The sequence below is a fragment of the Caulobacter sp. GW821-FHT12F03 genome (genome assembly GCF_058806855.1).
Map to the genome: position 1 here is coordinate 1 of NZ_JBXAQC010000007.1, position 55,533 is coordinate 55,533.

Genomic DNA, 55,533 nt, shown 5'->3' on the forward strand with positions numbered 1-55,533 from the left:
CCGCCGGCCCGGGTCACCCCGCCGAAGCCGCCGGCCGCGCCGCCCCCGCCGCGCGCCTCGCTGTTCCAGGTGTTCGCCGACCTCGGCTGACCCCCGACCGGGCGTCTAGCCCTTGATCGGCGGGGCCAGACGAATGTGCAGTTCTTTCAACTGCTTGTCGCTGACTTCCGACGGCGCGCTCATCAGCAGATCCTGCCCCTGCTGGTTCAGCGGGAAGGCGATGACCTCGCGGATGGCCGTCTGGCCGGCCAGCAGCATGACGATGCGGTCGATGCCGGGGGCCAGACCGCCGTGCGGCGGCGCGCCATAGCGGAACGCGTTCAGCATGCCGCCGAACTGCTCCTCGACGACGTCCTGGCCGTAGCCGGCGATCTCGAACGCCTTGAGCATGATCTCCGGCTTGTGGTTCCGGATCGCGCCCGAGCACAGCTCGTAGCCGTTGCAGACGATGTCGTACTGGTAGGCGAGGATCGACAGCGGATCCTGGGTCTCCAGCGCCTCCATCCCGCCCTGCGGCATCGAGAAGGGGTTGTGGCTGAAGTCGACCTTCTTTTCCTCGTCGCTCCACTCGAACATCGGGAAGTCGACGATCCAGCAGAACTCGAAGCGGCCCTCGTCAATCAGCTTCAGCTCCGTGCCCAGGCGGGTGCGGGCCGAGCCGGCGAACTTGTAGAACACCTTCGGATCGCCGGCGACGAAGAAGGCCGCGTCGCCCTGGCCGAGGCCGAGGCTCTCCATCAGGGCCTGGGTCTGGTCAGCGCCGAGGTTCTTGGCGATCGGGCCGCCCCAGCCGCCCTGGTCCTCGCTCCAGAACACATAGCCGAGGCCCGGCTGGCCTTCGCCCTGGGCCCAGCTGTTCATGCGGTCGCAGAAGGCGCGCGAGCCGCCGCCCGGCGCGGGCACGGCCCAGACGGCGTTCCTGGCGTCGGCGCCCAGGATCTTCGCGAACAGACCAAAGCCGCCGTCGCGGAAGCTTTCGGAGACGTCGCGCATCTTGATCGGGTTGCGCGTGTCGGGCTTGTCCGAGCCGTACCAGGCGATGGCGTCGGCGTAGGCGATGCGCGGGAACGGATACGGCGTCACCGGCTTGCCGTCGGCGAACTCCTCGAACACCCCGTGCATCACCGGCTCGATGGCCGCGAACACGTCTTCCTGCGTGACGAAGCTCATTTCGACGTCGAGCTGGTAGAATTCCAGGCTGCGGTCGGCGCGCAGGTCCTCGTCGCGGAAGCAGGGCGCGATCTGGAAGTAGCGGTCGAAGCCCGAGACCATCAGCAGCTGCTTGAACTGCTGAGGGGCCTGCGGCAGCGCGTAGAACTTCGACGGATGCAGGCGCGAGGGCACGAGGAAGTCGCGCGCGCCTTCCGGTGAGGAGGCCGTCAGGATCGGCGTCTGGTACTCGAGGAAGCCCTGGCCGACCATGCGATGGCGGATCGAGTGGATCACCTTCGAGCGCAGGACGATGTTCCTGTGCAGCGTCTCGCGGCGCAGGTCGAGGTAGCGGTGCTTGAGGCGCAGCTCCTCGGGATAGTCGGGCTCGCCGAACACCGGCAGCGGCAGCTCGGCCGCTTCGGACAGGATCTCGATCCCGGTCACCCGCAACTCGACCTCGCCGGTCGGCAGGTTGGCGTTGATGGTCTCGGCCGAGCGGGCCACGACCTCGCCGTCGACGCGGATCACGCTCTCGGTGCGGATGCGTTCGATCAGGTCGAAGCCGGGCGTTTCCGGGCTGATCACCAGCTGGGTCAGGCCGTAGTGGTCGCGCAGATCGACGAACACCAGCCCGCCGTGGTCGCGCTTGCGGTGGATCCAGCCGGACAGGCGCACCGCGGCGCCGGTGTCGGAAGCGCGGAGCTGGCCGCAGGTGTGGGTGCGATAAGCGTGCATTTTTCGGTCGTTTTCAGGCGCGCGAGCGCGAATTTCGGAGGCGCGGAAGGGCGCATGCGTCCCTCTGATTGTCAAGGTTCGGGGGCGGGAGTCTTCCCTTCTGTTTCCTTCTCCCGTTGCGGGAGAAGGTGGCCCGCGAAGCGGGTCGGATGAGGGGTTTCGCGACCGCATCAGCGGCAGACCCTCGACCCCGGCGGACCAACCTGCTCGCCCCCTCTTCCGTCAGGCTCCGCCTGACACCTTCTCCGGCAAGGGGAGAAGGGGCGACGCGGCGGTCTTGAAGGCTCTTCCATCACCCATTCTAGCCCGGTCTCGAACAGCGAAGCGCCACTGGAGAACGATTTGGGGCGAGTGTCTCGCCAATGTCCCGCCTTGTCCCGAGACTATCCGTCCCGCCAGTCTCGCATTCCGCCCATTCCGTCCACAGTCCGGCCGCGGCTATCCCCGCCCTCGCCTCCGCCACGCCTCGCCCCACCGGCTGCACGTGGTAAACCGCCCCCGTGACCGTCCGCGCCAAACAGCTCAGCCTGCGCCTCGCCAGTCCGCCCGTGTTCACCCGGGCGGCCTTCGCGACCTCGGCGGCCAATGAGCGGGCGGTGGCGCTGGTCGAGGCCTGGCCGCGCTGGCCGGGCGGCGCCCTGGCGCTGGTCGGGCCGGAAGGCTCGGGCAAGAGCCACCTGGCGACCATCTGGGCCGAGCGGGCCGGCGCCGTGCGCTATGCGGGCGGTCCCCTGGCCGACGGCGCGCCGGTGCTGGTCGAGGACGCCGACACGATCGGCGACGAGGCGCTGTTCCACCTGATCAACCGCGCGAACTCCGACGGCGGGCTGCTGCTGACGGCGCGAAGCCGGCCGACGGGCTGGGCCGCCGCCCTGCCCGACCTGCGCTCGCGCCTGAACGCCCTTACCGTGGCCGAGATCGGCGAACCCGACGACGCCCTGCTGATCGCGGTGCTGGAGGCCCTGTTCCGCGAGAAGCACATCCGCGCCGCGCCCGACCTCTACGAGTTCCTGCTACGCCGCATGGAGCGGTCGGTGACGGCCGCCCGCGCCGTGGTCGCCCGCCTCGACGAGGCCGCCGCCGAACAGGGCCGCGCCGTCAACCGCGCCCTCGCCCGCGAGGTGCTCGAAGACACGGCGGACCTGTTCGAGGGGTAGGCGCTGGCGCACTACTCCGCTTCGTCGGGCGTGAGCCCAGCAGATCCTCCCCCTCTTGGGGGAGGTGTCCCGGTACAGCCGGGACGGAGGGGGTCCCGCCCGCGCCGGGCCGCCCCCTCAGTCAGCCCTGCGGGCTGACAGCTCCCCCAGGGGGGAGCATCCCGTCCGACGCACGGCTATGTCCCGCCAGCGCCGCGAACGCCGCGCGGAACACGTCGTCGGGCACGAGCTCCGGCGTCAGGAAGCGCTGGAACAGCAGCCCCTCGGTCATGGCGTGGATCACCACCACCAGCTGTTCGGGCGGCATCGGCAGGTCGACGCCCTGCGCCGCCTCGCGCAGCCAGGCCGCGCCGGCGCCGAAACTGGCCGTGGTCACCGCCAGCACCCGCCGGCGCAGCTCTTCATCGGTCAGGGCGTGGGCCATGCCGGTCAGCCGCCCGACGACCGCCTCCTGGCGCTCGGGAATCGCGGCGATGGTCGCCTCGGCCAGCGCCTGCATCTTTTCGGCGAAAGGCATGTCCGGGGTGAACACCGGCCGCACCGGCGCCCAGTAGGTCTCGCCGAGGGTCACGAACAGGTCGGCGCGGTTGCGGAAGTTGCCGTAGATCGCCCCGCTGGTCATGCCGGCCCGCCGCGCCACCTCCTGCAGGGTGACCTGCTCGTAGCCCCTCTCGCGCACCAGGTCCCGCGCCGCCGCGAGCAGCCTGGCGCGGGTGCGCTCCCGCTTGTCGCCCTTGGGTTTGCGGCGGGCGTTGTCGGGCGACGGCTCGGGCGGTTCGGCGACGGACATCGGGGCCATTGCGCATCATAACGAGTGTATTTTATAATTTGTCTATATTTTTGCGCCGCAACCCGGCGAGGAGGCGGCGATGACCACCCAGAACGCGATCACCCCGGCCCTTCAGGCCTATGTCGACAAGGGCCAGCTGGCCGGCGCGGCGGCGCTGGTCTGGCGGGACGGCCAGGTGGCCGAGACCGCCTGTGTCGGCTGGCGGGATCTGGACGCGCAGGCGCCGCTGACGCGCGACACCATCTTCCGCATCGCCTCGATGTCCAAGCCGGTGACCTCGGTCGCCGCCCTGATGCTGGTCGATGAAGGCCGCATCGCGCTGGACGAGCCGATCGCGCACCATGCTCCCGAGTTCGCCGACATGCGCGTGCTGCGATCGGCCGACGGCCCGCTCGATGAGACCGACCCGGCGGCCCGGCCGATCACCTTCGAGGACCTGCTGACCCATCGCTCGGGCCTGACCTACGGCGGCGTCCACGCCGGGCCGATCACCCCGGCCTATGCGGCGGCGCTAGGCGGCGACATCGACAGTCACGTCACCCCGGACGCCTGGATCGCCGGCCTCGCCGCCCTGCCCCTGATCGACCAGCCGGGCGCCTCGTTCCACTACAGCTGCTCGACCGACCTGCTCGGCCTGCTCGTCGCCCGCATCGACGGCGCGCCGCTGGGCGAGGTGCTGCGCCGGCGAATCTTCGCGCCGCTGGGCATGAAGGACACCGGCTTCATTGTGCCCCAGGGCCAGCGCCATCGCCGCTCGGCCATGTATGGCTTCGACGAGGCCGGCGGGCTGGAACAGCGCCTGACCGCCGCCGGCCAGCCCTTCCTGCCTGAGCGGCCGGACGACATGACCTTTGAATCCGGCGGCCAGGGCCTGTGGTCGACGCTCGACGACTACCTGGCCTTCGCCCGGCTGTTCGTCGGCGGCGGCGCGGTCGACGGCGTGCGGCTGCTGCGGGCCGAGACCATGGCGGCGATGATGACCAACCGCCTGACCGACGACCAGCGCGCGCGCGGGCAGATGCTCGGCATGCCGGTCTTCACCCACCACGGCTTCGGCCTCGGGGTGGCGGTGGTGCTCGACCCGGACAACGCCGCCGCCATCCGCTGCAAGGGCGGCGTCGGCACGGTCGGCTGGCCGGGCGCCTACGGCGGCTGGTGGCAGGCCGATCCGACGAACGGCTCGGTGATGGTCTTCCTGGCCCACAACCTGCTGGAGCTGGAGCGGCTGGCCATGGGCATTGGCCTGGACGTCTACAGCGCCATCACCGAGGTCCATGCGCTGGGGGCGGCGGTTTAGAAGCCGGACCCGTTCCCGGTGAAACAGGGTGCGTCCTTCGAGACGCTCGGCTGAGGCCTCGCTCCTCAGGATGACGTAGAGGGGGCGAGCTTCTACTCTGTTCGTCATGGTGAGGAGCGGACCCTCGGGTCCGCGTCTCGAACCACGCAACTTGCGGCCCCGCCAGCCCGCCTGCGATGATGGGCAAAACAGGAAACGCTCCATGCCCAACGCCATCGGCTACGCCGCCACCGCCCCCGACAGCGGCATGGCGCCGTTCCATTTCGACCGCCGCGCCCTGCGGCCGGACGATGTGAAGCTCTCCATCCTCTACTGCGGCGTCTGCCACTCGGACCTGCACCAGGCGCGCAACGACTGGGGCGGCACGATCTACCCCTGCTGCCCGGGTCACGAGATCGTCGGCCGGGTCACCGCCGTCGGGCCGCAGGTGCGCAAGTTCAGGGAGGGCGACCTCGCCGCCGTCGGCTGCCTCGTCGACAGCTGCATGGACTGCGACCAGTGCCGCAAGGGTGAGGAGCAGCTGTGCCGCAACCGCTCGACCGGCACCTACAACGGCAAGGACCGCATCACCGGCGAGACCACCTACGGCGGCTACAGCGACCACATCGTGGTGCGCGAGGCCTTCGTGCTGAAGGTTCCGGAGAGCCTGGACGTCACCCGCGTGGCGCCCCTGCTCTGCGCCGGCATCACCACCTATTCCCCGCTGAAGACCTGGAAGGCCGGGCCGGGCACGCGGCTGGGCGTGGCGGGCCTCGGCGGTCTCGGCCACATGGCGGTGAAGTTCGGCGTGGCCCTGGGCTGCGAGGTGACGGTGATCACGGGCTCGGAGTCCAAGCGGGCCGACGCCCATGCCCTGGGCGCGCACCAGGTGCTGCTGTCGGGCGACAGGGACGCCATGCGCGCGGCGCGCAACGGCTTCGACCTGATCATCGACACCATCCCGGTGGCCCACAAGCTGCAGCCCTACCTGCCGCTGCTCGACATCGACGGCTCGCTGGTCATCGTCGGGGCCATCGACGAGCTGCCGCCGTTCCACTCCGGCCTGCTGCTCGGCGGCCGTCGCCGGGTCAGCGGCTCGCCGATCGGCGGCATCGCCGAGACCCAGGAGATGCTCGACTTCTGCGCCGAGAAGGGCGTCCTGCCCGAGTGCGAGATGATCGCCATGCAGGACATCAACCACGCCTACGAACGCATGGAGCGGTCCGACGTGAAATACCGCTTCGTGATCGACATGGCGTCGCTGGCGAAGGAACGGGCGGCTGCCTGACCATTATGCCGTCATCGTCGGACTTGTTCCGACGATCCATGAACGCGATCGAAGACAAGAGCGCGCGGGCCGTTCTGCGCATTTGCTGCCTGGGCCCGCGTGCATGGGTCCTCGGGACAAGCCCGAGGATGACGGAGCATTTGGCGCCCTGGTCCGCGACCCGGCGACAAAACCGTAACACCCTCCGTGTAACACCCCTGTCATGCCCCCTTGCGACACGCCCCGCGCCAAGCGACAACCCGCTCGACGCAGAGGCCCCATGACCGACGCCGCCATCACCGACCCTTCGGCCGTTCCGGACGCGCCCCGCAGGCCGCGCATCGACGAGGCCCTGCTGGCCTCGCCCGATCGCTTCTTCAACCGCGAGATCAGCTGGCTGGCGTTCAATCGCCGGGTGCTGGAAGAGGCCGAGAACCCGCGCCATCCGCTGCTCGAACGGCTGCGCTTCCTGTCGATCAGCGCCAACAACCTCGACGAATTCTACATGGTCCGCGTGGCCGGCCTGAAGGGCCAGGTGCGCGAGGGCGTGCGGGTGGTCAGCCAGGACGGGCTCACGCCGTCCGAACAGCTGGTCAAGGTCAACGCCTCGGCCGCCGAGCTGATGACCGACCAGCAGCGCATCTGGCGCGAGCTGCGCACGGCCATGCAGGGCGAAGGCATCCGGCTGCTCGAGGCGCGCGATGTCAGCGCGGCCGACCGCGAGCGGGCCGAGCACATCTTCCTCAACCACATCTTCCCGGTGCTGACGCCGCTGGCGATCGACCCGGCCCACCCCTTCCCCTTCCTGCCCAACCTCGGCTTCGCCCTGGCGCTGAAGCTGAAGCGGCCGGACGGCAAGGAGCTCTACGCCCTGGTGCCCGTGCCCTCCTCGGTGCGCCGGTTCTGGTCGCTGCCGCCGGAGTCGGGGCGCGCGCGCAAGGGCGAGCAGCGGTTCATCGCGCTGGAAAGCCTGCTGATCCTGTTCATCGGCCACCTGTTCCCCGGCTGCGAGGTCGAGGGCCGCGGCCTGTTCCGCCTGATCCGCGACAGCGACGTGGAAATCGAGGAAGAGGCCGAAGACCTGGTCCGCGAGTTCGAGGCGCAGCTGAAGCGCCGGCGCATGGGCTCGGTGGTGCGGGTCAAGGTGCAGACGGCCATGCCGCCGGAGCTGCGCGCCTTCATCCTCGACAGCCTGCACTGCGATCCCGAGGACGTGGTGCTGATCGACGGCAAGCTGGGCCTGGCCCAGATGAACCAGCTGATCCCCGACGGCCGGCCCGAGCTGAAGTTCAAGCCGTTCGTGCCGCGCTTCCCCGAACGGATCCGCGACCATGACGGCGACTGTTTCGCCGCCATCCGCGAGAAGGACATCCTCGTCCACCATCCGTTCGAGAGCTTCGACGTGGTGGTCCAGTTCCTCCGCCAGGCGGCGCGCGACCCGCATGTGCTGGCGATCAAGCAGACGCTCTACCGCACCAGCCAGGACAGCCCGATCGTCGCGGCCCTGATCGAGGCGGCCGAGAACGGCAAGAACGTCACCGCCCTGGTCGAGATCAAGGCGCGCTTCGACGAGGAGAACAACCTGCGCTGGGCCAAGGACCTGGAGCGGGCGGGCGTCCACGTCGTGTTCGGCTTCGTCGAGTACAAGACCCACGCCAAGCTGAGCCTGGTGGTCCGCCGCGAGGGCGAGACCCTGCGCACCTACTGCCACTTCGGCACGGGCAACTATCACCCGGTCACGGCCAAGGTTTACACCGACCTCTCGCTGTTCACGACGGACCCGGCGCTCGGTCGCGACTCGGCGCGGCTGTTCAACTTCATCACCGGCTACGCCCCGCCGCAGCGGCTGGAGAAGCTGAGCTACAGCCCCGAGACGCTCAAGACCGACCTGATGACCATGATCGCCACGGAGGCGGAGAACGCCCTCGCCGGCAAGCCCTCGGGCATCTGGGTCAAGCTCAACGCCCTGGTCGATCCGGAGATCATCGACGCCCTCTACCGCGCCAGCCAGGCCGGCGTGCGCATCGAGCTGGTGGTGCGCGGCATCTGCTGCCTGCGGCCCGGCGTGCCGGGGCTCAGCGACAACATCCGGGTCAAGAGCATCGTCGGCCGCTACCTTGAGCACAGCCGCATCATGGCCTTCGCCAACGGCAAGGCGATCCCCGGCAAGCAGACCCGGGTGTTCATCAGCTCGGCCGACTGGATGCCGCGCAACCTCGACCGCCGCGTCGAGGCCCTGACGCCGATCGACAATCCCACGGTGCACCAGCAGGTGCTGCAGCAGATCATGGTCGCCAACCTCAATGACGAGGCGCAGAGCTGGACGCTGGACAGTCTGGGCGGCTATCACCGCGACCCCGCGTGGGACCGTCCGGGAGCCTTCTCGGCCCACGAGTACTTCATGACCAACCCCAGCCTGTCCGGCCGGGGCCACAAGGTGCGCGACCTGCCCCAAGCCTTCGACCATGTCGGCCCACGCCGCTAGCACCCCCGCGCTGGAGAGCCGCGCGCGCGCCGTGCGCGACGCCGCCGTCATCGACGTCGGCTCCAACTCCGTGCGCCTGGTGCTCTACCGCCTGGAAGGCCGGGCCATCTGGACGGTCTACAACGAAAAGGTGCTGGCCGGCCTCGGCCGCGACCTCGGCTCGACCGGCAAGCTCGCCCCGGGCGGGGTCGACACGGCCCTGGCGGCGCTGCGCCGTTTCCGGGCGGTGCTCGACGCGGCGCGGCCGGACGACATCTTCACCGCGGCCACCGCCGCCGTGCGCGAGGCGCAGGACGGCGAGGCCTTCGTCGGCCGGGTCCAGGCGGAGACCGGCCTCACCCTCCGTGTGCTGAGCGGTCAGGAAGAGGCCCGCTACGCGGCGCTGGGCGTGCTGGCCGGCGCGCCGGAAGGCGACGGCGTGGTCGGCGACCTCGGCGGCGCGAGCCTGGAGCTGGTGCGGCTGACGGCCGACGGCCCGGTCGAGGGCGCGACCCTGGCCCTGGGGCCGTTCGCCCTGGCCGGCCTCCGCGGCGACAAGGCCCGCGACGAGATCGGCAGGCGGCTCTCACCCCACGCGGGCCGGTTCCGCACAAGAACCTTCCAGGCCGTCGGCGGCGCCTGGCGCAACCTCGCCCTGCTGCACATGCGCATGAGCGGCTATCCGCTGCAGATCGTCCACCAGTACGAGATGAGCCGGTCCGACGCGCTGGACGCCGCGCGCTTCATCAGCCGCCAGTCGCGCGCCTCGCTGGAAGCCATCGAGGGCGTGTCGAAGAAGCGCCTGGAGACCCTGCCCCACGCCGCCATGGTGCTCGAGGCCTTGATCGAGCAGCTGGGCATCGAGCGCATCGCCATCTCGGCCTATGGCCTGCGCGAGGGCCTGCTGCTGGAGGCCATGCCGCCGGAGACCCAGCGCCTCGACCCGCTGATCGAGGGCTGCGCCGCCCTGACCGGCCGCCAGGGTGTCGACGAGACGCTCGGCCCGACGCTGGAGGCCTGGCTCGCGCCGGTGTTCAAGACCCTGCCGCCGGCCTTCGGCGCGCGCGACGACGTGCTGCGCGCCGCGGCCTGCCGCCTGGCCGACCTCGGCGCCCGGCTGCATCCCGACCACCGCGCCGACCTCGTGTTCGAACAGGTGCTGCGCGCGCCGGTCGCCGGCCAGAGCCACGCCGAGCGCGCCTTCCTCGCGGTGGCGGCGTTCGCCCGGCACACCTCGGCCTCGTCCGTGCCCGAGGGCGCGACCATCTCGCGCCTGCTCAGCGAAGCCCAGCGCCGCCGCGCCCGGGCGCTCGGGTCGGCGATCCGTCTCGGCTGCGACCTGTCGGGCCGCAGCTCGGTGCTGCTGGCCCAGTCCCGCCTCGGCCTGAAGGGCGAGCGCCTGATCCTGTCAGCCGCCGACGGCTGGTCCGACATGCTGCTCGGCGAACAGACGGCCAGGCGCGCGACCCATCTGGCGGGCCTGCTGGGGGTGAAGCTGGAGATCCGGCGCTAGGGGACATGTACCGAAGGTCCGTGTCCCCCAAACCCGCCGCTCGATTGGGGGACACGTACCTTCGGTACGTGTCCCCGCCCCCTACTCCGTCGGCATGGTCCGCTCACGCACCGCGATGCGGCCCAGAATGCCCTTGACGATCAGGTCCATCGCCGTGCCCTCGCGATAGTCGGCGGCGGCGACGAAGTTGACGCGGTCGTCGGCGATCAGCCGGTGCAGCTTGTCCTGGTCGCGCGGCTCGGTGCGGGGGTCGTAGGCGGCGATCGAGTGGCCGCCCTTGGTGTGCATCATCTTCATCGTCGGCACGTCGGTGTCGCCGTCGCCGATGAAGATCATCCGCTCGAACGGCACGGGCCGGTCCTCGTCGGGCATGTAGCGGTTGATCCGCTCGTGCTCCCAGTTGTTGTGCACGCCCTTGTTGATGCGGAACAGGTACTGGGTCTTGGTGGTGTAGTTGATGCCCACCGCCGGCCAGATGGCCACCTCGTCCGCGTCGAACACATAGTGCGAGGCGAACACATGCTCGAACCGGTCATGGATCGGGCAGCCCTCGATCATCTCCTGCAGGCCGCTGGACAGGATGTAGTGCTGCACGGTCAGGCCGTAATGGGCCCCGAAGGCGTTGATCCGGTCGAACCAGCTGCCGTCGCGGATGCCCTCGAACAGCGGCACGTCCTTGCCGTGGTCGCGCAGCATCTGGCGGGTCACGGTCGTGCCCTGGTCGCGCGCCGTCTGCAGCATCAGCTGCATGTACATCAGGATGTCGTCGCCATCGGCGGCGATCGTCCGGGGGCGGACGGTGTCGTACCAGAACTGCCTGGGCGTCATCCCCAGCGAGGGGATGAAGCTGGTCTCCTGCATGTTGCCCCGGGCCAGGGTGCCGTCGAAGTCATAGATCAGGGCGGTGGTGCGAACGGGCTGGGACATCGGGCTTCCTGTCACTTGCGGCCGAACACATAACGCCAGCCGCGCCGGTTGGGAAACGCCCCTTCACGACCGCCGATCGGCGTGCCAGCCTGACCGTTCGCGCCCGGGGGAACAGCGCATGACGATCTTCGACTACGTGATGATCCTGCTGTCGGTGGTGATCTCGCTGGGCCTTGCGCGTCTTCTGGAGACCCACGCCCAGCTGATGAAACACGGCAGGCGGGTCCGCTGGTCGCCGACCTATCTCCTGTGGCTCGTGGTGCTGCTGTTCGCCCACATCGACATCTGGGCCAGCCTCTGGCAGGTCCACGACCACGCCCGCTGGAGCGCGGCCGACATCGGCGCGACCCTGCTGGCCTGCGCCCTGCTGTTCTACGGCGCCATCTTCGCCACGCCGGATATGGACGGGGACGGCGACATCGACCTGTGGGCGTTCCACATCGACAACCGCCGGCGCTATCTCGGCGCGCTGTTCGGCTACATGGCCGTCGGAGCCTGGCTGAACGTCACGCTGATGCGCGAGGCCTTTTCGACCACCAACATGACGGCCGCCCTGCCGACGTTCGCCATCCTCACCGTCGCGATCGTCTTCGGCAACCGCTGGGTCCAGCGCCTGATGCCGATCCTGACGCTGGCGCTGATGGCGGCCTACTTCGCCCGCTACCTGCCGGCCATCGGCGGCTGACGGCCGTCAGGGAGCGACGCCCGCGAGGGAAACACGTCCCCGATCGATCGCACTTCCGGCAGGATATAGACGACGCCGTCCCCGGTCCCGAACAGGGGGCCCACGACGCCGGAATAGAACCCGGGAGCGACATTGACGCAGCCGTAGGAAATGCGGTTATCGCCCGGCGTAGCCGACGCCAGCCGCTCGCGTCGGCGATCCGACGGAGCGCCCGTGACCACCGGATGAAGCGACAGGGCCCCGTCATAGTCGATCCAAAGCACGGTCTTGCCCTGCAGATTGACGCCCTGCGACGCCACGAAGCGGCCCGCCGGTGTGATGCGGTCCGAGGGACCGATCCGCGACAGGGGGCGGGAGCCGATGTCGGCCGGGGCGACATCGCCCCTGGCCAGGCCCAGCAGCACCGGCGCGCCGGCCGCCAGACGTCCGTCAGGATCGAACGCGAACACCGCGGCGGCGCGCTTGTCGATGATCAGAAAGGGCGCCGCGCCGTTGTCGCCGGCGCCGGTCACCCAGACGGCGAGCCGCCGCGCGTCCGGCGTCAGGACAGGCGCGGCCTCCCCCGCGACGATGCCTGCGGAAGGGCGCCCGACGGCGTCCCCGGCGCGGGCGGGCGACGCCAGGGCCAGCGCCAGCGCCGCCAGCGCGAGCCTGGCCGTCATCGGCCTCAATTGCGGTCCTGCCTGGGCGGCCGCACCGGCGCGGGCTGCGCGGCCGGCGGCGGCGTCAGGACCCGGGGCGGCGCGGTGGGACGGATAACCTCCTCCTCCGGCGGCGGCGCCTCGACCAGTTCGAACGCGGGCGGCGGGGTATCGACCACGATCAGGACGATCGGCGGCGAGGTCGGCCCGACCGGCGGCGCGCCCGGCGCCACGACCACCGGCGGCGTGACCACGGGCGGTGTCACCGGAGGCGGAGGCGGAGGCGGAGGTGGCGGAGGTGGAGGTGGCGGAGGTGGCGGCGGCGGCGGCGGAGGCGGAGGTGGCGGCGGCGGCGATGCCGGCGTGATGGTTCCCGTCGTGCGGAAGGTCGGGACGCAGCACGCGCCGGCCAGGGCGAACCGGTCGGCGTTCGCGCCGGCCAGGGTGTAGCCGCTGTAGGTGATGCCGACGCTGCCGCCGGCGTCCGGGCTGTCGAACACGGCGCTGGCCCCCGGGCCGGCCACGAGGGTGACTCCCGCAGGAACGCCGGAGCCCAGGAACCCGGTCAGGACCGCCGCCGTCGTGCCGTCGGCGACCTTGCTCCCGTCGGGGAACAGCAACATCCGCTGCGTCAGGGTGGCCCCCTCGGTCAGGGTGAAGTGGGTCCCGAAGTCGGTCGGCGCCGCGTAGGATAGCGGATTGTAGTTGATCGTCGTCGGCGCCTTGGTGACCGTGACCTTCGGCGCAAGGGCCGCGAAGATGATCGTGCCGCCGTTGGGGCCCGGCCCCGTCCCGTCAGCGCCGGCGATCAGGGTCAGGCCGACCGGAAGGCCGAGGCTCTGGGCCGGGATGGTGCTGCCCCGCGTCAGGGTGACAGCAGCGTCGATGTGCACGTCATGCCCGGCGCACAGGGCGATGTTGCCGTCGGTGGTGGTGATGGCGTGGAACACCCGCACATCCCGGCCGGCGTTCAACAGCACGCTGCCGTTGACCGTCGTGATCGGCGCGTTGACGGTCACGTCCCGCCCGCAGCAGACGACCAGGTTGCCCTTGGTCGCGCTGATCGCGGCGTTGATGTTGACGTCCCGCGGGCTGTTCAGCGTCAGAGTCGTCGGCGAGCCCGACGCCGTCCAGGCGATCGCGTCGTTGACGAAGATGTCGCCGGCCCCGGGCAGGGCGGCACCCGCGCCGACGGTCGTGTCGATCACCACGCTGGTGGTCACCAACTGGGCGGACAGCGTCGCGCCGGAGATGTTCCCGCCGGCCCCGATGATGAAGTCGGCCGGGTCGATCAGCCAGGTTCCGGCTGTCCCGCCCGCGGCCAGGGTGGTGACCCGGACGCCGTTGGCGATGTCGACCCGGGCCGCCGAGGTCTCGATGAAGCCGCCGTCGCCGCCGTTCGGCGCGCTGGCGTCGAGCGCGCCGCTCACCTTGATGGCGCCGAGCGTCATGTCGCCGAGCAGGAAGATCGACCCGCCGTGCTCACCGACGGTACGGGCCTCGATGACACCGACGTTGTTGACGACGGTCCGCATCAGACCGCCGGCCGCCTGGGCCGTCATCACCACCTGGCCGCCGTCGGCCCGCAGCAGGCCGCCATTGCGGACCAGGGCGTCGACCGCGCCCCGGTCGATGGCGACATTCAGCAGTCCGTCGCCGGCGACATCAAGGGTGATCGCCGTCCCGCCGGCCAGCACGACCGAGCCCAGGTTGGCCTGGATCACCCCGCGGTTGCCGACCTTGGCGCCCAGAAGGGCGACATAGCCGCCGTCGGCGTTGAGGGTTCCCCGGTTGCGCACCGCGCCGCCGGCGCCGGAAAACCGGTAGTCGCCGGCCATGAAGTTCGCGTCGGTCAGGCCGAGAGTCGAGGCGACCAGCCCGCCGACATTCACCTGGGACCCCTGCCCGAACAGGATGCCGTTGGGATTGATCAGGAACACCGTGCCGTTCGACGACAGGTTGCCGAAGATGGCAGAGGGATCGGCGCCGACCACGCGGTTGAGCGCCACCGACCCGCGATTGGGCTGGGCGAAGACGACGCTGCCGCCCGCGCCGATCGAGAAGCTCTGCCAGTTGATGGCGACGTTCTGCGTCGACTGGGTGACGGTGACGCTGGCCGGTCCGCTGGCGATGGTCGCGCCGCCGGCCGAGACGACGCCGCCGGTGGGCAGCGCCTGGGCGCTGGCCGCGCCGGCAAGGACCAGCGAAGCGGTCAGTCCGAGCAGGGCGAAACAGCCGAACTCGGCGAACGCGGTAGTGGCGGACAGGACCCGCCGGCTGGGGGCGGCTCGGCGCGGCGACGGTCCGGCGATCTGCCGGGCGGCGACGGGAAACTGGAATCTGTACATCTCGACGTCCTTGTCAGGAGGTGCGTAAGCCGGGGACTGCCCGGCCCCGTCATCAGAATTGTTTGGTGATCTGGAACCAGACGCGGCCGGACCGGTCCGGCGCGGAGGTCGCGGGCTGGTCGCCCAGCCTGGCGGCGTAGGTCAGCCGGGCGGTGAGGTCGCCCGGGCCCATCCACGCCGCGCCGACCCCGGCGCCGCGACGCCGGGCGCTGTTGGCTCCCGGCGACCAGGAATCATGGGCGAAACGGACCTCGCCGGTGTCGACGAAGCCGATCAGCTGGAAGCTTCCCGGCAGCGGCCGGGTCCAGCGGTCCAGCGACAGGCGGGCCTCCAGGGTCGCGACATAGCCCTCGTCGCCATAGGCCTCGCCTTCCGGATACGCCCTGACGCCATAGGCGCCGCCGAGCTCCATCTTTTCCGAACTGTCGAGGTTGTCGAAGGCCGCCTGCCCCCGCACCGCGGCGAACAGCGACAGCGGTCCGCCCACCGTCTGCAGCCGCATCAGGCTGAACTGGGCCTTGCCGAAGCCGCCCCCGGTCCGCCCGGCCAGGCTGTCGGCGAGACGTTCGGCCGGGTTCTGAATGTCCAGCCGGCCGGTCGTCCCGGAGATCGAGACGGCCGTCCAGCCGCCGCCGCCGAAGCTGTCGCGGGCGTCGCCGCGCAGACCGACGGTCAGCGCCTGGCTGTCGCGGCGCGAGTCCAGCGAGACCAGGCCGATGTCGTCCTTCAGCCGTTTGCCGTCGATGCTGGCGAACAGATTGAGATTGGCCCGCCGCGCGCGGATCAGCGGATAATCGCCGTACAGGCTGACGATGTCCGCCGTGCCGGCGGCGTCGAGCGCGTCGAACTCCTGGCCCAGCTGGTAGCGCATGTGGGTGTAGGCGATGCCCACCGTCGCGTCGCCGACGGGCGCTTCATAGGCCGCGCGGCCATAGGCCAGCCCCTCGGTCGAGGCCAGCAGACGCAGGCTGAGGCGGTCGCCGAGACCGGTCGGATTGTTGAGATTGATCGTGCCGCCGGGCCGGTAGACGCCGGTGTAGCGGTTGCCGGCGTTGTCGGCCTCGAGACTGCCCGTGACCCGGCGGCCGGGGGCCAGGGTGACCACGAGATCCGAATCCCCCGGCGCGGCGCCCGGCGCGAGCGTCGACTGCACGGCAACGCCGGGCAGGTCGGACAGCAGCAGCAGGCTGCGCTCCAGCGGTCCGATGGCCACGGGATCTCCCGGGTGCAGGCCGCGCAGCCTGCGCCGGGCGACGCCATCCGCCAGCGGGCTCTGGTTGTTCAGGCTGACGGCGCCGTAGCGGCCCTCGATGACCGCGATGGTCACGGTCCCGTCCCTGACCTCCTGCGGCGGCAGGTAGGACTGGGCCAGGATGTAGCCATGGCGGTTGTAGAAGGCGGTGATCGCCGCCGCAGCGTTGCGCAACTCCGGCAGCGTCAGCTCGTCGCCGGCCGAGATGCCGGTGACGGCGACCAGCTCGGCCTCCGAAAAGAGGGCGGCGCCGGTGACCCTCAGGACCGCGACCCGGATCCGCGCGCCGGAGGCCGCCTCGGGCGCGCCGGTTCCCGGCCGCTCCACACGGAGGTCCGGGGCCGTGGTCCGGGGGACATCGGCCGGCGGAATTTGCTGCAGTTGCCCACCCGCGCCCGGTGGAACCGTCTGGGCGGAAGCGGCGTTGCCGGCCGCGAGCAAGGCCGCGGCCAGGAGGCTGGTCTTGAACATGATCGATCGGAATCCCACCGCGACAGGGGGGTGCAACGCCTCTCACGCGGGGGAGAAGACGTCCGTAACGGGTCAATTAGCTGAAGCTGGATCGTCGAGACTGGACGATGTCTGGACCGAGACGGCGCCTACAGCCGGCACTCGGTTCCGCTGCAGGTAATACCCCGTCTCCCGCGCGGTTCCGCGAAACGTCGGTTTCTATCAAAATAGTCGCGATTCAGGCACTGGCGAGTATCGCAGGCGTCCGAATACCTATTTTGGGCATGCCGGATCGAAGGCCAACAAGAATTGAGGCGCCGCTCCAAGCGACGCCCCTTCCCGACCGCAAATTCGTCGGTTGTCAGTTCGCCGCGGCCTTCGGCGCCCGCCGGACTTCGACGACGCGTACGCGCGTGCCGTCCAGCACCAGGGCCAGTTCGCCGCGCTTGAGCTTGAGGGCGTCGGCCCCGAAGGCCTCCAGTCGCCAGCCCTGCAGGGCGCCGACGTCGGCGTTGTCGTCGTTGGCGATCTTTTCCAGGTCCGAGACCGTGGCCAGCAGCTTGGACGCCACGCCGGCATCCTCGGCCCGGGCCTTGAGCAGCACCTTGAGCAGCTCGACCACCGCGCCGGCGGCGGCGTTCTGCGGGCCGCGCTCGCGGTCGATCTTCGGCGCGTAGCCGTCGGGGTCCTTGAGCGCCTCGCGGATGGCCTCGAGCAGGTCGGGGCCGAACTTGCTGCCGGAAAAGCCCTTGGGCACCCCGCGCAGCCGGTCCATGGCGGCGGCGTCGGTCGGGGCCTGGGCGGCCAGTTCGTCGATCGCGTCGTCCTTGAGGATCCGGCCGCGCGGCTGGTCGCGCTGCTGGGCGGTGCGCTCGCGCCAGGCGGCGACCGCCTTGAACACGGCCAGGTACTTCGGCGTGTGCTTGCGCGGCTTGAGGCGCTTCCAGGCGTTTTCCGGCTCGACGTCATAGAGCGCCGGGTCGGTCAGGGCGGCCATCTCCTCCTCGACCCAGGCGAGGCGTCCGTCCTTCTCCAGCCGCGCCTTCAGCGTCGGATAGAGCGCGGCCAGATGGGTCACGTCGGCGATGGCGTAGGTCAGCTGGTTGTCGCTCAGCGGACGGCGGGCCCAGTCGGTGAAGCGGCTCGACTTGTCGAGGTCGATCTTCAGCATCTGCCGGACCAGGGCGTCATAGGCGATCTGCTCGCCGAACCCCGCGGCCATGCCGGCGATCTGCGTGTCGAACAGCGGCCGGGGCATGGCGCCCAGGTTGTTGAAGATTTCCACGTCCTGACGGGCGGCATGGAAGACCTTGTCGACACTCTCGTCGCGGAGAATGTCGAGCAGGGGGGCGAGATCAAGTCCCTCGGCCAGCGGGTCGATACAGGCCTGGGCGCCGTTCGGCGCCGCCACCTGGATCAGGCACAGCTTGGGCCAGTAGGTCGTTTCGCGCATGAACTCGGTGTCCACGGCGATGAACGGCTGTCCTTGGAGAGACTTGCAGAAATCCGCCAGCTGGGCGGTGGTCGTAATAGGCTGCATCGGGTAGCTATAGCGCCGCCTACGGCCGAGTCTGCAAGAGATCAGGTCGATGCGCCTTATTTTCGTTCTCAATCGTTGCCGCGAAGCCTCCCCGAGCACCCCATGACCGATCGGCCCAACGGCCTTACCTATGCCCAGGCGGGCGTCGACATCGACGCCGGCGCCGCGCTCGTCGAGGCCATCAAGCCTCTGGCGAAAGCCACCGCCCGTCCCGGCATGCAGGGCGGGCTCGGCGGATTCGGCGCCCTGTTCGACCTCAAGGCGGCCGGCTACGTCGATCCGCTGCTGGTCTCGACGACCGACGGGGTCGGCACCAAGCTGAAGATCGCCATCGAGACGGGTCTGCACGACACGGTCGGCATCGATCTGGTGGCCATGTGCGTCAACGACCTGCTGGCCCAGGGCGCCGAGCCGCTGCTGTTCCTTGACTACTTCGCCACCGGCAAGCTGGACGTGGCCACGGCCACCCGCGTGGTCGCCGGCATCGCCGAGGGCTGCAAGCTGGCCGGCTGCGCCCTGGTCGGCGGCGAGACGGCCGAGATGCCGGGCATGTACGGCGACGGCGAGTACGACCTGGCCGGCTTCACGGTCGGCGCGGTCAATCGCGACGGCGTGCTGCCGCGGCTCGACGACCAGCGCCCCGGCGACGTGCTGATCGGCCTGGCGTCCAGCGGCCCGCACTCCAACGGCTATTCGATGGTCCGCAAGGTGGTCGAGCGCTCGGGCCTGGCCTGGGACGCGCCCTCCCCGTTCGGCGCCGGAACGCTGGCCGAAAGCCTGATGACGCCGACGCGCATCTACGTCGCCTCGACCCTGCCGCTGATCAAGGCCGGCCGGATCAAGGGCGTGGCCCACATCACCGGCGGCGGCCTGATCGAGAATCCGCCGCGCGCCATCGCCGACGGCCTGGTTCCCCGCTTCGACTGGAACGCCTGGACGATGAGCCCGACCTTCCAGTGGCTGCAGGAGACCGGCGGCATCGCCGAGCACGAGATGCGCCGCACCTTCAACTGCGGCATCGGCTTCCTGCTGATCGTCGCCCGCGACGACGCCCCCGGCGTGCTGGCCGACCTGCTCGACGCCGGCGAGGACGCCTTCGTCTGCGGCGAGCTGGCGAAGGGCTGACGCGGATGTGCGTCCTTCGACACGGCCCTTCGGGCCTGCTCAGGATGACGTACTCAAGTGCACGTCATGGTGAGCAGCGCCGCAGGCGCGTGTCGAACCACGCAACCTGCCCATGAAGGCTAAGGTCGCCATCCTCATCTCCGGCGACGGATCGAACATGGTCGCGCTGGTCGAGGCCGCGCGCGCGCCGGACTGCCCCTATGAGGTCGTTCTGGTCCTGTCGAACAACCCGGACGCCGGCGGGCTGGCGAAAGCCGCGGCGCTGGGCGTGCCGACCCTGGCGATCGACCACCGCCCGCTCGGCAAGGACCGCGACGCCCACGAACGGCTGATCGACGCGGCCCTGCGGGCGGCAGGGGCGCAGTACGTCGTCCTGGCCGGCTACATGCGTATCCTGACGCCCTTCCTTGTCGAGGCCTGGGCCGGCCGGATGCTCAACATCCACCCGTCCCTGCTGCCGAAATATCCGGGCCTGAATACCCATCAGCGCGCGCTGGACGCCGGCGATGCCGAGGCCGGCTGCACGGTGCATCTGGTGACCCCCGGCGTCGACGAGGGGCCGATCCTCGGCCAGGCGCGGGTTCCGGTTCTGCCCGGCGACACGGCCGGGGCCCTGGCCGCCCGGGTCAAGGTCGAGGAGCACCGGCTCTACCCGGCGACGCTGGCCGACCTCGTCCGGCGGAACGCCTGATGGCCCGCGGTCCGCAGGGCTGCGAGGTCTGCCGCCGCCAGTGGCTGGTCGACGGCCGCCTGCCCCACCGCCTCGGCGCCAACACCGGCGGCGCCGTGCTGTACCGCTGCGACGCCTGCGAGACCTGGTGGGAGGAAACGCCGCGCGGAACCCAGGCGATCACCGACGACGAAGCCCGCGAAAGCTATCCGGGCCTTGCGGATCAGTCGTCGCCGTAGACGGTGCTGGGGACGCCATTGCGGCGCAGCAGATCGGCCGCCAGCAACAGACGCTGTCCGTACTCGGTCCCGTACTTCGCCTTGAGCTCGGTGTACCAGATGGCGCGCCGGCGCGGCATCTCGGCCAGCAGCAGTCGCCACTCCGCCGCCACATGCTTCTGCGCTGTCCGGTCCACGGCGGCGCAGTCCGGCTCGATCGGCATCTGGATATCGTGCCGCCCCCAGGCCTTGCCCTGGCCGAGCACGTCGAGAAAATCCATGCGCGCCAGGTGCGGCATGGCCAGCACGGTCGGCTCGTTGAGGCCCTCGGCCAGGATGGCGGTCAGATTGGCCGCGCGGGCGGCCATGGCCGCCTCGGTGCAGGCGGTTTCCCAGTCGGGCGCGGACCGGGCGGCCAGGCTGTCCGCCCTGACCGTCTGCAGCGCCGCCGCAAGACCCGCCGCGTCGCCGGCGATCCAGGCGTCGATCACCGGATCGAGCTTCGCCGCCGCCAGCCCGTCGCCGAACGCCGGGCCCGAAGGCGCGCCGCCGCCCGAGCAGCCGGTCAGCAGCGCCGCCAGCACCAGACCGGACAGCAAGCGCCCGGCCAACGTCATGGAATTTTTCATCGAGACCCCCGTCTTCGGGCGTCTCTAGAGCGCGACGGTTAAACGCCGGATTAAGCGCGCTCCTCGACCAGTCGCCAGATCGTCAGGCCGGCGACCACGGCCGCCGCGCCCCACAGGGCCAGCGTGCCAATGTGGGTGTAGGCCGCCGCGCCGATCGCCCCGCCCGTCGTCAATCCGGCCCACAGCAGCAGATAGGGTCCCCAGGCCCAGCGGTCGCCGCCGGTCAGGGCCGCGGCGATCCGTTGCCCCGCCTTGACCAGTGTGCCGGTCATGTAGGTCAGGCCGACGCCGACGTCGCCGTTGCGCTGGAACACCGCGTTTTCCGACCCCATGGCCAGCACCACGGCGGCGACCCCGGCGGTGTCGAATCCGGCCATGAACAGGCCCGCGCCAGCGGCCAGCAGTCCGGCCTCGAGCGCCAGCACGGCCGAGCGCCGCCCCTCCCCGACCCGCCGGGCGAGCAGCGCGCCGATCACCACGCCGGCGACGAACAGGGCGACGATCGACAGCACCGTCACCGCCGCCTGGAGATGTCCGGTGGCCAGCCCAACGCCGAGCCGGGTTGAGTTGCCGCTCATGAACGAGACGAAGAAGCCGCCCAGCTTGAGGAAGCCGATCGCGTCGACATAACCGGCGACGCCCGACAGGGCGGCGGCCAGGGCCACGTCGCGACGGCGATAATCCTTCATGCCAAGGCTCCGGATACGACAACGGCCGGATCGTCACCGATCCGGCCGCGCCGTGTCATGCAAAAAGTCCAGGCGGACCTAGCCGACGATGTCGGCGTCGGTGAAGAACTGGGCGATCTCGATGCCGGCGTTCTCGATCGAGTCCGAACCGTGGACCGAGTTCTCGCCGATCGACAGCGCGAACAGCTTGCGGATCGTGCCCTCGGCGGCGTCCTTGGGGTTGGTGGCGCCCATGACTTCGCGATAGCGGGCCACGGCGTTGTCGCCTTCCAGCACCTGGACGACGACCGGCTCGGCGGTCATCTGGCCGACCAGTTCGCCGTAGAACGGACGCTCGGCGTGGACTTCGTAGAATTTCTTGGCCTGGGCTTCCGTCAGCTTGATGCGCTTCTGCGCCACGATGCGCAGACCCGCGCCTTCGATGACGGCGTTGACGGCGCCCGTGAGGTTCCGGCGGGTCGCGTCCGGCTTGATGATCGAGAAAGTGCGTTCAGTCATGGCTAGTTCAGAGCCTTACACATGAGGTGGTGTTTGGGAGGTCGCGGGCTTATAGCGGCGGGCCCCCGATCCGCCAACACTTCTCGAAAAGCGCTTTTGTCCCCCCGCCATGCTTCAGATCAACGACCTCACCTTTGACGCCTGGGGGCGGCGCTTTTTCGACAAGGCGGGCGTTTCCCTGCCGCCCGGCTCCAAGGTCGGCCTCGTCGGCCGCAACGGCGTGGGCAAGTCCACCCTGTTCAAGCTCATCATGGGCGAGCTGCAGGCCGGCGGCGACGAGATCAGCCTGCCGAAGAACACCCGCATCGGACAGGTGGCGCAGGAGCATCCCGCGACGCCGGTGTCGCTGATCGACACCATCCTTGAGGCCGACGAGGAACGCCACGACCTGCTCACCCGCCTGGAGACCGCCGATCCGGAGGAGATGGGCGACATCTGGACCCGCCTGATCGAGATCGACTCGGACGCGGCCCCCGCCAAGGCGGCGGAAATCCTTGCCGGCCTCGGCTTCAGCGTCGAAGACCTGCAGCGGCCGATGGCCGAGTTCTCGGGCGGCTGGCGCATGCGCGTGGCGCTGGCGGCGGCCCTGTTCAGCGAGCCGGACCTGCTGCTGCTCGACGAACCGACCAACTACCTCGACCTCGAGGGCGCCCTGTGGCTCGAGGCGCGGCTGAAGAAGTATCCGCACACCGCCCTGATCATCAGCCACGACCGCGAGCTGCTGAACAACAGCTGCACCCACATCCTGCACCTGGCCCAGGCCAAGCTCGAGATCTACACGGGCGGCTACGACGCCTTCGAGAAGATGCGGGCGGAGAAGTCGCGTCTGCAGCTGTCTGCCAAGGCCAAGCAGGACGCCGAGCGCGCCCACCTGCAGGCCTTCGTCGATCGCTTCCGGGCCAAGGCCTCCAAGGCCGCCCAGGCCCAGTCGCGGATGAAGCGGCTGGCCAAGATGGAGCCGGTGGCCACCACCATCGAGGAACGCGTCGCCCCCTTCACCCTGCCCTCGCCGCCCCGCCCGCTGGCGCCGCCGCTGATCCGGCTGGAGCGGGCCAACGTCGGCTACGAGGACGGCAAGCCGATCCTGCGCAACCTCAACCTGCGCATGGACCTGGACGACCGCATCGGCCTGCTCGGCGTCAACGGCGCGGGCAAGTCGACCTTCGCCAAGCTGATCGCCGGCGCGCTCGGCGTGCAGAGCGGCGAGTTCCACCGCGACCGCAAGATGAAGGTCGGCTGGTTCCACCAGCACCAGATCGAGGCCATGGATCCGGTCGACACCCCGCTGGAGATCATCCGCCGGGCCATGCCGGAGGCCTCGGAGTCCTCGCGCCGGTCGAAGCTGGCCCAGTTCGGCCTCGGCTTCGAGAAGCAGGAGACCACGGTCGCCAACCTGTCCGGTGGCGAGCGGGCCCGGCTGCTGCTCAACATGGTGGCGATGGAAGCGCCGCACATGCTGATCCTCGACGAACCGACCAACCACCTGGACATCGACAGCCGCCGCGCCCTGCTCGACGCGTTGAACGACTACGAGGGCGCGGTGATCCTGATCACTCACGACCGCTCGCTGATGGAGCTGGTGGCCGACCGGCTGTGGCTGGCCGCAGACGGCACGATCAAGCCGTTCAACGGCGACATGGACGACTACGCCAGGTTCGTCATCGACAAGGCCCGCGTCGCCGCCCGCGCCCCGACCCAGGTCAAGGCCGCGGAGCCCGAGCCGGTCAAGCTGGCCCCGCCCCCGCCGCCCCGGCCCTCGGCCGCCCAGGTCGGACCGCTGAAGCGCAAGCTGGAAGCCGCCGAGGCGGTGGTGATCCGCACGACCAAGGCGCTGGACGAGATCGACGCGGTCCTGGCCGATCCGGCCATCTACGTGAAGAACCCCGCCCAGGCCGCCGAGCTCGGCCAGAAACGCGTCAAGGCCCAGGCGTCGGTCGACAAGGCCGAGGCCGAATGGCTGGTCATCGCCGACCAGCTGGCGGCGGTGGAGGGGTAGCCAGGGGACCTGTACCGAAGGTACGCGTCCCCTACTTCGCGGGCTCGAGGCTGCGCAGATAGGCGGTCAGGGCCGAGACCTCATCGGGATCGAGCGTCGCCACAGGCATGCGCGGATGGGTCGGGCGCGAGCCCTCTTCCTGCATCGTCGTCGGTGGCAGCATGCCCTCTTCCAGCAGCTGGGCGAGACCGCCGGCCGGATAACGGCGGTGCAGGGTGCGGAACGGCGGCGCGTCGCTGAGCGGGCTGGTGCCCTCCCCGACCGCGTGACAGCCGCCGCAGCTGCGTTCGGCGATCCTCTGACCGTAGGCGATGGTCGCCGCGGCGGTCGCCGTCGGCGCCGAAGCAGGCGCCGGCGCAGCGGCCCCGCCGCCCGCGCAGGCGGCCAGAAGCGCCAGAACGCCTGTCATGATCATCGGCCGCACCATGCTCATCTCCCGAAAACAACCGGCCCAGCTTGGGGCCTGAACATGGCGCCGCCAAGGTCGATAAGGCCCCGGCCGCGCATTTGCGCCGCCGGAACCACCGACCTCACCCGCACTTCACTTCCTTGATGATGCCGGTCTCGGCGTCGAAGAAGATGTTCAGGCGGTCGGGGCGGTAGTCCATCGTCACCGGGCAGGTCGTGCAGGCGACCCGCCGCTTGGTCGGGTCGGTCGGCACGGGAATGCGGCTGCGCGGCTGGCCCACCAGCCACTGCAGGTCGCGCGCGCCGCAGGCGTCCGGCGGCGACGGCGGCGGCAGCGGCTCGGTCGGCAGCGACTGGATCGGCGGGGCGGCGCTCGCCACGGGCGTCGACGCAGGCGCGGCGGCGCAGGCGCTCAGGGCCAGAACGGCGAACATCATCAATCGCTTCATGCAATCTTCTCCCAACCGCGTTCATCGCCCTGGCGCCAGTAGCTGATCGGGCGCCCCTCGGCCTTGAAGGTCTTCCAGCGCGCCCGGGCCAGGGCCAGGGCCGCATCGTCCCGACCGTCGAACAGCACGATGCAGCGCGAGTGGCCGGTCAGGTCGCCCGGCTCGGCGCCGTCCACAAGGAACAGCGCCTGGGCCGCGTTCGGCGTATCCATCTCCGTCGTCAGCAGCACCGGCTGGTGCTCGGCGAACGGCTCCCGCGCCAGGCCGTGCGGCAGGAAGCTCTCATCGCGAAAGCTCCACAGCCAGCTGTCGAGATGGTCGAGCCGACCGGCTTCCGGCGCGCGCACGACCGCGCGCCACCCCTTCTTCAGGGTCTTGTCCAGCAGGTCTGGAAGCACCTGGTCGAGCGACGAGCGCTCGAGGTGGTAGAACCAGACTTCGCAGGGCGGTGTGGTCAAGCTCGGTGCGTCCTTCGAGACGCCCGCTTACGCGGGCTCCTCAGGATGACGGAATTCGGGGGGCGGCAACAGTGCACGTCATGGTGAGGAGCGGACCCTCAGGTCCGCGTCTCGAACCACGCACGCTGCGTGCTACCCCTCGTACTTGTCCGCCACCATGCGGTTCAGCAGCCGGACGCCGAAGCCGGTGGCGCCGTCCGGCGAGGTCGGGATCGTCGAGGGCTTCTTCCAGGCGGTCGAGGCGATGTCGAGGTGCGCCCAGGGCAGGCCGTTGACGAACTTCTGCAGGAACAGCGCCGCGGTGATCGAGCCGCCGGCCCGGCCGTTGCCGGTGTTCTTCAGGTCGGCGATCATGCTCTCGATCTGCTTGTTGTAGGCATCCGGCATCGGCATGCGCCACAGGGGCTCGGCCTCGGCCTTGGAAGCCGCCAGAAGATTCTCCGACAACGTATCGTTATTGCTGAACAAACCAGCCAGATCGTTGCCCAGCGAGATGATGATCGCGCCGGTCAGGGTGGCCAGGTCGACCATGAACTTCGGCTTGAAGCGGTCCTGGCAGTACCAGAGGGCGTCGGCCAGAACGAGGCGGCCTTCGGCGTCGGTGTTGATGATCTCGATGGTCTGGCCGGACATGGACTTGACCACGTCGCCGGGGCGCTGGGCGTTGCCGTCCGGCATGTTCTCGACCAGGCCCAGGATGCCGACCGCGTTGACCTTTGCCTTGCGGCCGGCCAGCACGTGCATGACGCCGGCCACGGCGGCCGCGCCGCCCATGTCCCACTTCATGTCTTCCATGCCGTCGGCGGGCTTGAGGCTGATGCCGCCGGTGTCGAAGCAGACGCCCTTGCCGACGAAGGCGATCGGCTGGCTGTCGCCGCCGCCCTTCCACTGGATGACGGCCAGCTGGCTGTCGCGGACGCTGCCCTGGCCGACGCCGAGCAGGCTGCCCATGCCCAGCTTCATCATCGCTTCCTCGTCGAGGATCTCGACCTCGAGGCCCAGAGATTCCAGCGCCTTGACGCGTCGGGCGAACTCGGCCGGGTACAGCACGTTCGGCGGCTCGGACACGAGATCGCGCGAGAAGTAGACCGCCTCGCCCAGCGCCTTCAGCGGCGCCCATGCGGCTTCGGCGGCCGCGGTGTCGTCGGTGTGGATGACCACCGCCTGCACCGACGGCCTGGCCTCCGGCTTTTCGGTCGTGCGGTAGCGGTCGAAACGATAGGCCGCCAGCGTGGCGCCGAGGGCCGCCTGGGCCGCCTCGGCCGCGGTCGCGCCCGGCAGCAGCACGTGCAGGGTGTCAGAGCCGCTGGTCTTGGTGCTCTGGAAGGCCTGGGCGGCAAAGCGCTCGGCTGCCTCGACGTTCCAGTCCGCGCCGGCCCCGACGACCACCAGACGCTGTACGTCCAGGCCCGTGGGCACGACCAGTTCGACCGTCTGGCCGGGCTTGCCGGCGAAGCGGCCGGCGGCGATGGCGCGGGTGACCGCCCCGCCGGTCGCCTTGTCCATATCCTCGGCGGCCCAGGAGAGTTTGCCCCCCTCGAAGGCCATCACGGCGACCGCGCCGCCCTTGGGGGCCACGGTCCGGTCAGCGGCGACGAAGTCGATGCGCATGAAGCACTCCTCAAATCTGTCTGGCGGGCATAGTCCAACCGGCGACCATAGGAAAGCGTGGGCGGTTGTGTCGGCCTTGGACGGGCGTATAGAACGGGCAGCCCCCTGATTGGGGTTTTCCCTGACTCCAGACGGGCTCACCTTCCCACACGATGCGTCTGATCGAACGCTATCTGTTTCGCCAGCTCCTGACGCCGACGCTCCTCGCGGCGGCGGCGCTTGGCGCTGTGGGCCTGCTCAGCCAGAGCCTGGGCCAGCTCGACATCATCATCGAGCAGCGCCAGACGGCCTGGGTGTTCCTCAAGGTCATCGTCCTGGCGATGCCGCAGCTGCTGAACCTGATTCTGCCGATCGCCGTGTTCGTCGCCGCCCTGGTGGCGCTGAACCGTCTGCACGCCGAGCATGAGCTGGTGGTCTGCTACGCCGCCGGCATGAGCCGCTGGCGCGTCGTCTCGCCGGGCATCCGGCTGGCGGTCATGGCGACGCTGGTCGGCCTCGTGGTCAATCTGTGGGTCCAGCCGGCGTCCTACCGGGCGATGCGCGACATCTTCTACGCGGCCAAGTCCGACCTGGCGGCCACCCTCGTGCGGGAGGGCGAGTTCACCGAACCCGCCCCGCGCCTGACGGTCTACGGCCAGACGGTCGAGAGCGACGGCAAGATCCGCAACCTGTTCATCCATCACCGGACGGAAAAGGGCGGCGCCACCACCTACACCGCCCGCGAGGGCCGCATCACCTATCGCGAGGGCCAGCCCGTGCTGGTCATGCGCAACGGCTCCAACCAGGAATTCTCGCGCACCGGCGTGCTGAACTACCTGTCGTTCGACGAGTACGCCCTGGACCTGACGCCCTTCCTCAAGACCCGCGACGGCGTCACCTACGAGGCGTCGGACCGCTATCTGCACGAGTTGCTGTTCCCGGATCTGTCGAAGTCCTACGAGCGCAAGAACCGAACGAAGCTTATGGCCGAGGGCCATTCGCGGCTGGCCTCGCCGCTGTACAGCCTCACCTTCATGGCCATGGCCTTCGCGGCGGTGCTGGGTTCGAGCTTCAGCCGCCTCGGCTACGGCCGGCGCATCGCGGTCACCGGCGCGCTGGCGGCGCTGGTGCGGATCATCGGCTTCGCGGTGCAGTCGGCCTGCGAGGACAACCCGTGGCTCAACATCCTGCAGTATCTGATCCCGGTGATCGTCGCGGGCTGGGCCTTCAGCCAGCTGTTCCGCGATGTCGAGCGACGCAGCGGCTGGCGCGAATGGCTGCCGTTCGTGGCGGCCCGGGCGCGGGGGGTGGCGGCATGAGCCTCAATCTCGGTATCGGCCGCCTTGAGCGCTATGTCCTGACCCGCACCCTGGCCGGCGTCGCCGGGGCGCTGGCCGTCATCGGCGCGGTGATCCTGCTGATCGACTTCGTCGAGGTCTCGCGCACGGTCGGCGGCCGCGGCGACGCGGGCTTCCCGCGACTGCTGTGGCTGACGATGCTCAAGGCCCCGTCGACCATCCTCACCCTGCTGCCGTTCGCCTTCCTGTTCGGGACCCTGGCGGCCTTCGTCGGGCTGAACCGGCGCAGCGAACTGATCGCCATGCGCGCGGCCGGCGTGTCGGCCTGGCGGTTCATCCTGCCCGCCGCCGTGGCCGCCTTCGTGGTCGGGGCGGTGACCGTGGCCGCCCTCAACCCGCTGGCCGCCATGCTCGGCGCCGCGTTCGAGCGCTCGCGCACCGCCATCGCCGAGGAATTCCAGACCTCCACGGCCAAGGACACCTGGCTGCGCCAGGGCGACGCCACCAGCCAGGTGGTCATCCGGGCCCGCTCGCACGACGAGGTCAACGGCTCGGTGCGGCTCAAGGACGTCTCGATGTTCATCTACCGCGTCACCCCGAGCGGCGGGCTGGAGTTCTCGCGCCGGCTCGAGGCCGAGGAGGCGCGGCTGATGCCCGGCTACTGGCGACTGCGCGGCGTGCGCGAGGCGGCGCCGGGCGCGGGCTCGGTGCGTTCGGAGACCCTGTCGATCCCCTCGACGCTCGACGAGCAGGCGGCCATCGAGCGCTTCACCACGCCGGACGCCATCGCCTTCTGGCGCCTGCCGGCGACGATCCGCGGCACCGAGGCCGCCGGCTTCTCCGCCCTGCCCTACCGCCTGCGCCTGCACCAGTTGCTCGCGACGCCGCTGCTCTACGCGGCCCTGTCGGTGCTGGCGGCGGCTTTCTCGCTGCGGCTGATGCGGCTGGGCGGCCTGGCCGCCCTGGCCACGTCGGGCGTGGCGCTCGGGTTCATCTTCTTCTTCTTCAACCAGTTCTGCGGCGCGCTGGGCAAGGCCGAGATCCTGCCCGCCTTCGCCGCCGCCTGGGCGCCGCCGCTGCTGGCGCTGTTATCGGGCCTGACCCTCCTTTGCTATACGGAAGACGGGGGAATCGTGCGGACACGCGCCTCCGGGAGAAAGACCGCCTCATGAGCCACGCTAGACGCTCTGCCGGACGCGCCGGCCTGTTGGCCGGCGGCGCCCTGATGGCCCTGGCCTTCGCCGGTCCCGCGGCGGCCCAGCAGGCCGCGGCCGCCGCCGCCCCGACCCCCGCCGCCTCGCCCGAGGACGACGGACTGGGCGATCGCGGTTTCTATCTGGAGTCCGACGTCCTCATCCAGGACGACGGCCAGCGCGTGGTCACGGCCCGGGGCGAGGTCGAGATCCGCTATCGCGGCCGCACCCTGCGCGCCGGCGAGGTGGTCTACGACATCAAGAGCGGCGTGATCACCGCGCGCGACAAGGTGGTCATCATCGACCCGTCCGGCGCGGTCACCTTCGCCGACGTGATGATCCTCGACGAGGAACTGCGCGCGGGCGTGGCCCAGGGCTTCTCGGCCCGCCTGGCCAACAATGTGAAGATCGCCGCCGCCACCGCCGTGCGCCGCAGCGACACCGTCAACGAGCTGAACAAGGCGATCTACACGCCCTGCGAAATCTGCGCCGCCGACCCGACCCACCCGCCGACCTGGTCGATCCGGGCCGACAAGGTCGTCGAGGACCGCGACAAGCAGGTCATCTACTACCGCAACGCCGTCATCGAGATGTTCGGCATCCCGGTGTTCTACGCCCCGGTCTTCTGGCACCCGGACCCCAGCGCCGACCGCAAGTCCGGCCTGCTGCCGCCCAAGATCGTCGCCTCCGAACGCCGCGGCCTGTCGTACGAGCAGCCCTACGCCCTGATCATCTCGCCGTCGGAAGACCTGGTCATCAGCCCGCAGCTGAACACTAAGGTGAACCCGTTCGTGAACTTCCAGTGGCGGAAGCGTTTCGAGAACGGCCAGATCAACGCCCGCTTCGGCTACACCTACGAACACGACCTCGACGGCGACGGCGACCGGATCGGCGACCTGACCTCGCGCAGTTATATCCTCGCCGACGGCGCCTTCGATCTGGACGAGCACTGGCGCTGGGGCTTTGCCGCCGAGCGGTCGTCGGAAGACCTGCTGTTCGACAAGTACGACATCAGCGACGTCTACGCGCAGCGCGGCCTCGTCCCGTCCGACGACAAACGGCTGACCTCGCAGGTCTACGCCGTGCGCCAGGACGAGCGGTCCTACTTCAGCGTCGCCGCCGTCAGCATCCAGGGCCTGCGCCCCGGCGACAACGACCGCACCTTCCCGACCATCGCGCCGCTGATCGAGGGCTACTGGGAGCCGGACGCGCCCGTCTTCGGCGGCCGCCTGCGCGTCCGGGCCCGGGCCGTGGGCCTGACCCGCGAGCAGTCGCAGTTCGTCGCCAGCCAGCCCGGCGCCGACAGCCAGCGCGCCTCGGCCGGCGTCGACTGGCGCCGCACCTTCACCTTCGACAGCGGCCTCCGCCTGTCGCCGTTCGCCGAGGCCCGCACCGACGTGTTCGCGGTCAGCGACCTGCCGCCGCCCAACCTCGGCCAGAGCGACACCATCACCCGCGCCGTCGGCGTGGCCGGCGTCGACGTCAGCTACCCCCTCTATCGCCACGACGGCGACCGCACGGTGATCCTGGAGCCGCTGCTGCAGGTGGCGCTGTCCCCCGACAGCAAGCCCAACCCCCTGGTCGCCAACGAGGACAGCTCGGTCCTCGAGTTCGACGAGACCAACCTGCTGCGGGCCGACAAATTCCCCGGCTTCGACCTCTACGAGGGCGGCCAGCGGGTCAATGTCGGCGCCCGGGCGACCGTGCAGTACGACGACGGCCGCGGGGTCAGCCTGCTGGTCGGGCGCAGCTTCCGCGCCGAGGCCGATCCGCAGTTTCCGCTGCGCAGCGGCCTGCGGCCCAAGTCGTCCGACTGGATCGTCGCGGCCGAAGGCACGCCGGTGAACGGCTTCAACTTCTTCACCCGCGCCCGGTTCGACGCGGCGAACTGGGACGTGCGGCGGTTCGAGGTGGGCCTGAACGTCGACTTCGACCGCGCCCAGGGCTTCGTCCGCTATCTGCGCGACAACCAGGACATCACCGGCGCCCAGCGCGAGGACATCGACTTCGCCGGCGAGGTGATGGTCGCCGGCAACTGGGGCGTGACCTTCGCCGGCGTCCGCGACGTCGAGAGCGACGTCTGGCGTCGTCAGGAGCTCGGCGCCCTCTACCGCGACGACTGCCTCGATCTGGCGGTCGTCTGGGTGCATGAGGAAACCTATAACCGCTCGCTGGGTCCGTCCGACTCGGTGATCCTGCGCCTAACGCTCGCCACATTGGGCGATAAAGGCTACAGGCAATGAAATTCGGCCGGGCCCCCGCGTCTCCGCCGGGCCAAACTCTCAAGGGAACGACCAGATTGATGAAGTCGGCGCGTAGCATGACGGGCTTGGCGATGGCGGCTGTGTCCGTCGTGAGCCTTGGCCTGGCTCCCGTGGCGTCCGCGCAGGTCGCGCCGCCGCCCGCCGTCTATTCGCCGCCGGCCGCGCCGGCGCCGATCACGGCCGCCGACGCGCCGCTGCCGACCGTTTCGGAAAGCGTCGCGGCGGTCGTCAATGACGACATCGTCTCGACCTATGACCTGGTCCAGCGCATGCGCCTCCTGGTGCTGACCGCCGGCATCCAGCCGACCCAGGAAAACCTGCCGCAGCTTCAGCGCGAAGCCCTCCGCGGCCTGGTCGAGGAGCGCCTGCAGATGCAGGAGCTCCGTCGGGTCGAGAAGGAAAACAAGATCGAGATCGTCGCCAGCGACGCCGAGGTCGATGAGGCCATCGGCGACATGGCCAAGGGCGCCGGCAACATGACCGCCCCGCAGCTGATGGCCCAACTCGGCGCCGCCGGCATCGGTCCGGAAACCCTGCGCGCCCAGGTTCGCGCCGAAATCAGCTGGCAGGGCTACATCAGCGGCCGCTTCCGCTCGCGCCTGCGCGTCGGCCGCGACCAGATCAAGGCCACGCTCGACCGTCTGGCCGCCCAGGCCAGCAAGCCGCAGTACCAGATCAGCGAAGTCTACATCGAGGCCGCCCGGGTCGGCGGCATGGATACCGCTCTGCAGGGCGCCCAGTCGCTGATCGCCCAGATCCAGCAGGGCGCGCCGTTCCCGGCCGTGGCCCGCCAGTTCTCCGCCTCGCCCACCGCGGCCAACGGCGGCGACGCCGGATGGATCGGCGCGGGCGAGATGCCGGCCGAGGTCGACGCCGCCCTTGACCAGCTGCGCCCCGGCCAGCTGTCCCCGCCGATCCAGACCCAGGACGGCGTCTACATCATCTTCCTGCGCGACAAGCGGGCCGGCTCGAACATCACCCTGGTGACGCTCAAGCAGGTCGCCGTGCCGCTCGAGGAGTCCGCCACCCCGGAACAGGTCCAGGCGGCCGCCGCCACGCTCGAGGGCCTGCGCAAGAAGATCACCGGCTGTTCGGATCTGGAAGCCAAGGCCGCCTCGGACACGTCGGTGCTCGCCGGCGATCTGGGCGAGGCCGACATCAACACCCTGGCCCCGGACTTCCAGGCCGCGGTCGGCGCCACGCCGGACGGCCAGCTGTCACAGCCCATCCGCACCTCGATGGGCCTGCACCTGATCATGGTCTGCGGCCGTCGCGCGAGCGGCGCCCAGCTGCCCACGCCCGAACAGGTCGAGTCGCGCCTGATGAGCGTTCAGCTGAACAACATCTCCAAGCGGATCCTGCGCGACCTGCGCACCAGCGCGACCATCGAAACGCGGTGACGGCGGCGCCTCTGGCCCTGAGCCTGGGCGATCCCGCCGGGATCGGTCCGGAGATCACGGTCAAGGCGTGGCGGGCCCTGCGCGAGCAGGGTCCGGCCTTCATGGTCGTCGGCGACGCCCAGGCCCTGGCGTCCGCGCCCGGCGCGTCCGCTCCCGTGCGGGCGGTGCCCGGCCCCCGGGAGGCGCTCGAGATCTTCGGCGAAGCGATCCCGGTCCTCGACATCCCGCTCTCCACCCCGGTGGTCGCCGGCCAGCCCAACCCGGCCAACGGCGCGGCGGTGATCCGCTGGATCGAGACCGGCGCGGGCCTGGCCCTGTCCGGCGCGGTCAGCGGCCTGGTGACGGCTCCGATCGCCAAGGCGCCGCTCTACGCCGCCGGCTTCCGCTTTCCCGGCCATACCGAGTTCCTCGCCGACCTGACCGCCGCGGGCCTGCGCGACGGGCCGCGCGGACCGGTGATGATGCTGGTCGCCGGCGACCTGCGCGTGGCCCTGGTGACGATCCATACGCCGCTGGCCAGGGTGTCCGGCCAGCTGACAGTCGACGGCGTGGTCAACACCACCCTGGTGACCGCCCGGGCGCTGAAGCGCGACTTCGGCATCGCCGCGCCGCGCCTGGTGCTCTGCGGCCTCAATCCCCACGCCGGCGAGTCGGGCGAGATCGGCCGCGAGGAGATCGACATCCTGCAGCCGGCGGTGCGCGCCCTGGCCGACCTCGGCGTCACGCTGAAGGGCCCCCTGCCCGCCGACAGCCTGTTCCACGCCGAGGCCCGCGCCGGCTATGACGCGGCCATCTGCCTCTACCACGACCAGGCGCTGATCCCGGTGAAGATGCTCGACTTCTGGGGCGGGGTGAACGTCACCCTCGGCCTGCCGATCGTGCGCACCTCGCCGGACCACGGCACGGGCTTCGACATCGCCGGACGGGGCCTGGCCCGCGCCGACAGCCTGATCGCGGCGATCCGCCTGGCGGCAAGGATCGCGGAGCGGCGGGAGAGCTGAAGTCGGGCGATCGCCCCCCAAACCGTCATTGTCGGACTTGTTCCGACGACCCAAGCGTGATGTGTCCCCGACGTGGGCGCCGCGGCAAGGCTAAGCCCATGACGTCATCCACGGTGTCCATGGGTCGTCGGAACAAGTCCGACGATGACGGACGGGGAGCACCATGATCGATCTCGCGACCCTCCCCCCGCTGCGCGACAGCCTGACCGAGCACGGCCTGCTGGCCGACAAGAGCTTCGGCCAGCACTTCCTGCTGGACCTCAACATCACCCGCAAGATCGCCCGCCTGGCGGGACCGCTGGAGGGCGAAACGGTCATCGAGGTCGGCCCCGGTCCCGGCGGCCTGACCCGCGCCCTGCTGGAGGCCGGCGCGAAGGTCATCGCGGTCGAGAAGGACCCGCGCTTCCTGCCCCTGCTGCAGGAGCTGGCCGACGCCGCCGACGGCCGCCTGACCCTGGTGCAGGGCGACGCCCTGAAGGTCGATGAGGCGGCGCTGGCGGGCGGCCCCGGCCATGTGGTGGCCAACCTGCCCTACAACGTCGGCACGCCGCTGCTGATCAAGTGGCTGACGGGGCCGTGGCGGCCGCTGTCGATGAGCCTGATGTTCCAGAAGGAGGTCGCCGACCGCATCGCCTCGCCGGTCAATGACGACGCCTATGGCCGGCTCGGCGTCATCTGCCAGGCGCTGTGCCATGCCAAGGTGGTCATGGACCTGCCCGCCCGCGCCTTCACCCCGCCGCCGAAAGTGGCGTCGGCCGTGGTGCGGCTTGACCCCCTGCCCGGGCGGCCGCCGGAAGCCGAGATCGCCGCGCTGGAGAAGGTCACCGCCGCCGCCTTCGGCCAGCGCCGCAAGATGCTGCGCTCGAGCCTCAAGCTGCTGGGCGGCGAAGCGCTGTGCCTGAGGGCCGGCATTGATCCGGGCGTACGCGCCGAGACGGTGCCGGTGGAGGGGTTCCTGCGGCTGGCGCGGGCGCTTTGACGACGTGCGTCGTTCGAGCCCCGGATCCAGTCCGGGGTCGGCTGATGCCTCGCTGCTCACCATGACGAACGGAAGGGAAGCCCAACCCTCTACGTCATCCTGAGGAGCGATCCTTCAGGGTCGCGTCTCGAAGGACGCACCCCGCCCTAAAGCTCGGGCAATTCCTCGGCCAGCAGCTCGTCGACGAACGGCGCGATCCACAGGTTGCGCGAGGCCTTGCGGCGTTCGGCATGGTAGATGTGGGCGAGGTCGGCGTAGGCGCGGTCGAAGTCCTCGTTGAGGACCACGTAGTCGAACGACTCCCACTGCACCAGCTCGTCCTTGGCCCGGGCGATGCGTTCGCGGATGACCTCCTCGCTGTCCTGCGAGCGGGCCAGCAGCCGGCGGCTCATCTCGGCCAGCGACGGCGGCAGGATGTAGACCAGCACCGAGTCGTCCGGAGCCTGGGCGTGGATCTTCATCGCGCCCTGGTAGTCGATGTCGAACAGCGCGCTTTCGCCGCGGGCCAGGGCGTCCATGATCGGACCGCGCGGACTGCCGTAGCGGTTGCCGTAGACCTCGGCCCATTCGAGGAAGTCGTCCTGCTCGACCATGCGGTCGAACTCGGCGCGGTCGACGAAGTGGTAGTCGCGGCCCTCGTGTTCGCCGGGACGCGGCTGGCGCGTGGTGGCCGAGATCGACAGATGCAGGTCCGAATGGTCGGCGACCAGCCGGCGCGTCAGCGAGGTCTTGCCCACCCCCGACGGCGCCACGATCATCAGCATCAGGCCCCGCGTCCTGCGGGATTCCTCACTCGACATTCTGCACCTGCTCGCGGAACTGCTCGATCACCGCTTTGAGGTCGAGGCCGATGGCGGTCAAGGCCGGGGTGGCCGATTTCGAACACAGGGTGTTCGCTTCCCGCATGAATTCCTGGGTCAGGAAGTCCAGCCGCCGGCCGGCGGCCGCGTCTGAGGCCAGCAGGCCGCGCGCGGCGGCGACATGGGCGGTCAGCCGGTCGAGTTCCTCGCGCACGTCGGCCTTCACGGCCTGGGCGGCGGCTTCCTGGATGATGCGCTCCTCGGAGGCGGCCTCCCCGGCCAGCTCCTTGAGGCGACGGGCAAAGCGGTCGCGGATCACCACCGGCTGTCCCGCGGCTTCCATCTCGGCCGCGGCGACCAGGTCGGCGATGCGGTCCATCTGGGCGGTCAGCACCGGCAGCAGCGCCGCGCCCTCGGCCAGCCGCGAGGCCTTCAGGGCGTCCAGCGCGGCCAGCAGGCTGCTGGCCATGGCCGTCTCGACGGCCGCCCTGACTTCGGGGTCGTCCTCGGCGTCGACGGCCTCCAGCACCCCGCGCAGGGCCAGCAGGCCGTCGGCGGAGGGCGTCGCGGCCCGGCCGGCCGCCACCATCGGCTCCAGCAGCGCCAGATAGCGGTTCAGCTGCTCGACATTCACCGAGACGGCGACCGTCGACTCGGCCCGCTTGGCCTGCAGCCCGACGTTCATCTGGCCGCGCTGGAAGCGGGCCTGGGCGCCGTCGCGGACGGGCTTTTCCAGGTGCTCGAAGCCCGGCGGGCCGCGGAAGCGGACTTCAAGGTTGCGGCCGTTGACCGAGCGGGCCTCGACGGCCCAGGACCACGGCCCCTCGGCCCCTTCGACCCGGGCGAACCCGGTCATGCCCGAGAGCGCCACCTACTTGCCCGTCCGGGCGCGCCAGGCGCGCCATTTCTCGACATTGCGCGCGTGCTCTTCGTAGGTCGCGGCGAAGGCGTGGCCGCCCGAGCCGTCGGCGACGAAGAACAGGTAGTCGGTCGCCGGCGGATCGAGCACGGCGGCCAGCGAGGCCCGGCCGGGGTTGGCGATCGGCGTCGGCGGCAGGCCGTTGATGGCGTAGGTGTTGTACGGCGTCGGCGCCTGCAGCTCCGACAGCAGGATGCGGCGGCCCAGCGGCCGGCCCTTGGTGATGCCGTAGATGATCGTCGGGTCGCTCTCCAGCCGCATGCCCTTGAGCAGGCGGTTGACGAACACCGAGGCGACCTGCGGCCGCTCGCGGGCGACGCCGGTCTCCTTCTCGACGATCGAGGCGAGAATCACCGCCTCCTCGGGCGTGCTGATCGGCAGGCCTGGCTTGCGCTTGGCCCAGAGGGTCGCCAGCAGCTTGTCGCGGGCGTCCATCATCCGTTGCAGCACCGCCGCGCGGTCCTCGCCACGCTGGAAGTCGTAGGTTTCCGGCAGGACCGCGCCCTCGGGCGGGGTCGGCGCCTCGCCGGTCAGGGCGGTTTCCTTGTTGAGGATGTCGATGACCATGTCCGAGGTGATGCCCTCGGGGATGGTCACCTGGTGGCGCACGATCCGGCCGGCGCGGATGTCGGCCAGCACGCGGGCCATCGAGGCCTTTGACGGAAACTCATACTCGCCGGCCTTCAGCCTGCGCGCGCCGCCGGTCATCTGGGCGGCGGTGATGAAGATGGCGCTGGAGCGGATCACATGCGCCCGCTCGAGCGAGGCGGCGATCTCGTTGAGGCCCGCGCCCTTGCGCAGCATGACCACGGCCGGACGGCCGTCGCGGGTCGCCGGACCCGGCCCCTGGTAGCTCCAGGCGCCCCAGGCCCCGACCATCAGCAGGGCCAGGGACAGGGTCGCGAAGGCGCTGGACGCCATGATCAACAGGCGGCGCATCAGCGGCAGGCCGGAGGATCGGGTCGCTTTGCGGCTCACGGGGCCTTCTTGAAGATCACGCAGGCGTTGGTGCCGCCGAAGCCGAAGCTGTTGGACATGGCGACATCGATGACCATCGGTTTCGCCTTGTGCGGGACAAGGTCGATCGGGGTGTCGAACTCGGGGTTGTCCAGGTTGATCGTCGGCGGCGCGATCTGGTCGCGCATGGCCAGGATCGAGAAGATCCCCTCCACCGCACCGGCCGCGCCGAGCAGGTGCCCGGTCATCGACTTGGTCGAGGACATGGCCACGTTCTTCGCATGATCGCCGAGCAGGCGGGTCACCGCGCCCAGTTCCAGGCCGTCGGCCATGGTCGAGGTGCCGTGGGCGTTGACGTAGTCGATGTCGCTGGCCGCCAGGCCCGAGTCCTTCAGCGCCGCCGTCATGGCGCGGAAGCCGCCGTCGCCGTCCTCGGACGGGGCGGTGATGTGATAGGCGTCGCCCGACAGGCCGTAGCCCGCGACCTCGGCGTAGATTTTCGCGCCGCGCGCCTTGGCGTGCTCGTACTCTTCCAGCACCAGGATGCCCGCGCCCTCGCCCATGACGAAGCCGCCGCGGTCCTTGTCATAGGGGCGCGAGGCCGTCTCGGGCTTGTCGTTGAAGTCGGTGGCCATGGCGCGGCAGGCGATGAAGCCGGCGACGCCGATCGGGCAGATCGAGGCCTCGGCCCCGCCGGCGATCATGATGTCGGCGTCGCCGTACTTGATCAGCCGGGCCGCGTCGCCGATGGCGTGGGCGCCGGTGGCGCAGGCGGTGACCACCGAGTGGTTGGGGCCCTTGAAGCCGTAGCGGATCGACACCTGACCGGAGGCCAGGTTGATCAGGGCCGAGGGAATGAAGAACGGGCTGATCCGCCGCGGGCCCTTCTCGGCCAGTTCGAGCGCGGTCTTTGCGATCGTCGCCAGGCCGCCGATGCCGGAACCGATGATCACGCCGGTGCGCAGCGCGGTTTCCTCGTCGACCTCGGTCAGGCCGGCGTCCTTCACCGCCTCGTCGGCGGCCGCCATGGCGTAGAGGATGAAGTCGTCGACCTTGCGCTGGTCCTTGGGGGCCATCGTGTTGTCGGGGTTGAACGCGCCCTCGACATCGGGGCCGCCGCCGCCGCGTCCGTCGACGCGCGGGATCTCGCAGGCCACCTGGCAGGCGTACTCTTCGGGATCGAAGGTGGTGATCCGGCCCGCGCCGGACTTGCCGGCCAGGATGCCTTTCCAGGTCGTCTCGACGCCATGCCCCAGCGGGGTCAGAAGGCCAAGACCGGTGACGACGACACGCCGCATGGGATCAACTCCTTCGCCCCGGAATCGGCCCGGGGTCAGCTCAAAACGAAGCCGCCGCGCGCGTCGGGGACTCCCGACACCGCGCGGCGGTGAATCGACCGGAAAAGGGTCAGCGGATCAACCGCCGACTTTCTCCGAGATGAACTTCACGGCGTCGCCGACCGTCTGGATATGTTCAGCGGCGTCGTCGGGGATTTCGATATCGAATTCCTCTTCGAAGGCCATGACCAGCTCGACGTTGTCGAGGCTGTCGGCGCCCAGGTCGTCGATGAAGCTGGCCTTCTCGGTGACCTTTTCGGGATCGGCGTCGAGGTGCTCGATGACGATCTTACGCACGCGCTCGAGAATGTCGGACATTCGTTCTGGTCCTCTTTAGGTCGTTAGTTGTCCGGCCGCCGAAGCGGTCTGCGGAATTCGGGGCTTCGCTATCATGTTCCATCCGGAGTGACCAGCGGCCAGCCGACGGAGCATGTGTTCGTCAGATCATCGCCATGCCGCCGTTCACGTGCAAGGTCTGACCTGTGACATAGGCGCCTTCATCGCTGGCGAGATAGACGCAGGCCGCCGCGACATCCTCGCCGGAGCCCAGCCGGGCGGCCGGGATTTTCGCAAGGATTGCAGCGCGTTGCGCCTCATTGAGCTCCTCCGTCATCGGGCTGGCGATGAACCCGGGGGCGACGGTGTTCACCGTCACGTTACGGGTCGCCACTTCCTGGGCCAGGGCCTTGGAGAAGCCGATCATGCCGGCCTTCGAGGCCGCGTAGTTGGCCTGGCCGGGGTTGCCGGTGACGCCCACGACCGAGGTGATTCCGATGATCCGGCCCCAGCGGCGCTTCATCATGCCCTTCAGGGCGGCGCGCGACAGGCGGAAATAGGACTCCAGGTTCACCTTTATGACCTGTTCCCAGTCGTCGTCCTTCATCCGCAGCATCAGCCCGTCGCGGGTGATGCCGGCGTTGGCCACCAGGATGTCGATCGGAAGGCCGGCCGCGGTCTCGGCGGCGGCGATCAGGCCGTCGACGCTGTCGGCGTCGGACAGGTTGGCGGCCACCGCGCTGGTGCGGTCGCCCAGCTCGGCGGCCAGCACTTCAAGCGCCGCCTCGCGGGTGCCCGAGAGCACGACATGCGCGCCCTGGGCGTGCAGCGCCCGGGCGATGGCGCCGCCGATGCCGCCCGTGGCGCCGGTGACGAGGGCGGTCTTGCCGGTGAGGTCGAACATTCTCTTCTCCCGCTCATCCCGGCGAAGGCCGGGACCCAGGTTTGTTTATGTTCCTGTCCGCATTCACCGGGCGATCTGAAATGGCCTGGGTCCCGGCCTTCGCCGGGATGAGCGGAACAGGGGCTAGAGGCTCTTCGCGAACGCTTCCAGATCGGCCGGCGTGTTCAGCGGGATGGCTTCGGCGTCGGGGGCGATGCGCTTGGCCATGCCGGACAGCACCTTGCCGGCGCCGGCCTCGGCGAAGCGGGTCACGCCACCCTCGCCGGCCAGCCAGAGCATGCTCTCGCGCCAGCGGACGCGGCCGGTGACCTGTTCGACCAGCATCGCGCGGATCGCTTCGGGATCCAGCGTCGGGCGGGCCGTCACATTGGCCACCAGCGGCGCGCGGGGCGCGAGGATGGTCGTGCCGGCCAGGGCCGTGGCCATCTCGTCGGCCGCCGGCTGCATCAGCGGGCAGTGGAAGGGCGCCGAGACGTTCAGCGGAATGGCGCGGGCGCCCAGCTCCTTGGCCTTCTCGATGGCGCGGTCGACGCCGGCCCGGTCGCCGGAGATCACCACGTTGCCGTTGTTGTTGTCGTTGGCCACGACGCAGACGCCGACCTCGGCGCCGGCCGCGGCGGCGGCCTCGGCCAGGGCCACGTCGGTCTTGGGCCCGATCAGCGAGGCCATCGCCCCCTGCCCCACCGGCACGGCGCGCTGCATGGCCTGGCCGCGCAGCTTCAGCAGACGGGCGGTGTCCGACAGGCTGATCGCGCCGGCGGCGGCGAGCGCCGAGTACTCGCCGAGCGAGTGACCGGCGACGAAAGCGGCCTTTTCGACGGGGACGCCCATTTCTTTTTCAAGCACGCGCATGACCGCGAGGCTGACCGCCATCAGCGCCGGCTGAGCGTTTTCGGTCAGGGTCAGGTCGGCCTCCGGCCCCTCGCGCATCAGCCGCGAAAGCTTCTGCGACAAGGCGTCGTCGACTTCCTGGAACACTTCGCGGGCGCTGGCGAAGGCCTCGGCGAGGTCGGCGCCCATGCCGACGGTCTGGCTGCCCTGGCCGGGAAAGATGAAGGCGAGGCTCATGGGGTCCTCTCCGAAAAAGTGACGAATCCGGCGCGCACGGTTAGGGGAAAGGGGCACAACGGGCAACCGTCACGGTTTTTCCGCTCCGCATCGGGATGAATTCATTGGCCGCGTACAAACTGGTCATCTTCGACTTCGACGGCACGCTCGGCGACACCTTCGGCTGGATGCTGGATACGTCGGACGCGCTGGCCGACAGATTCGGCTACCGCAAGATCGACCGCAGCCAGCTCGACACCCTGCGCCATCTCAGCGCGCGGGAGATGATGAAGATCCAGAAGCTGCCGGCGCTGAAGCTGCCGGCGATCGCCGCCCACTTCCAGAAGCTGATGACCGCCGACGCCGGCAAGATCGCCCTGTTCGACGGCGTGCCGGAAATGCTGCGCGCCCTGCACGGCGCCGGCGTGCATATCGCGGTGGTCAGCTCCAACTCCGAGGAGAACATCCGCATCGTGCTGGGCCCGGAGCTCTGCGAGCTGGTCGGCATGTTCAACTGCGGGGCCTCGATGTTCGGCAAGGCCAGCAAGTTCCGCAAGGTGGTCAAGCGGTTCGGGGTCAAACCGGGCGAGACGATCAGCATCGGCGACGAGATCCGCGACCTGGACGCCGCCCGCGAAGTCGGCCTGGCCACGGGCGCGGTGTCCTGGGGGTACACCGCGGCGGAGGCGTTGAGGGTCCAGAAGCCGGACCTGATGTTCGAGACCGTCGACGCGATCGCCGCCCGCCTGCTCTGACCGTTTCAATCCCGCTGGCGTTGCCGTGGCGTCATCGCCTAGCGTGCGTCAAAACATAAGGGAGAGAGACCATGCGCGCAGTCGTGCGGCGAGCCGGGAAACTTGTCTGTGACACCATCGAGGAGCGCGATCCCGGCCCCGGCCAGGTGCGGGTCAAGACCCTCGCCTGCGGCATCTGCGGTTCGGACCTGCACGCCCTGCACTACCTCGATCACATGGTTGAGATGGGTCGCCGCGCGGGCGGCGGCGGCGACATGGACCCGAAGAAGGACATCGTCTTCGGCCACGAATTCTGCGCCGAGGTGCTCGAGGGCGGCCCCGGCGCCAACCGGTTCAAGGCCGGCACGCGGGTCGTCTCCATGCCGGTCAACATGGGCCCGGACGGTTTCGACGCGGTGGGCTATTCCAACAAGTATCCGGGCGGCTTCGCCGAGCGGATGATCCTGACCGAAGGGCTGCTGCTGGAGGTGCCGAACGGCCTGTCCACCGACCACGCCGCCCTGACCGAGCCGATGGCCGTCGGCGTTCACGCCGTGGCCAGCGCCGCGCTGGACAGCAATTCCGTCTGCCTGGTGCTGGGCTGCGGCCCCGTCGGCCTGGCGGTCATCGCCGCCCTCAAGATGCGCGGGCATGGCCCGATCATCGCGGCCGACTTCTCGCCGCGTCGCCGCGCCGCCGCCGAGGCCATGGGCGCCGACGTGATCGTCGATCCGGCCGAGACCGGTCCGCACACCAAATGGGCCGAGTTCGGCGTCCCCTCGACCCTGGCCGGCATGCAGGCGGCGATGTTCGGCGGCCAGAGCTTCGGCCGGCCCGTGGTCTTCGAATGCGTCGGGTCTCCCGGCGTGCTGCAGAGCGTCATCGAGGGCTGCCCGCCCAAGGCCCAGATCATCGTCGCCGGCGTCTGCATGGAGCCGGACAGGATCGAGCCGTCGCTGGCGATCAACAAGCAGCTCGATCTGCGCTTCGTGCTCGGCTACCAGCCGGATGAATTCGCCCAGACCCTGACCGACATCGCCGAGGGCCGGATCAACGTCGAACCGATGATCACCGCCAAGGTCGGCCTGGACGGCGTCGCCCAGGCTTTCATCGATCTGGGCAATCCGGAGTCCAACGTGAAGATTCTCGTTGAACCCGGCCTCTGATCCATGCCCCCCGTATAGGGCATTGCCGGAACCGCTCGGCGGTTTAGGCGTTCGGAGCCGTCGGGGCGCTTGCCCCGACGTTTGATCGTCAGTTCCGCGGGGCCGCCTTGAAGAAGATCGTATTCGGGCTTGTCGCTGCGCTGGTTTCGGCCGGCGCGGTGCTGGCCGCGAGCCAGCCGCCGGACGCCGTGCGCCGGTCCGTACAGGCCGAGATCGATGCGACGACGGCCCCGTCGGCCGACGACGAGCCGGACTACAACCCGCCCCACCTCGTCGCCCCGGCCGGCATGTTCCACCGCGCCGACATCAACAACGACAGCGTCACCGACTGGGTGGTCGACTTCGAGAAGGCCCCCAACCCGTCCTATTTCTGCGGCACCGGCGGCTGTGTTCACCGCATCTATGTGTCCAACGCCTCAGGCGGCTGGGATCTGGCGATGGACACCCAGGTCCGCGCCTTCAAGCTCCGCCGCAGCAAGGGCCGGACCCTGCTGAACGTCGACTTTCACGGCTCGGTCTGCGGCGGCTTCGGCGTCGACCCCTGCCCGCGCGACTACGCCTGGTCCGAGACCGCCGGACGCTTCATCGGCCGCGTGAGTCCGATGGGCGAGACCTTCCTCATCGGCGGCCCGGTCCGGCTGGCGATTCCGCCCCAGGCCAGCCTGCCGGGCCCGGTGCTGGCCGCCCTCGCCGACCGGACTGCCAGGTGCAAGGCCGTGGGCGCGACCTATCCCTATGAAGAGGCCTATGTAAGCGAGGTCGACGACCTCAACGCCGACGGCCGTCCCGACTGGGTGGTCGGCGGCGAGTACGACGGCTGCATGTCCGACGGCTCGATCGACAATGCGCCGGTATTTGACCTGACGGTCTTCGTCAGCGCCCCCGCGGGCTATGTCGTCGGCTGGCGTGACGAAACCCGCGCCTGGGGCCTCGATCTCGCCGGCGGCAAGCCGACCTTCGTCACCCTCGAGGGCGCCGAGGACTGCGGTCTGAACGGCAAGCACTGCCAGCGGACCTACTGGCGCTGGAACGGCTCGGCCCTGGTAAGCAAGGCCGCCGAACAACCCTGACTGGACGCGGGCGCGGGACGGTCTAACTATTCGCGCAACCGGGAGATCAGACCATGAAACGCCTCGCCGCCGCCGTACTCGCCCTCAGCCTCGTCGCCGCCCCCGCTTGGGCGGCCCTCAAGGTCGGCGCCAGCGCGCCGGACTTCAGCTCCACCGCCTTCCTCGCCGGCAAGCCCACGCCCTACAAGCTGTCGGAAGCTCTCAAGAAGGGCCCGGTCGTGCTGTACTTCTTCCCCTCGGCCTTCACCTCCGGCTGCACCGCCGAGGCGCACGAGTTCGCCGTCGCCACGCCCGAGTTCGCCGCCATGGGCGCCAGCATCATCGGCGTCACCGCCGGCCGCGTCGCCGAACTGGCCGAGTTCTCCAAGAGTGAATGCCGCAACGCCTTCCCGGTCGCCGGCGTGACCAAGGACACGATCAAGGCCTACGACGCCACGCTGGCCTTCAATCCGAACATGTCGGACCGCACGACCTACGTCATCGCGCCGAACGGCAAGATCCTGCTGGCCTACACGGCCCTGACCGACCCGCTGTCGCACATCGCCAAGGCGAAGGAAGCCGTCGCCGCCTGGCGCAAGGCGCACCCGAAGTAGGGATAAGGACGCCTGGGCGGCGGATATAGTCCGGAGGCGACGTCACGGGTCTATCCAGGCGTTCAGCAGCACTCATGGCGTTCTCCCGCGGCGTCCAGCCCAGGCCGTCGCCGCGGACGCACCTTGAGGCACGTCAAGCCGCGCCCGACGTCGCCCCCCGAAACCGGCGCCAGCCCTCGCCACGCTTGCCTTTCCGGCCAATCTCGCTTACTAGCGCGCCCTTCACGGAAGGCGGTCTCTCGCGGAGCCTTTCAGGTCGGGAAACTCCCGGCCGCCGCGAACAGACCCATCGTGACCCCGGGAGCTTCCGCCCGGGGCCGCGCCGCCTTCCAAACGGAAGAAGGAAAACATGGCGCTTTACGAACACGTGCTCATCGCACGGCAAGACATCTCGCCCCAACAGGCTGAGCAACTCAACGAGGACATGAAGGCCCTGATCGAAAGCCTTGGCGGCCATATCGCCAAGATCGAGTACTGGGGCCTGCGTAACCTCACCTACCGCATCAAGAAGAACCGCAAGGGTCACTATTCCCTGATGGCGATCGACGCCCCGGCGTCGGCCGTGAAGGAAATGGAACGCCAGCTGTCGATCAACGAAGACGTGCTGCGCTTCATGACCGTCCGCGTCGAGGAACTCGACCTGGAACTGTCGCCGGTTCTGGCCCGCCGCGATCGCGATCGCAGCGACCGCCCCGAACGTCCCGAGCGCGGCGACCGCCCGCGTGAAGACTTCGCCGCGGCCTAAGGGAGAAGAAGATCATGTCCGATACCGATATCTCCCCGGAAGCCCCGGCCGCCGCTCCGGCCGCCGCCGGCGCCCGTCGCCCCTTCTATCGTCGCCGCAAGGTGTGCCCGTTCTCGGGCGCCAACGCGCCGAAGATCGACTACAAGGACGTCAAGCTGCTGCAGCGTTACGTCTCCGAGCGCGGCAAGATCGTCCCGTCGCGCATCACCGCCGTCTCGGCCAAGAAGCAGCGTGAGCTGGCCCGCGCCATCAAGCGCGCCCGCTTCCTCGCCCTGCTCCCCTACGTCGTGAAGTAAGGGAACCGGACCGATGAAAGTTATCCTGCTCGAACGCGTGGAGGGCCGCGGCGCCCTCGGTGATGTCGTCACTGTCAAGGACGGCTTCGCGCGCAACTACCTCCTGCCCCGCCACAAGGCCCTCCGCGCCACGGCCGCCAACCTGAAGGTCTTCGACGCCCAGCGCGCCGATATCGAGGTTCGCAACGCCAAGGCCAAGGAAGCCGCCGCCCAGGCGGGCGAAGCTCTCGACGGCACGTCCTACATCCTGATCCGTCAGGCGGGCGAAACCGGTCAGCTGTACGGCTCGGTCTCCGGCCGCGACGTCGCCGACATGGTCAACGCCGCCGGTGGCAAGATCGATCGCGCGATGGTCATTCTCGACAAGCCGATCAAGACCCTGGGCGTTCACCCCGTGAAGGTGAAGCTGCACGCGGAAGTCACCGTCTCGGTGAACATCAACATCGCCCGCTCCGCGGACGAAGCTGAGCGTCAGGCCAAGGGCGAGAACGTCATCGCCTCGCAGTACGACGAAGACGTCGCCCTGGCGGCGGAAGCCGCGGCCGACATGGTCGAAGGCGGCGCCGGCTCACACGAAGGCTTCGGCGACGACCGCTAGGTCGTTTCCACAGGCTTGAAAATCAGGGCGGTCCGGGTTTCCCGGGCCGCCCTTTTTCATTCTCGCGAATGTGTAGGCCGGCAGACCTTTGGTCGTGCGAACATACACGGAACTCCACAACTGAATCGCGGGTGCGACGGATCGGTCCGCGCGGCCCGCGGACGATTTCGTTAACTAGTCCCATGGCTCTCGTTCCCGCGCTCGATCTCCGTCCCGTCCACACCGACACGCCTCTGGCCGTGGCGCCGTCGAATATCGAAGCCGAGCAGGCGCTGCTCGGCGCCCTGCTCTACGACAACGCCGCCTATGAACGGCTGAGCGACCGGCTGCAGGCCCGCCATTTCTACGAGCCGTTCCACCAGCGGCTGTTCGCGGCGTTGGAGTCGCACATCCGCAAGGGCCAGCTGGCCGAGCCGATCCTGCTGGCCGACGAGTTCAAGAAGGACCCGGCGTTCGAGGAGCTGGGCGGCCTGCGCTACCTCGCCGACCTCGTCGACCGCGCCCCGCCGGCCGCCAACGCCAGCGACTACGCCCGCGCCATCTATGACCTGGCCCTGCGCCGGGACCTGATCCGCATCGGCGGCGAGATCACCGTCGAGGCCCAGGCCCACGACGCCGATGTCTCGGCCCGCGACCAGATCGAGGCCGCCGAACAGAAGCTCTACACCCTGGCCGAGAGCGGCACCTCCTCGACCGGCTTCGTCAACTTCGCCGACGCCCTGACCGGGGCCGTGCAGATGGCCGCTGAGGCCTACAGCCGCGACGGCGGCCTGGCCGGCGTCTCGACCGGCCTGACCGACCTCGACAAGCAGCTGGGCGGCCTGCACCCGTCGGACCTGCTGATCCTCGCCGGCCGCCCGTCGATGGGCAAGACGGCGCTGGCCACCAACATCGCCTTCAGCGTCGCCCGCGCCTACGCCTGGGAGCCGCAGCCGGACGGCACCCGCAAGACGGTCAGCGGCGGGGTCGTGGCCTTCTTCTCGCTCGAAATGAGCGCCGAACAGCTGGCCATGCGTCTGCTCGCCGACGTGTCGGGCGTCTCGTCGGACCGCCTGCGCAAGGGCGAAATCGACGCCAGCGAGTTCGGCCGCGTCCGCGACGGGGCCATCGAGGTGCAGGAAGCGCCGCTGTTCATCGACGCGACCGGCGGCCTGTCGATCTCCAAGCTGACCGCCCGCGCCCGCCGGCTGAAGCGCCAGCACGGCCTCGACCTGATCGTCGTCGACTACCTGCAGCTGGTGACCACTGACGGCGGCGGCAAGGACGGCAACCGCGTGCAGGAGGTCTCCGCCATCACCGGCGGCTTGAAGGCCCTCGCCAAGGAGCTGGGCGTGCCGGTCATCGCCCTGTCCCAGCTCTCGCGTCAGGTGGAAAACCGCGAGGACAAGCGGCCGCAGCTCAGCGACCTTCGGGAATCCGGCTCGATCGAGCAGGACGCCGACGTGGTCATGTTCGTCTATCGCGAGGCCTACTACCTGAGCCGCGCCGAGCCCCGCGAGGGCACGCCCGAGCACATGACCTGGCAGGAAGACCTGGAGAAGATCAACAACGTCGCTGAAGTGATCATCGGCAAGCAGCGTCACGGCCCGATCGGCACGGTGAAGCTGCACTTCCACGGCGACACGACCAAGTTCGGCAACCTCGCCCGCGAGGGCCGGTTCGACGTTCGGTAGGACAGGCATGAACGTCAGATTTCTTGCGTCCGCGTTGGCGGTCTTGCTGGCGGCGCCGGTCGCCTCGATCGCCGCCGAGCCCGCGGCGCCCCCCGCCCTCGCGACCCCGGCCGCGACTCCAGCCGCGACGACCGAAGAAGCCGACATCGCGGCCGCCAAGGCCAACCTGGCGCGCGTCAAGATCAAGCCGAAGTGGGTCAGTGGCGAGGAGGCAGCCTACCCGGAAACAGAACGACAGGCCGGACATTTCGGGGCGGTGGTGATCTCCGGCGTGCTGGGCGTGGACGGGCGGTTGCATTTCGCCAAGGTCGCCAGGAGCAGCGGCGCTCCAGTCCTCGACGACCTGGCGCTCGCCGCCGCCAGGACGGCGGTTTTCGAACCCGCCAAGGACGCCGACGGCGCGGCGATTCCCATTCCGATCAGCTTTCCGCAGGAATTCTACAGCTACAAGGCCGCCGGTCCGGGCGGCGGAATCCTGCGCTATTCCTGCAAGCAGTTCGCCGCGGACATGGACTGGTGGCGATCGGCGCATCCGGACGCGAAATGGAGCGACCTGGAGCTGTACAGCATGATGGTCGGGGTCGGCGTACTCGCCCGCGGCGGCCTTGGCGGCATGGACGGCGCGGGCCTGAAGGCCACCCTCGCCGATTTCGAACGACGCTGGGTCGCCGCCATCGACAAATGCCGGGTCAAACCCGACAAACGCTTCATCGACATGCTGCAGCCTGAAGGCCGGATCGCCGAGGCGATGGCGCAGCCGCGCTAGCTTTGTCCGCTTGACCCCGCCCCCCCAGCGCCCTTACGCCGCAGCGGATGACCGCAGCCCGCCTGACCCTCGACCTGGACGCCCTCGCCCGCAACTACGCGGTGCTGCGGGACATGGCCGGTTGCGAGGCCGCGCCGGCGATCAAGGCGGACGGCTATGGGGTCGGCGCCCTTGAGGCCGGCCTGCGCCTGTGGCGCGAAGGCGCGCGCAGCTTCCATGTCGCCCGGCTGACCGAGGGCGAGGCCCTGCGCCTCGCGCTCGGTGAGCGGCCGGCGACCATCTATGTGCTCGACGGCCCGACGCCCGGGTCTCGCAGCCGTCTGATCGACGCCGACCTGACGCCGGTGATCAACAGCCTGGACCAGGCCGCCGCATGGTCCGGGCCCGCGGCCATCCATATCGACACCGGCATGAACCGGCTCGGCCTGACCCTGGCCGAGGCGCGAACCCTGTGCGCCCGCCCGCGGGTGCGGCTGGTGATGAGCCATCTGGCCTGCGCCGGGAAGCCGGACCATCCGATGAACGCGCTGCAGCTGGCGCGCTTCCGCGACGCCCGGGCCCTGTTCCCCGAGGCGCCGGCCAGCCTGGCCAGTTCAGGCGGCATCTTTCTGGGCCGGGACTACTGTTTCGACCAGGTGCGGCCGGGCATCAGCCTGTTCGGCGGCGGCCCGCACGACCGGCCGGACGGCCGCATCAGCACCGTCGCCACCCTGGAGGCGGAAATCCTGCAGCTGCGCCAGGTCCCGGCCGGCGAGACCATCGGCTACGGCGGCGTCTTCGCGGCCGAGCGCGACCTGACGGTGGCCATTCTCGCCGCCGGCTATGCGGACGGCGTGCCCTGGTCAGCCTGTCCCAACGGCCAGGTCTGGTTCGAGGGCGCGCGCCGGCGGATGGTCGGCCGGGTCTCGATGGACATGATCGCCGTCGATCTCACCGGCTGCGAGACCGCCGCGCCCGGCGCGCTCGTGGAGATCCTCGGGCCCAACCTGCCGGTCGACGAGGCGGCGGCGGCGGCCGGAACCACCGCCTATGAGCTGCTTACCCGCCTGTCGACCCGCGCCGAGCGGACCTGGCGCGGCGCGGTCTGAGCCCTAGTGGAAGGCCGCGGCGCCCATCACCGCCGCCCCGGTCGCCCCCATCCCGGCCATCATGACCACGGCCCCGGCGATCCAGCCGATGACCATCTGGATCAGCACGGCCACGATGATCGACACGGCCACGAAGCCGAGCGCCTTGGTCTCCGGCACCTTCATCAGCTTCGGCAGGCCGAGATAGAACAGGTAGAGCGAGTAGAGCCCGCCCGCGAAGGCGATCAGCCAGCCCAGCACCGGCACGAACACCAGCGCTCCGCCCACCCAGGAGGCGGTCGCCCCGTAGATCACGGCCTTGAAGGCCTGGATCTGGTTCGGCGTCCCGTCGAAGCTCGAGGCCAGCGAGTCGACCACCCGGGCGAAGACATAGATCCCGACCAGCGACAGGCCGTACTGCACGACGGCCCAGACGATCGACCCGAAGAAGCTGAATGCCGCCAGGTGACCCATCAACGGCGACAGGGCGAGATTGCCGAGCAACCCGGCCGCCGCCGGCAGCGCCGCGAGGATCATCGCGTAGCGCGTATAGAGCCCGTTCAGCGTCGCCGGCTCGGTGTCGATGACCTCCCAGGTCGGCTTGGGCCGAAGCAGGATGTCCTGCACGCGCTGGACCAGATTTGAAGAATTTCCGCCTTCGATAACGCTCATCGCGATACCCCCTTTGTCGGCTTCAGATCCCCCAGAGTCGGAAGCCTAGCGGAGCCGGCGCGTTTTGCGACACACGGTTCCGCGAACAGCCGGCCGTCGATGGGCCGCGCGGCCGGACCGGTTTGCCGGTATTGTGCACCCTGTCCCCGAATCAGGAGTCCGCATGGCCCGCGACGGCGCCGTCTATGTCTGCCAGGCCTGCGGCGCGGCCCAGTCGAAGTGGGCCGGCCAGTGCCCGGCCTGCAACGCCTGGAACAGTCTCGTCGAGGAGGTGACCTCGCGCGCGCCGGGATCGCTGACGCCGTCCAGGGCGACCAAGACCCGCGGCCTGGCCTTCGAGGGCCTGCAGAGCGAGACCCCCGCCCCGCCGCGCATCGCCACCGGCGTCGACGAGTTTGACCGCGTCTGCGGCGGCGGCGTGGTGCCCGGCAGCGCCATCCTGATCGGCGGCGACCCCGGCGTGGGCAAGTCGACCCTGATGCTGCAGGTGGTCGCCCAGGCCGCCCTGCGCGGCGTGAAGTGCGCCTACATCTCCGGCGAGGAGGCCGTCGAACAGGTGCGCGGCCGCGCCGCCCGCATGGGCCTGGCCGAGGCGCCGGTGAAGCTGGCCGCCGAGACGGCGCTGCGCGACATTCTGGACGGCCTGAAACGGGAGCCGTTCGACCTCGTGGTCATCGACTCCATCCAGACCCTGTGGAGCGACGCCCATGAGGCGGGCCCCGGCTCGGTGACCCAGGTGCGCAACTGCGCCTCCGAACTGGTGCGGCTGGCCAAGAAGCGCGGCGTGGCGGTGATCCTCGTCGGCCATGTGACCAAGGATGGCCAGATCGCCGGCCCGCGCGTTGTCGAACACATGGTCGACGCGGTGCTCAGTTTCGAAGGCGAGCGGGGCTACCCGTTCCGCATCCTGCGCGGGGCCAAGAACCGCTTCGGCGCCACCGACGAGATCGGCGTGTTCGAGATGGGCGACTCCGGTCTGAACCAGGTGATCAACCCCTCGGCCCTGTTCCTCAACGAAGGCGGCGAGCGGGCGGCGGGCGCGGCGGTGTTCGCCGGAATCGAGGGCAGCCGCCCCGTGCTGGTCGAGTTCCAGGCCCTGGTCGCGCCCTCCGCCTACGGCACGCCGCGTCGCGCGGTCGTCGGCTGGGACTCCGGGCGGCTGGCCATGGTGCTGGCCGTGCTGGAATCCCGCTGCGGCCTCGCCTTCGGCAACAAGGACGTCTACCTCAACGTCGCCGGCGGCCTGCGCATCACCGAGCCGGCCGCCGACCTCGCCGCGGCGGCGGCCCTCGCCTCCTCGGCCCTCGACGAGGCCCTGCCGCAGGACTGCGTGGTGTTCGGCGAGGTCAGCCTGTCGGGCGAGGTCCGTCCCGTCGGCCGGGCCGAGACCCGCCTCAAGGAAGCCGCGAAGCTGGGGTTCAGACGGGCCCTCGCGCCGATGGGCGCGGGCGACACCCTGGCCGTGACCGGCGTGTCACGCCTGGTCGACGCCGTGACCCGGATCGGAGAGCAAAAGTGGAGCTGACGCAGTTCGACTTCATCGCCGGGCCGCTGCTGCTGGTCTCGGCGATCATCGGCTTCACGCGGGGCGCGACCAAGGAACTGATGACCGTCCTGTCGTTCCTGCTGGCGGCCATCCTGGCGGTGTTCGCCCTGCGGTTCACGGCCCCTGCGGGCAAGGCGCTGATCGATCCGGACTGGGCCGGCGTCGGACTGGCCCTTCTATTCGTCTTTGGCCTGACCTATATCGCGCTGCGACTGCTGGGCGCGAACCTGGAGAGCCGCGTCCGCGAGACGGCGACCATGGGCATGCTGGACCGGGCGGTCGGGACGGGCTTCGGCCTGGTCCGGGCGCTGGTCCTGCTGGGCGGGTTCAACCTGCTGTTCCACATGGCCACGCCCGCGGACACAGCGCCGCGCTGGGTGACCAGCGGCCTGTTCTATCCGGTGTCGGAGGCCTCGGGGCGGATCCTCAAGGCCTTCGCCCCGAACGGCTTCTCGGTGGCCCGGTCGGTGGCGCCGAAGGTCGAAAAGGCGGTCCGCGAAGGCGTCACGGCGCCCACGCCGGGCGAAAAGGGCTATGAGGCGCGCGAACGCAACGCCGTGGACGATCTGGTGGAGAAGACCCGATGACCGCTAGCCGCAAGAGCGACCGACAGGTTCACATCCCCGCCCGCGATCCCGACGACGATACGCTGCGGCTTGAGTGCGGCGTGTTCGGCGTGTTCGACACCAGCGACGCCGCCGCCGTGGTCGCGCTCGGCCTGCACGCCCTGCAGCATCGCGGGCAGGAAGCCTGCGGCATCGCCGCCTTCGACGGCCAGAGCTTCACCACCGAGCGGCACCTGGGCCATGTCGGCGACGCCTTCACCGGAGCGGACCTGGTCGACCGCCTGCCCGGCCAGTACGCCATCGGCCACACCCGCTACGCCACCGCCGGCGGCAGCGGCATCCGCAACGTCCAGCCGATGTTCGCCGACCTCGAGGCTGGCGGCGTGGCCCTGGCCCACAACGGCAACCTGACCAACTTCCTCGCCCTGCGCGACCAGCTGGTGTCCGACGGGGCCATCTTCCAGTCGACCTCGGACAGCGAGGTGATCCTCCACCTGATCGCCCGCTCGCGGAAGGCGCGGGTCGTCGACCGGTTCATCGACGCCATCGGCCAGATCGAGGGCGGCTACGCCCTGGTCGCCCTGACGAACAAGAAGCTGATCGGCGTGCGCGACCCGCTGGGCATTCGTCCGCTGGTGCTGGGCGACCTCAACGGCAAGCCCGTGCTGGCGTCCGAGACCTGCGCTCTCGACATGATCGGCGCGACCTTCGTGCGCGACGTCGAGCACGGCGAGATGGTCGTCATCTCCGACACCGGGGTGGAGAGCCTCAAGCCGTTCCAGACCGGCAAGGCCCGCCCCTGCGTGTTCGAATACGTCTACTTCGCCCGTCCCGACAGCGTCGTGAACGGCCGCTCGGTCTATGGCGTGCGCAAGCGCATGGGCATGCGGCTGGCCGAGGAGACGCCGGCCACCGCCGACGTGGTCGTGCCGGTGCCCGACAGCGGCGTGCCGGCCGCGCTGGGCTACGCCCAGGCCAGCGGCATCCCCTACGAACTGGGCATCATCCGCAGCCACTTCGTCGGCCGCACCTTCATCCAGCCGACCCAGAGCGTGCGCGAACTGGGCGTGCGCATGAAACACAGCCCCAACCGCGCGGTGCTCGAGGGCAAGCGGGTGGTGCTGATCGACGACTCGATCGTACGCGGCACCACCAGCCGCAAGATCGTCCGCATGGTCCGCGAGGCCGGCGCCACCGAAGTGCACCTGCGCTCGGCCAGCCCGCCGATCATGTGGCCGGACTTTTACGGCATCGACATGCCCGACCGCGACAAGCTGCTGGCCGCGCGCAAGTCGCTGGCCGAGATGACCGCCTTCCTCGAGGTCGACAGCCTGGGCTTCCTGTCGGTCGAGGGCCTGTACTGGGCGCTCGAGGCCGGCCCCCGCGATCCGGACTGTCCGCAGTTCACCGACCACTACTTCACCGGCGACTACCCGACCCGCCTGCTCGACCGCGAGATCGCCGAAGGCGGCGACAACGGCCGTCAGCTGTCGTTCCTGGTGAGCGCGTGAGTCAGAAGGGTCCGGGCTGGCTGAAAACCCTCCGGCCCGACCCCTACATCGTCGCCATCCTGCTGATGGTCGTGCTGGCCAGCCTGCTGCCGGTGCACGGCCAGGGCGCGGTGTGGTTCGGCTGGCTGACCAAGGCGGCCATCGCCCTGCTGTTCTTCCTGCATGGCGCGCGGCTGCCCCGGGAATCCGTCATCGCGGGCCTGGTCCACTGGCGACTGCATCTGGCGGTGCTCGGCTCGACCTTCCTGCTGTTCCCGCTGCTCGGGCTGGGCATCATCCAGCTGCCGCCGTCGATCCTGCCGACCCAGCTGGCCGCCGGGGTGCTGTACCTCTGCCTGCTGCCCTCGACGGTGCAGTCATCGATCGCCTTCACCTCCCAGGCGCGCGGCAACGTCGCGGCGGCCGTGGTGGCGGCCTCGACCTCGAACCTGCTCGGCGTGGTGCTGACGCCGCTGCTGGTCGGGCTGTTCCTGCACACCCAGACCGGCGGCCTGTCGCTCAAGGCCGTGCAGGACGTGGCCGTGCAGATCCTGCTGCCGTTCGCGGTCGGCCAGCTGGCAAGGCCGTTCGTCGGCGGCTGGGTGGCGCGGCACGCGAAGCTGGTCAGCTACACCGACCGGGGCTCGATCCTGCTCGTGGTCTACGGCGCCTTCAGCGCGGCGGTCGTCGGCGGCCTGTGGAAGCAGGTCAGCGGCCGTGAGCTGGCGGTGCTGCTGGCGATCTGCGTCGTGCTTCTGGCCGTGGTGCTGACCGCCACCCTGATGCTGGCGCGATCGATGAAGTTCTCCACCGAGGACGAGATCGTCGTGGTGTTCTGCGGCTCGAAGAAGGGTCTGGCCACCGGCGTGCCGATGGCCAGCATCCTGTTCCCGGCGGCCAGCGTCGGCTTCATCGTCCTGCCGGTGATGCTGTTCCACCAGATCCAGCTGATGGCCTGCGCGGTGATCGCCCAGCGCTACGCGGCGCGCGAAACCTAGCCCTCGTTCAGCATCAGGGCGTTGCCGTCGGGGTCGTTGAAGAAGGCGATCTTCGACTTGCCGTCCGGCGAGGTCCAGACGCCCAGCGCGTCCTGGCCCATGCCGTCGTAGATGTTGAACGTCACGCCCTTGCCGCGCAGGGTCTCGACGGTCGCGCGGCAGTCCGCGACCTGCCAGCCCAGCACCGGATGCTCCGACGGCGCGTGATCCTTGATCACCGTCAGCCGCAGCAGGGCGCCGTCCAGCTGGAC

The 55,533-nt window shown here is 69.9% G+C and carries 53 protein-coding genes (1 of these 53 only partly in view); 30 read left to right on the forward strand and 23 right to left on the reverse strand.

What is annotated here, in order from left to right:
- Window positions 1–105 precede the first annotated feature (105 nt).
- A complete protein-coding gene (gene aspS, locus AC1RN0_RS15265) occupies window positions 106–1,887 on the reverse strand; it encodes an aspartate--tRNA ligase (protein ID WP_492788316.1) in 1,782 nt (593 codons plus the stop codon).
- Between the two features lie 500 nt (window positions 1,888–2,387).
- Here aspS and AC1RN0_RS15270 point away from each other — a divergent pair, with 500 nt between their 5' ends.
- Entirely contained in the window at window positions 2,388–3,044 is a 657-nt protein-coding gene (locus AC1RN0_RS15270) for a P-loop NTPase family protein (RefSeq protein ID WP_492788317.1), read from the forward strand.
- 121 nt (window positions 3,045–3,165) lie between these two features.
- On the opposite strand, the gene AC1RN0_RS15275 is transcribed toward AC1RN0_RS15270, so the two are convergent.
- Entirely contained in the window at window positions 3,166–3,843 is a 678-nt protein-coding gene (locus AC1RN0_RS15275; RefSeq protein WP_492788318.1) for a TetR/AcrR family transcriptional regulator, read from the reverse strand.
- A 70-nt stretch (window positions 3,844–3,913) separates the two neighbouring features.
- Between AC1RN0_RS15275 and AC1RN0_RS15280 the strand changes: the two genes are divergently transcribed.
- The 4 genes from AC1RN0_RS15280 (at window position 3,914) to AC1RN0_RS15295 (ending at window position 10,354) form a co-directional block, all read left to right on the forward strand.
- Complete coding sequence (locus tag AC1RN0_RS15280; RefSeq protein ID WP_492788319.1) at window positions 3,914–5,131, forward strand: serine hydrolase domain-containing protein; 1,218 nt, start codon at window positions 3,914–3,916, stop codon at window positions 5,129–5,131.
- Between the two features lie 202 nt (window positions 5,132–5,333).
- A complete protein-coding gene (locus AC1RN0_RS15285) occupies window positions 5,334–6,398 on the forward strand; it encodes an NAD(P)-dependent alcohol dehydrogenase (protein WP_492788320.1) in 1,065 nt (354 codons plus the stop codon).
- A gap of 259 nt (window positions 6,399–6,657) precedes the next feature.
- Entirely contained in the window at window positions 6,658–8,862 is a 2,205-nt protein-coding gene (locus tag AC1RN0_RS15290; protein WP_492788321.1) for an RNA degradosome polyphosphate kinase, read from the forward strand.
- A complete protein-coding gene (locus AC1RN0_RS15295; RefSeq protein ID WP_492788322.1) occupies window positions 8,843–10,354 on the forward strand; it encodes a Ppx/GppA phosphatase family protein in 1,512 nt (503 codons plus the stop codon). Before AC1RN0_RS15290 ends, AC1RN0_RS15295 begins: the two co-directional genes overlap by 20 nt.
- A gap of 81 nt (window positions 10,355–10,435) precedes the next feature.
- On the opposite strand, the gene AC1RN0_RS15300 is transcribed toward AC1RN0_RS15295, so the two are convergent.
- Window positions 10,436–11,281, reverse strand: a complete 846-nt coding sequence (locus tag AC1RN0_RS15300; RefSeq protein ID WP_492788323.1) for an HAD family hydrolase — start codon at window positions 11,279–11,281, stop codon at window positions 10,436–10,438.
- A 118-nt stretch (window positions 11,282–11,399) separates the two neighbouring features.
- Here AC1RN0_RS15300 and AC1RN0_RS15305 point away from each other — a divergent pair, with 118 nt between their 5' ends.
- Window positions 11,400–11,966 (forward strand): hypothetical protein, encoded by a 567-nt coding sequence (locus AC1RN0_RS15305; protein WP_492788324.1) that lies wholly within the window; start codon window positions 11,400–11,402, stop codon window positions 11,964–11,966.
- Here AC1RN0_RS15305 and AC1RN0_RS15310 read toward each other — a convergent pair.
- From AC1RN0_RS15310 to rnd, 4 genes are all read right to left on the reverse strand, one after another.
- On the reverse strand, window positions 11,942–12,628 hold the full coding sequence (locus tag AC1RN0_RS15310) for a L,D-transpeptidase (protein WP_492788325.1): 687 nt from the start codon (window positions 12,626–12,628) through the stop codon (window positions 11,942–11,944). The two genes, AC1RN0_RS15305 and AC1RN0_RS15310, sit on opposite strands and share 25 nt — an antisense overlap.
- A 5-nt stretch (window positions 12,629–12,633) precedes the next feature.
- The gene (locus AC1RN0_RS15315; RefSeq protein WP_492788326.1) at window positions 12,634–14,955 is read right to left on the reverse strand and encodes a filamentous hemagglutinin N-terminal domain-containing protein; all 2,322 of its coding nucleotides are present in this window, start codon (window positions 14,953–14,955) and stop codon (window positions 12,634–12,636) included.
- A gap of 52 nt (window positions 14,956–15,007) precedes the next feature.
- Entirely contained in the window at window positions 15,008–16,678 is a 1,671-nt protein-coding gene (locus AC1RN0_RS15320; RefSeq protein ID WP_492788327.1) for a ShlB/FhaC/HecB family hemolysin secretion/activation protein, read from the reverse strand.
- Between the two features lie 340 nt (window positions 16,679–17,018).
- Window positions 17,019–18,197 carry a ribonuclease D gene (gene rnd / locus AC1RN0_RS15325; RefSeq protein ID WP_492788328.1) on the reverse strand — a complete coding sequence of 393 codons (1,179 nt, stop codon included), beginning with the start codon at window positions 18,195–18,197 and terminating at the stop codon, window positions 17,019–17,021.
- A 102-nt stretch (window positions 18,198–18,299) separates the two neighbouring features.
- Here rnd and purM point away from each other — a divergent pair, with 102 nt between their 5' ends.
- The 3 genes from purM to AC1RN0_RS15340 all read left to right on the forward strand — a co-directional run bounded on the left by purM (window position 18,300) and on the right by AC1RN0_RS15340 (window position 20,231).
- Window positions 18,300–19,322, forward strand: a complete 1,023-nt coding sequence (purM, locus tag AC1RN0_RS15330) for a phosphoribosylformylglycinamidine cyclo-ligase (RefSeq protein ID WP_492788329.1) — start codon at window positions 18,300–18,302, stop codon at window positions 19,320–19,322.
- A gap of 112 nt (window positions 19,323–19,434) precedes the next feature.
- Window positions 19,435–20,013, forward strand: coding sequence for a phosphoribosylglycinamide formyltransferase (gene purN, locus AC1RN0_RS15335; RefSeq protein WP_492788330.1), 579 nt, complete (start codon window positions 19,435–19,437; stop codon window positions 20,011–20,013).
- The gene (locus AC1RN0_RS15340) at window positions 20,013–20,231 is read left to right on the forward strand and encodes a hypothetical protein (RefSeq protein ID WP_492788331.1); all 219 of its coding nucleotides are present in this window, start codon (window positions 20,013–20,015) and stop codon (window positions 20,229–20,231) included. Before purN ends, AC1RN0_RS15340 begins: the two co-directional genes overlap by 1 nt.
- Here the strand turns inward: AC1RN0_RS15340 and AC1RN0_RS15345 are convergent.
- The 3 genes from AC1RN0_RS15345 to ndk form a co-directional block, all read right to left on the reverse strand.
- Window positions 20,216–20,827 (reverse strand): hypothetical protein, encoded by a 612-nt coding sequence (locus tag AC1RN0_RS15345; protein ID WP_492788332.1) that lies wholly within the window; start codon window positions 20,825–20,827, stop codon window positions 20,216–20,218. The two genes, AC1RN0_RS15340 and AC1RN0_RS15345, sit on opposite strands and share 16 nt — an antisense overlap.
- A gap of 62 nt (window positions 20,828–20,889) precedes the next feature.
- Window positions 20,890–21,528 carry a YoaK family protein gene (locus AC1RN0_RS15350; RefSeq protein ID WP_492788333.1) on the reverse strand — a complete coding sequence of 213 codons (639 nt, stop codon included), beginning with the start codon at window positions 21,526–21,528 and terminating at the stop codon, window positions 20,890–20,892.
- 78 nt (window positions 21,529–21,606) lie between these two features.
- Entirely contained in the window at window positions 21,607–22,026 is a 420-nt protein-coding gene (gene ndk / locus AC1RN0_RS15355) for a nucleoside-diphosphate kinase (protein ID WP_492788334.1), read from the reverse strand.
- A 109-nt stretch (window positions 22,027–22,135) separates the two neighbouring features.
- Here ndk and AC1RN0_RS15360 point away from each other — a divergent pair, with 109 nt between their 5' ends.
- Window positions 22,136–24,022 (forward strand): ABC-F family ATP-binding cassette domain-containing protein, encoded by a 1,887-nt coding sequence (locus tag AC1RN0_RS15360; protein WP_492788335.1) that lies wholly within the window; start codon window positions 22,136–22,138, stop codon window positions 24,020–24,022.
- 31 nt (window positions 24,023–24,053) lie between these two features.
- Here AC1RN0_RS15360 and AC1RN0_RS15365 read toward each other — a convergent pair whose 3' ends face one another.
- From AC1RN0_RS15365 to AC1RN0_RS15380, 4 genes are all read right to left on the reverse strand, one after another.
- Entirely contained in the window at window positions 24,054–24,449 is a 396-nt protein-coding gene (locus AC1RN0_RS15365; RefSeq protein WP_492788336.1) for a c-type cytochrome, read from the reverse strand.
- A 103-nt stretch (window positions 24,450–24,552) separates the two neighbouring features.
- Window positions 24,553–24,879, reverse strand: a complete 327-nt coding sequence (locus AC1RN0_RS15370) for an I78 family peptidase inhibitor (RefSeq protein ID WP_492788337.1) — start codon at window positions 24,877–24,879, stop codon at window positions 24,553–24,555.
- On the reverse strand, window positions 24,876–25,337 hold the full coding sequence (locus AC1RN0_RS15375) for a DNA polymerase III subunit chi (protein ID WP_492788338.1): 462 nt from the start codon (window positions 25,335–25,337) through the stop codon (window positions 24,876–24,878). Before AC1RN0_RS15375 ends, AC1RN0_RS15370 begins: the two co-directional genes overlap by 4 nt.
- A gap of 132 nt (window positions 25,338–25,469) precedes the next feature.
- Window positions 25,470–26,948, reverse strand: a complete 1,479-nt coding sequence (locus tag AC1RN0_RS15380; RefSeq protein ID WP_492788339.1) for a leucyl aminopeptidase — start codon at window positions 26,946–26,948, stop codon at window positions 25,470–25,472.
- A 152-nt stretch (window positions 26,949–27,100) separates the two neighbouring features.
- On the opposite strand from AC1RN0_RS15380, the gene lptF reads away from it, so the two are divergent.
- The 6 genes from lptF (at window position 27,101) to rsmA (ending at window position 35,062) form a co-directional block, all read left to right on the forward strand.
- A complete protein-coding gene (lptF, locus tag AC1RN0_RS15385; RefSeq protein WP_492788340.1) occupies window positions 27,101–28,246 on the forward strand; it encodes an LPS export ABC transporter permease LptF in 1,146 nt (381 codons plus the stop codon).
- Entirely contained in the window at window positions 28,243–29,397 is a 1,155-nt protein-coding gene (gene lptG, locus AC1RN0_RS15390) for an LPS export ABC transporter permease LptG (RefSeq protein ID WP_492788341.1), read from the forward strand. Before lptF ends, lptG begins: the two co-directional genes overlap by 4 nt.
- Window positions 29,394–31,661: an LPS-assembly protein LptD gene (locus tag AC1RN0_RS15395; protein ID WP_492788342.1), complete on the forward strand. Its 2,268-nt coding sequence runs from the start codon at window positions 29,394–29,396 to the stop codon at window positions 31,659–31,661. The genes lptG and AC1RN0_RS15395 overlap by 4 nt, the downstream gene beginning before the upstream one ends.
- A 92-nt stretch (window positions 31,662–31,753) precedes the next feature.
- The gene (locus tag AC1RN0_RS15400) at window positions 31,754–33,082 is read left to right on the forward strand and encodes a peptidylprolyl isomerase (protein WP_492788343.1); all 1,329 of its coding nucleotides are present in this window, start codon (window positions 31,754–31,756) and stop codon (window positions 33,080–33,082) included.
- Window positions 33,079–34,083 carry a 4-hydroxythreonine-4-phosphate dehydrogenase PdxA gene (gene pdxA / locus AC1RN0_RS15405; RefSeq protein WP_492788344.1) on the forward strand — a complete coding sequence of 335 codons (1,005 nt, stop codon included), beginning with the start codon at window positions 33,079–33,081 and terminating at the stop codon, window positions 34,081–34,083. Before AC1RN0_RS15400 ends, pdxA begins: the two co-directional genes overlap by 4 nt.
- Before the next feature lie 166 nt (window positions 34,084–34,249).
- Window positions 34,250–35,062, forward strand: coding sequence for a 16S rRNA (adenine(1518)-N(6)/adenine(1519)-N(6))-dimethyltransferase RsmA (gene rsmA / locus AC1RN0_RS15410; RefSeq protein WP_492788528.1), 813 nt, complete (start codon window positions 34,250–34,252; stop codon window positions 35,060–35,062).
- A gap of 146 nt (window positions 35,063–35,208) precedes the next feature.
- Here the strand turns inward: rsmA and gmk are convergent, their stop codons facing one another.
- From gmk to fabD, 7 genes are all read right to left on the reverse strand, one after another.
- Window positions 35,209–35,862, reverse strand: a complete 654-nt coding sequence (gene gmk, locus AC1RN0_RS15415; protein WP_492788345.1) for a guanylate kinase — start codon at window positions 35,860–35,862, stop codon at window positions 35,209–35,211.
- Window positions 35,852–36,733: a YicC/YloC family endoribonuclease gene (locus AC1RN0_RS15420; protein ID WP_492788346.1), complete on the reverse strand. Its 882-nt coding sequence runs from the start codon at window positions 36,731–36,733 to the stop codon at window positions 35,852–35,854. The genes gmk and AC1RN0_RS15420 overlap by 11 nt, the downstream gene beginning before the upstream one ends.
- Window positions 36,734–37,759 (reverse strand): endolytic transglycosylase MltG, encoded by a 1,026-nt coding sequence (mltG, locus tag AC1RN0_RS15425; RefSeq protein WP_492788347.1) that lies wholly within the window; start codon window positions 37,757–37,759, stop codon window positions 36,734–36,736. It abuts the gene before it with no gap.
- Window positions 37,756–39,036: a beta-ketoacyl-ACP synthase II gene (fabF, locus tag AC1RN0_RS15430; RefSeq protein WP_492788348.1), complete on the reverse strand. Its 1,281-nt coding sequence runs from the start codon at window positions 39,034–39,036 to the stop codon at window positions 37,756–37,758. The genes mltG and fabF overlap by 4 nt, the downstream gene beginning before the upstream one ends.
- A 117-nt stretch (window positions 39,037–39,153) precedes the next feature.
- Window positions 39,154–39,393: an acyl carrier protein gene (locus AC1RN0_RS15435; protein ID WP_488900381.1), complete on the reverse strand. Its 240-nt coding sequence runs from the start codon at window positions 39,391–39,393 to the stop codon at window positions 39,154–39,156.
- A gap of 121 nt (window positions 39,394–39,514) precedes the next feature.
- Complete coding sequence (gene fabG, locus AC1RN0_RS15440) at window positions 39,515–40,255, reverse strand: 3-oxoacyl-[acyl-carrier-protein] reductase (protein WP_492788349.1); 741 nt, start codon at window positions 40,253–40,255, stop codon at window positions 39,515–39,517.
- 123 nt (window positions 40,256–40,378) lie between these two features.
- Window positions 40,379–41,323: an ACP S-malonyltransferase gene (gene fabD / locus AC1RN0_RS15445; protein ID WP_492788350.1), complete on the reverse strand. Its 945-nt coding sequence runs from the start codon at window positions 41,321–41,323 to the stop codon at window positions 40,379–40,381.
- Window positions 41,324–41,427: 104 nt separating this feature from the next.
- On the opposite strand from fabD, the gene AC1RN0_RS15450 reads away from it, so the two are divergent.
- The 10 genes from AC1RN0_RS15450 (at window position 41,428) to alr (ending at window position 50,031) form a co-directional block, all read left to right on the forward strand.
- The gene (locus tag AC1RN0_RS15450; RefSeq protein ID WP_492788351.1) at window positions 41,428–42,057 is read left to right on the forward strand and encodes an HAD hydrolase-like protein; all 630 of its coding nucleotides are present in this window, start codon (window positions 41,428–41,430) and stop codon (window positions 42,055–42,057) included.
- Between the two features lie 71 nt (window positions 42,058–42,128).
- The gene (locus AC1RN0_RS15455) at window positions 42,129–43,202 is read left to right on the forward strand and encodes a zinc-binding dehydrogenase (RefSeq protein WP_492788352.1); all 1,074 of its coding nucleotides are present in this window, start codon (window positions 42,129–42,131) and stop codon (window positions 43,200–43,202) included.
- 107 nt (window positions 43,203–43,309) lie between these two features.
- A complete protein-coding gene (locus tag AC1RN0_RS15460; protein WP_492788353.1) occupies window positions 43,310–44,272 on the forward strand; it encodes a hypothetical protein in 963 nt (320 codons plus the stop codon).
- A 53-nt stretch (window positions 44,273–44,325) separates the two neighbouring features.
- The gene (locus AC1RN0_RS15465) at window positions 44,326–44,865 is read left to right on the forward strand and encodes a peroxiredoxin (RefSeq protein WP_492788354.1); all 540 of its coding nucleotides are present in this window, start codon (window positions 44,326–44,328) and stop codon (window positions 44,863–44,865) included.
- A 349-nt stretch (window positions 44,866–45,214) separates the two neighbouring features.
- Entirely contained in the window at window positions 45,215–45,610 is a 396-nt protein-coding gene (gene rpsF, locus AC1RN0_RS15470) for a 30S ribosomal protein S6 (RefSeq protein WP_492788355.1), read from the forward strand.
- Window positions 45,611–45,624: 14 nt separating this feature from the next.
- Window positions 45,625–45,906: a 30S ribosomal protein S18 gene (rpsR, locus tag AC1RN0_RS15475; protein ID WP_492788356.1), complete on the forward strand. Its 282-nt coding sequence runs from the start codon at window positions 45,625–45,627 to the stop codon at window positions 45,904–45,906.
- 13 nt (window positions 45,907–45,919) lie between these two features.
- Window positions 45,920–46,504 carry a 50S ribosomal protein L9 gene (gene rplI, locus AC1RN0_RS15480; RefSeq protein WP_492788357.1) on the forward strand — a complete coding sequence of 195 codons (585 nt, stop codon included), beginning with the start codon at window positions 45,920–45,922 and terminating at the stop codon, window positions 46,502–46,504.
- 182 nt (window positions 46,505–46,686) lie between these two features.
- Window positions 46,687–48,177 carry a replicative DNA helicase gene (locus AC1RN0_RS15485; RefSeq protein WP_492788358.1) on the forward strand — a complete coding sequence of 497 codons (1,491 nt, stop codon included), beginning with the start codon at window positions 46,687–46,689 and terminating at the stop codon, window positions 48,175–48,177.
- A 7-nt stretch (window positions 48,178–48,184) separates the two neighbouring features.
- On the forward strand, window positions 48,185–48,943 hold the full coding sequence (locus AC1RN0_RS15490) for an energy transducer TonB (RefSeq protein ID WP_492788359.1): 759 nt from the start codon (window positions 48,185–48,187) through the stop codon (window positions 48,941–48,943).
- A gap of 47 nt (window positions 48,944–48,990) precedes the next feature.
- Complete coding sequence (alr, locus tag AC1RN0_RS15495) at window positions 48,991–50,031, forward strand: alanine racemase (RefSeq protein WP_492788360.1); 1,041 nt, start codon at window positions 48,991–48,993, stop codon at window positions 50,029–50,031.
- A gap of 3 nt (window positions 50,032–50,034) precedes the next feature.
- On the opposite strand, the gene AC1RN0_RS15500 is transcribed toward alr, so the two are convergent.
- Window positions 50,035–50,682, reverse strand: a complete 648-nt coding sequence (locus AC1RN0_RS15500) for a Yip1 family protein (protein ID WP_492788361.1) — start codon at window positions 50,680–50,682, stop codon at window positions 50,035–50,037.
- Between the two features lie 163 nt (window positions 50,683–50,845).
- Here AC1RN0_RS15500 and radA point away from each other — a divergent pair, with 163 nt between their 5' ends.
- Genes radA through AC1RN0_RS15520 form a run of 4 tightly spaced genes read left to right on the forward strand, consistent with a single transcriptional unit; the run spans window position 50,846 to window position 55,282 of the window.
- Window positions 50,846–52,207 (forward strand): DNA repair protein RadA, encoded by a 1,362-nt coding sequence (radA, locus tag AC1RN0_RS15505; RefSeq protein WP_492788362.1) that lies wholly within the window; start codon window positions 50,846–50,848, stop codon window positions 52,205–52,207.
- The gene (locus AC1RN0_RS15510) at window positions 52,198–52,815 is read left to right on the forward strand and encodes a CvpA family protein (protein ID WP_492788363.1); all 618 of its coding nucleotides are present in this window, start codon (window positions 52,198–52,200) and stop codon (window positions 52,813–52,815) included. The genes radA and AC1RN0_RS15510 overlap by 10 nt, the downstream gene beginning before the upstream one ends.
- Window positions 52,812–54,305 carry an amidophosphoribosyltransferase gene (gene purF, locus AC1RN0_RS15515; protein WP_492788364.1) on the forward strand — a complete coding sequence of 498 codons (1,494 nt, stop codon included), beginning with the start codon at window positions 52,812–52,814 and terminating at the stop codon, window positions 54,303–54,305. The genes AC1RN0_RS15510 and purF overlap by 4 nt, the downstream gene beginning before the upstream one ends.
- Window positions 54,302–55,282: a bile acid:sodium symporter family protein gene (locus AC1RN0_RS15520; protein ID WP_492788365.1), complete on the forward strand. Its 981-nt coding sequence runs from the start codon at window positions 54,302–54,304 to the stop codon at window positions 55,280–55,282. The genes purF and AC1RN0_RS15520 overlap by 4 nt, the downstream gene beginning before the upstream one ends.
- On the opposite strand, the gene AC1RN0_RS15525 is transcribed toward AC1RN0_RS15520, so the two are convergent.
- On the reverse strand, window positions 55,279–55,533 hold the 3' portion of the coding sequence (locus AC1RN0_RS15525) for a VOC family protein (RefSeq protein ID WP_492788366.1). The gene runs 126 nt beyond the window's last position; only the last 255 of its 381 coding nucleotides appear in the window; its start codon lies beyond the right edge, outside the window; it ends in the stop codon at window positions 55,279–55,281. The genes AC1RN0_RS15520 and AC1RN0_RS15525 overlap by 4 nt on opposite strands.

Excerpts from the sequence above, each read along its gene's own strand:
- ndk (WP_492788334.1), bottom strand. The coding sequence starts at position 22,026 with ATGACTGAACGCACTTTCTCGATCATCAAGCCGGACGCGACCCGCCGG.
- AC1RN0_RS15370 (WP_492788337.1), bottom strand. The coding sequence starts at position 24,879 with ATGAAGCGATTGATGATGTTCGCCGTTCTGGCCCTGAGCGCCTGCGCC.
- AC1RN0_RS15360 (WP_492788335.1), top strand. The coding sequence starts at position 22,136 with ATGCTTCAGATCAACGACCTCACCTTTGACGCCTGGGGGCGGCGCTTT.
- AC1RN0_RS15285 (WP_492788320.1), top strand. The coding sequence starts at position 5,334 with ATGCCCAACGCCATCGGCTACGCCGCCACCGCCCCCGACAGCGGCATG.
- AC1RN0_RS15350 (WP_492788333.1), bottom strand. The coding sequence starts at position 21,528 with ATGAAGGATTATCGCCGTCGCGACGTGGCCCTGGCCGCCGCCCTGTCG.
- radA (WP_492788362.1), top strand. The coding sequence starts at position 50,846 with ATGGCCCGCGACGGCGCCGTCTATGTCTGCCAGGCCTGCGGCGCGGCC.
- AC1RN0_RS15455 (WP_492788352.1), top strand. The coding sequence starts at position 42,129 with ATGCGCGCAGTCGTGCGGCGAGCCGGGAAACTTGTCTGTGACACCATC.
- AC1RN0_RS15500 (WP_492788361.1), bottom strand. The coding sequence starts at position 50,682 with ATGAGCGTTATCGAAGGCGGAAATTCTTCAAATCTGGTCCAGCGCGTG.
- AC1RN0_RS15485 (WP_492788358.1), top strand. The coding sequence starts at position 46,687 with ATGGCTCTCGTTCCCGCGCTCGATCTCCGTCCCGTCCACACCGACACG.
- AC1RN0_RS15280 (WP_492788319.1), top strand. The coding sequence starts at position 3,914 with ATGACCACCCAGAACGCGATCACCCCGGCCCTTCAGGCCTATGTCGAC.
- AC1RN0_RS15340 (WP_492788331.1), top strand. The coding sequence starts at position 20,013 with ATGGCCCGCGGTCCGCAGGGCTGCGAGGTCTGCCGCCGCCAGTGGCTG.
- rplI (WP_492788357.1), top strand. The coding sequence starts at position 45,920 with ATGAAAGTTATCCTGCTCGAACGCGTGGAGGGCCGCGGCGCCCTCGGT.
- gmk (WP_492788345.1), bottom strand. The coding sequence starts at position 35,862 with ATGTCGAGTGAGGAATCCCGCAGGACGCGGGGCCTGATGCTGATGATC.
- AC1RN0_RS15465 (WP_492788354.1), top strand. The coding sequence starts at position 44,326 with ATGAAACGCCTCGCCGCCGCCGTACTCGCCCTCAGCCTCGTCGCCGCC.
- rpsF (WP_492788355.1), top strand. The coding sequence starts at position 45,215 with ATGGCGCTTTACGAACACGTGCTCATCGCACGGCAAGACATCTCGCCC.
- purF (WP_492788364.1), top strand. The coding sequence starts at position 52,812 with ATGACCGCTAGCCGCAAGAGCGACCGACAGGTTCACATCCCCGCCCGC.
- AC1RN0_RS15305 (WP_492788324.1), top strand. The coding sequence starts at position 11,400 with ATGACGATCTTCGACTACGTGATGATCCTGCTGTCGGTGGTGATCTCG.
- AC1RN0_RS15290 (WP_492788321.1), top strand. The coding sequence starts at position 6,658 with ATGACCGACGCCGCCATCACCGACCCTTCGGCCGTTCCGGACGCGCCC.
- AC1RN0_RS15275 (WP_492788318.1), bottom strand. The coding sequence starts at position 3,843 with ATGGCCCCGATGTCCGTCGCCGAACCGCCCGAGCCGTCGCCCGACAAC.
- fabG (WP_492788349.1), bottom strand. The coding sequence starts at position 40,255 with ATGTTCGACCTCACCGGCAAGACCGCCCTCGTCACCGGCGCCACGGGC.
- rnd (WP_492788328.1), bottom strand. The coding sequence starts at position 18,197 with ATGCAGCCTATTACGACCACCGCCCAGCTGGCGGATTTCTGCAAGTCT.
- lptG (WP_492788341.1), top strand. The coding sequence starts at position 28,243 with ATGAGCCTCAATCTCGGTATCGGCCGCCTTGAGCGCTATGTCCTGACC.
- AC1RN0_RS15315 (WP_492788326.1), bottom strand. The coding sequence starts at position 14,955 with ATGTACAGATTCCAGTTTCCCGTCGCCGCCCGGCAGATCGCCGGACCG.
- alr (WP_492788360.1), top strand. The coding sequence starts at position 48,991 with ATGACCGCAGCCCGCCTGACCCTCGACCTGGACGCCCTCGCCCGCAAC.
- AC1RN0_RS15310 (WP_492788325.1), bottom strand. The coding sequence starts at position 12,628 with ATGACGGCCAGGCTCGCGCTGGCGGCGCTGGCGCTGGCCCTGGCGTCG.
- AC1RN0_RS15435 (WP_488900381.1), bottom strand. The coding sequence starts at position 39,393 with ATGTCCGACATTCTCGAGCGCGTGCGTAAGATCGTCATCGAGCACCTC.
- AC1RN0_RS15365 (WP_492788336.1), bottom strand. The coding sequence starts at position 24,449 with ATGGTGCGGCCGATGATCATGACAGGCGTTCTGGCGCTTCTGGCCGCC.
- fabD (WP_492788350.1), bottom strand. The coding sequence starts at position 41,323 with ATGAGCCTCGCCTTCATCTTTCCCGGCCAGGGCAGCCAGACCGTCGGC.
- purM (WP_492788329.1), top strand. The coding sequence starts at position 18,300 with ATGACCGATCGGCCCAACGGCCTTACCTATGCCCAGGCGGGCGTCGAC.
- AC1RN0_RS15295 (WP_492788322.1), top strand. The coding sequence starts at position 8,843 with ATGTCGGCCCACGCCGCTAGCACCCCCGCGCTGGAGAGCCGCGCGCGC.
- rpsR (WP_492788356.1), top strand. The coding sequence starts at position 45,625 with ATGTCCGATACCGATATCTCCCCGGAAGCCCCGGCCGCCGCTCCGGCC.
- AC1RN0_RS15380 (WP_492788339.1), bottom strand. The coding sequence starts at position 26,948 with ATGCGCATCGACTTCGTCGCCGCTGACCGGACCGTGGCCCCCAAGGGC.
- purN (WP_492788330.1), top strand. The coding sequence starts at position 19,435 with ATGAAGGCTAAGGTCGCCATCCTCATCTCCGGCGACGGATCGAACATG.
- AC1RN0_RS15345 (WP_492788332.1), bottom strand. The coding sequence starts at position 20,827 with ATGACGTTGGCCGGGCGCTTGCTGTCCGGTCTGGTGCTGGCGGCGCTG.
- AC1RN0_RS15300 (WP_492788323.1), bottom strand. The coding sequence starts at position 11,281 with ATGTCCCAGCCCGTTCGCACCACCGCCCTGATCTATGACTTCGACGGC.
- AC1RN0_RS15395 (WP_492788342.1), top strand. The coding sequence starts at position 29,394 with ATGAGCCACGCTAGACGCTCTGCCGGACGCGCCGGCCTGTTGGCCGGC.
- fabF (WP_492788348.1), bottom strand. The coding sequence starts at position 39,036 with ATGCGGCGTGTCGTCGTCACCGGTCTTGGCCTTCTGACCCCGCTGGGG.
- lptF (WP_492788340.1), top strand. The coding sequence starts at position 27,101 with ATGCGTCTGATCGAACGCTATCTGTTTCGCCAGCTCCTGACGCCGACG.
- AC1RN0_RS15400 (WP_492788343.1), top strand. The coding sequence starts at position 31,754 with ATGGCGGCTGTGTCCGTCGTGAGCCTTGGCCTGGCTCCCGTGGCGTCC.
- aspS (WP_492788316.1), bottom strand. The coding sequence starts at position 1,887 with ATGCACGCTTATCGCACCCACACCTGCGGCCAGCTCCGCGCTTCCGAC.
- AC1RN0_RS15490 (WP_492788359.1), top strand. The coding sequence starts at position 48,185 with ATGAACGTCAGATTTCTTGCGTCCGCGTTGGCGGTCTTGCTGGCGGCG.
- AC1RN0_RS15320 (WP_492788327.1), bottom strand. The coding sequence starts at position 16,678 with ATGTTCAAGACCAGCCTCCTGGCCGCGGCCTTGCTCGCGGCCGGCAAC.